We start from the raw sequence: 44,259 nt of genomic DNA on the forward strand, positions 1-44,259 counted from the left end.
ATTTAAAAGCTCAAAAGTTTAGACGGGAGTTACTTGAGTGAATTTGATTTTTTCAGATGATGCTTGGGATGATTATTTGTATTGGCCGGAAACAGATCGAAAAACTCTTAAGAAAATTAATGCACTGATTAAAGAAATTAAACGTACTCCTTTTGAAGGTACAGGAAAGCCAGAAGCTCTTAGATATGAATTTTCAGAGTTTTGGTCAAGGCGTATTAATGATGAACATAGAATTGTGTATAAAGTCGAGGAAAATGCAATTTTTTTGATACAAATGAGATACCACTATCTGAAATAACTTATAAACTTGTCATGTATTACATAGATGATAACTGATAATTAATCATTAAATTTTCCGAACAAGTGATATAAATAGTTACAGTTATTGCTCAATCAAAAAATTATGCACTCTTAATGAAAATCACTCTCAAACTAAGAGTTAAAGGAGAATGTCACTCTTTTACGCGACAATGGTTTAAGGGATTAGTCGGATAGATGTAATTATGAGTGTAGAACTAATTTGTGTGGGAACGGAATTACTGTTAGGAGATATTTTAAATAGTAATGCTCAGTATTTAGCTCAAGAATTTGCAAGACTCGGCATCTCGCACTACTATCAAAGTGTAGTCGGTGATAATATTGGTCGCATTCATCAAGTGATTGATTTAGCGTGTCAAAGATCTTCTATTTTAATTTTTACAGGGGGTTTAGGCCCGACTCCCGATGATTTAACGACAGAAGCGATCGCATCTTATTTTAATACACCCCTGATTGAAGATACCGAGGTTCTTCAAGATATTCAACATAAATTTAACTCGATTGGGCGAGTCATGACCCCCAGTAATTGCAAACAAGCTCTCATTCCTCAAGGTGCAAGTGTACTATCTAATCCCTCTGGAACGGCACCAGGGATGATTTGGCAACCGCGACCGAATTTAATTATTTTGACTTTTCCTGGTGTTCCTTCAGAAATGAAACGGATGTGGCAAGAAACAGCCGTCCCTTACTTAAAAAAACAAGGATGGGGAAAGGAAATTATCTATAGTCGTTTGATGAAATTTCGCGGTATTGGAGAATCGGCACTCGCTGAAAAAGTGGGGGATTTACTCAATTTATCTAATCCTACTGTCGCTCCTTACGCTTCGATGGGAGAAGTTAAACTAAGAGTATCCGCAAAAGCAAAATCTGAAACGGAAGCTATTACCTTAATTGAACCTGTTGCCCAAAAAATTCGAGAAGTTGCAGGATTAGATTATTTTGGTTCAGATACAGATACACTCGCTTCGGTGGTTGGACAACTTTTGCGAGAAATGAAACAGACTCTTAGTGTCGCTGAATCTTGTACAGGTGGCGGTTTAGGAGCAATGCTGACTACGATTGCTGGTAGTTCAGATTACTTTTATGGTGGTGTGATTTCCTATGATAATCGGATTAAAATCGCACTTTTGGACGTAAATAAAGATGATTTAGCAGAATATGGTGCCGTGAGTGAGATTGTTGCCCAACAAATGGCTAAAGGAGTCAAAAATAAGCTAGGAACTGATTGGGGAATCAGTCTTACAGGAATTGCGGGGCCAGGTGGAGGAAGTGATGTAAAACCCGTCGGACTGGTTTACATTGGTTTTGCGACTCCAGATGGTGGAGTAGAAGCGCACGAATATCGTTTAGGACAACAAAGAGAACGGGAAACCATTCGTTATCTGAGTTCTTGCATTGCTCTTGATGGTTTACGTCGTCTACTGATAAAAAAATTAGAAAAAAATTGTAATTAATCCTACCCTTCGCTAAGAAACATATGTTAATCTTTATGTAGAAGACACTTACTATTACCCAGCTTGTCCCCTTGAGAGTTGTAACACTGATTATCAAACTATTTTTGATAAAACGTATTCACTTTAAACAAGCTAATCAAGATCACTCTTTCTACAGTAGAGGAGCAGTCTGACCGATGGACTACATAGACCAATTGTTGGAAAAGATTAGAGAATGGGCGCGCAGAATCGTTGAAACCCTTTTCGGCCCTGAAGCAGAACCCGAACCCGAATTAATTCCAATTCCTGTGAGAGAACCTCGACAACGCTAACCCCGATCACATAAGATAATAAAGATAAAATATTTTGGAAAAGTATAGTATTTTGGTCTTGCACGGGCCTAACCTTAATTTGTTAGGAAAGCGAGAACCGAATTTATACGGGAGTCTTACGCTGGATGAAATTAACCTTCTCTTAACTGAGGAGGCTAGTTCTTTAGGAGTGACCCTAGCAACGCTACAATCAAATCATGAAGGGGTGTTAGTCGATGCCATTCATGAAGCTTGGGGAATTCATCAAGGAATTGTGATTAATGCAGGTGCGTATACTCATACGAGTGTAGCAATTCGAGATGCTTTATTAGGAGTAAAAATCCCTGCTGTAGAAGTTCATTTAAGTAATATTTATCAACGCGAAAGTTTTCGCCATCATTCATATATTGCACCTGTAGTGATAGGTCAAATTAGTGGTTTTGGTGCAGATAGTTATAAATTGGGTTTAAAAGCGATCATCAATTATTTACATTCTGTAACTTAGAGTGGGTTTGTCGTGATGATGTTTTAGGTGTTAAGTGAAGTTGAACCTACATTAATTAACCGCAGAAAGCGTAGACCTATATGTATGATTAAATTTAGTTGTTTACCTAACCCAAAAAATTGTGAATATTTTGAGGCAAAATGTCGCCCTACTCAGCCTAGGGATTCAATTTTTATGGCTTTTTGTTATTTTTTATACAGACAAAACTATAGCTCAGAATGTATTAAAAAGTGAGCAAATTTCTCAAATTCCTCCGAGGGTGATTCCCCCAAGACCGACAGCGCCACCGTTACCTATACCGCAACCCTTACCCGAAGTACCTTTAGAAACACCTTCCCCCAGTCCTCCCATCACTCCCGAACTGCCTCAAATACCAGGTAATATTACGGTTAGTCAGTTTATTTTTGAGGGAAATACGGCTTTTAGTAACGAAGAACTGACCGCAGTCACTGCACCTTTTATAAATCGTCCGATTACTTTCGCAGAACTCCTACAAGCTGAAGCGGCTATAACAAAATCTTATACGAATGCAGGGTATATTAATTCTGGTGCCATTATTCCAGCTAACCAAACTTTAAATCAAAATGCTGCGATCGTCAAAATTCAAATTATTGAAGGTGGTCTAGAAGATATACAAGTAACTGTCGATGGACGACTCAAAAGCGAATATATTAGGAGTCGTTTAGCATTAGCCACAACAAAACCACTTAATCAAAATCGTTTATTAGAAGCTTTACAATTATTACAACTTAATCCTCTTGTTGAAAATATCTCAGCCGAGTTGTCTACAGGTTCGCGTCCAGAACTGAGTTTATTAACCGTTCGCGTTAAAGAAGCAGATACTTTTAATATGGAATTAGTAGCAGATAATGGCAGAAATCCTAGTGTAGGAAGTTTTCAAAGAGGACTGCGTATTATAGAAGATAATGTACTCGGTTATGGTGATGGTTTTTTCTTAGAGTACATCAATACTAACGGCAGCAATAACCTTGATCTACGTTATAGCATCCCGATTAACCCACGCAACGGTACAGTGATTTTAGCAGGTGGCATTAATTATTCAAGAGTCATTGAAGATCCCTTTGATGAACTTGATATTACGGGGAATTCCGCTTATTTTGAGCTAACAATACGACAACCTGTAATTCAAACGCCTAAACATGAATTTGCTTTAGGGGTAACTGCTTCACATCAAGAAAGTAACAACGAAATTTTAGGGATTAATTATCCGCTTTCACCAGGTGCCGACGAAAACGGACAAACTCGTATTTCTGCCCTACGTTTTTTTCAAGAATGGTTACAACGCAGCCCTCAAGATGTATTAGCGGTTCGTTCTCAATTTAATGTCGGTCTTGGTATCGGTTCTACTGTTAATGCACATTCTCCCGATAGTCTGTTTTTTAATTGGCGCGGACAAGGACAATATGTAAGGCTTTTAGCACCAGATACATTATTTGTAATACGTTCTGATCTACAATTGGCGGATCGAGCCTTAGTACCTTTAGAACAATTTGCTGTAGGTGGTTTGTATAGTGTGCGCGGCTATCGTCAGGACTTGCTATTAACTGATAATGGCTTTTTTACAACTGCGGAGGTACGTCTCCCGATTTTACGGGTTGCAAGTATTAAAGGAGTATTACAGGTTGTGCCATTTGTCGATTTTGGCGTTGGTTGGAATAATGGAAATAACCCAATTCCTACTCCAAGTCCAAATACTTTAATCGGTGTTGGTTTAGGTTTACAATGGCAAATGAGCGATCGCCTAACAGCCCGTTTTGATTGGGGAATACCTTTAACGAAGGTAAATCAAAGTAATGATTCTTTGCAAGAACAAGGGTTATATTTTTCGTTGAATCTCAGTTTGTTTTAGGATTAATATTATCGTTCAAGAGTAGAGACGCGATATATCACGTCTCTACAAGATCTAATTTTAGCCTGCTACAGCTTCTTGAGCAACGGGATAGACGCTAACTTTATACCGTTTTCTGTCTTTGTGTTCAAAGGTTACTACACCATCAGTTAAAGCATATAAAGTGTAATCTTTGCCACAACCGACATTAATACCAGGATGAACGCTACTACCACGTTGACGGATAATAATATTACCAGCTTTAACAACTTGTCCACCATAACGCTTGACACCTAAACGTTTGGCTGTAGAGTCACGTCCGTTACGTGTACTACCTGTACCTTTCTTATGAGCCATTTTTTTCTCCTTTGATTATTTTAAATTGATGTTTGTTATTCTTCTTCTGTAGACGCATCAGTTAAGACAACACGTCTTAGATCTGTTTCTACCATAGCTAAAACTTCACCATTAACGCTAATCGAGTTAATCATAAAACGGGTTAACTCCTGACGATGACCCCGTTTTTTGCGGGTTTTCTTTTTGGGTTTCATTTTGTAGATGAGGATTTTTTTGCCTCTGCGGTGGTCTAAAACCGTTCCTTCAACCACTGCACCTTCTACAAAAGGTTGTCCTACCGTTATTTCATCATCATGACTGATTAAAAGAACTTTATCAATCGCTAAAGTTTCGCTTGCTTCAACGTGTAAACGTTCTATATCGTAAAAGCGTCCTGGTTCTACTTTTAGCTGTTTGCCACCAGTTTCAATAATTGCGTAACTCATAAAAACACTTCTCTTTCTGATTTGCCGTACAGGTATCTAAATCAAGTTTGATCTAGAATTTGCCCATGCCTGAACCTGATCCGAGCAGGACTTAGACACACAATCTACAATTATCTAACATTTGTAACAACTTTGTCAAGTTTTCTTCAACGGAGAGGGAGAGATTCGAACTCTCGGAAGGTTTCCCTTCACTCGATTTCAAGTCGAGCGCATTAGACCACTCTGCCACCTCTCCAAAGATCAGTATTATAACAAAAATTGAACTAAACTGCTTGAGGAATATTTTCTTGTGTCGAGTAAATTAATTTTTGATCATATATTTGATATTCTAAATTCACCCAAACTAGACTTACTTGTGTAACTTTTCCTTGTTCAAGGGTCACAATCGAGTAATTTCGCAGTTTTTGCCCATTTTTTTCTATGATACGCGGAACTCTAGCCGCATTCAAGTAAATTGTTTCTAAATCGCTCTGAATTTGTGTTCTGAGTTGAGTTTGGGTATGCCTCAGACGATGGTGCATATGTCCAAACGTAACGAGGGGAATGTTTTTACCCATTTGTCTAGTAAGTGCGATCGCTTCAGCAAAATCTGGATCACCGTGATCTCCCCCAATGGGTTGCCAGTCTTTCCCACAAATATCCTCTGCTTGTTCACCGAGTCCAGAAGGGCCATTATGCCCTAAAAATATCAGTGTATCAAATGCTGTTTGTTCTACCTGTTCTATAATCTTAGCGGTAGACTCAGTAAAATTCTTGATACCGTAACGAGTCTGGAGAAACGTTTTATTTTTCCAGTCAGAACCACCCCAACTAAAAGGACGACTTCCGACAATGGATAAACCAAACTCAGGAAAATCTAGTTTTCCATATCCCACATGAGCCTCTGCTAATAAATTTAATTGTTCTTGTACCCAGTCTTCCTTATCATGATCGTAGGGCGATTGTTTGCGTCCCCATGATGAAGCGGTATACCAAGCGTCATGATTCCCCATGATAGCCGCTTTAGGCAGGTCTAAAGACGCGATTTTACGCACAATATTAACAGATTCGTTACCAAAATCACCCACAAATAAAACTAAATCGACTTCTAAGTGTTTGAGGGTGAGATTATCTTGTTCTTCCCATTGATCGTGGATGTCTCCAACAACTGCAATTTTAATCTGATTTTTTAACTGACTGGTCATTCCTTTGATGAGGTGCAATTTAATATTCTTTTGTATCCTATCATTCCTCAAAGGCTGTGTCAGGTTTAATGGCTACTTGACTTGACTAAAAAAAATAGCCGCTAAAATAATTAAACCCAATAAAGTTAAAGGTACCCAAAAGGCAGATAATTCAATCATTAAAGTATTCATTTAAAAATATGTCTTCTCATGATATTGTAACTTGGCTAAAAGAACGTACTCATCTAACTGTTTTGAGTGATGAGGTTTTAAATGCGATCGCAACTCAACTCGAACAACAAACAATACCTATTTATCAAGATTTAGCGGTAGAAGATACTATCCCTGATGGTATATATATTCTTCGTTCGGGATGTCTAGAAAGTAATAGTAAACAGTTTCGGTCTTTGGGTTTAATTCAAGGCTCTATCATCAATATTAAATCAGTCTTACTCAACCAACCTTCATTAGAAACTGTAACGACTTTAAGTGAATCTGATGTCTGGTTTCTTAGTTCACTAAAATTACAAGAATTAGTTAAACAATACTCAGAAATTTCTCAAGCTTTTTCACAGCAACTCGCTAAAGAACTCGAAGAAATCTCACAGAAATTAAATTTTGAACAAGAACGACAGAATTTATTAAGATCCTATGTTGTTCCTCGTGCCAAACGGGGGATTGTGGGCAAAAGTCGTTATGCTGAAAGATTAAGATCTGATATTAAACAAGCCTTTCAAAGTCATCAAAATGTTTTAATTTTTGGTGAACCAGGTCTAGAAAAAGACAACATAGCTGCTTTAATTCATTATGGTTCTGCGTGTCGTCATCAACCCATTATTAAAGTAAATTGTTCAACGCTTAAAGTCAATGGTGTAGAATTATTTGGTCAAGAGGAAGGAAAAATAGGATTATTAGAAGCATTAGAAGAGGGTACATTAATTTTAAATAATATCCAAGAACTTCCAAAAGAATTATTTCCCTTTCTTATTGAATTACTTAAAACCAATACATTTAAACCAGTTAGTCGCTTTAATCAATCAGCTTCAGACAAAATAAGTCAAGCTAGAATCATTATGATTTCTGAAAAAACTTTACCAGAAATAGATCCACTGGTTGGACATTTGATTAAAGTACCACCTTTACGAGTCAGGAAAGCCGATATAGAAGACCAAGTTAAATATTATATTAATATACTTTGTCAAAGAAAAGGAGTTAAACGCCCCATTGTTACACCAGAAGCAATCCGAAAATTACAAGCTTATGATTTTCCTAATAATTTAAGAGAATTAGAAAGTTTAGTCGAACGTTCACTGATTCAATTAGGCGGAAATAAGGTTATTACTGAAGAAATTATTTGGCCCTCACAAAATAAGAAAAAACAATTTCGTCTCAATTTATTAAATACTTATCCTAGATTACGTCAATTCTTGAGGAGTTCTTGGTGGACAGATTATATTAATTATCGCTTTACAACTTTTGCTTTTGCGATTGTTGTTATTCTTCTATTTATCGGGCCACAAACTAGAGATAAAAATTTTGCATTAAACTTATTTTGGGCTTGGTGGTGGCCATTAATTTTAATTGGTTTTCCTTTTGTCGGTCGTGTTTGGTGTTCGGTTTGTCCTTTTATGATTTATGGAGAAATAACACAAAAACTTTCTTTAAGGTTATTTCCTAGACAATTAAAAAAATGGCCTCGACAAAGTGCTGAAAAATGGGGCGGCTGGTTTTTATATGGTTTATTTGTTTTAATTTTACTTTGGGAGGAACTTTGGAATTTAGAAAATACAGCTTATTTATCTTCTTGCTTATTGTTATTGATTACTGCGGGTGCGGTGATTTTTTCCAGTATTTTTGAAAGACGATTTTGGTGTCGCTATTTATGTCCTATTGGTGGCATGAATGGGATGTTTGCTAAACTGTCAATGACCGAATTAAGGGCGCAACAGGGAACTTGTTCTGCTGAATGTACGACTTATCAATGTTATAAAGGTGGGCCCCAAAAAGGTGAAGGAATGGAAACAGATGGTTGTCCTTTGTATTCTCATCCTGCACAATTAGAAGATAACCGCGATTGTGTTTTATGTATGACTTGTTTGAAAGCGTGTCCTCATCGTTCAGTAGAATTTAATTTACGGTTTCCAGGGATTGAATTATGGACTACTCATGCCGCTAGAAATTATGAAGTAGCATTACTTTTTTTATTACTAGGGGCTGTATTTTTACATCATTTATCTGAAATTATCTTTCGACTAAAGATAAATTTGAATTTAGAGATATTTTGGATTCATGCAGTGATTTCAACGATTGTCTTATTATTTCCTGTAGTTCTCCCTTTTATGGCTCAAAAAGTCATTAGAATTTTTGCTCAAACCAAAAAAGCTTGTAAATCACTTTCATTTATTCAATTAGCTTACGGTTATTTGCCTTTAGTTTTAATGGGAAATCTTGCACATTATTTAAAATTATGGCTAGGTGAAGCAGGGAAAATTTTACCTGTTACTTTGGCAACTTTTGGTTTATCGGGTGAAGGTTTACCGATTTTTGTCGCTCATCCTGCTGTTATTTCTTTTTTACAAGGTTCAGTCCTCATCATAGGTGTAATTACGTCTATTATCTTGACGCAAAAGATAGCTAAACAATCTTTTAAATTACTAATTCCTCAGCATTTATCTGTTATTTTAATTACTTTGATGCTTTGGCAAGTTGTCGTCGGATTTTAAACGGTATTTATACCTTTGCGGTTAAAAATCATTGATAATTATTAATTAATTTAATATTAATTTAGGTTAAAGATAATCTTTTGCAATAAAATATTTTATATAGTGCTAAAGATAGATTGAAGTGACCTCATCTCAAGCCCCTCCATTAAAGAATTTCATGTTAATTCGCCATTTTAGTACAATATGACGAGTTTCATCTATCTAAAGGCTTATTTACTTAATCAAATTATTCTCAATAATTTTAAAAAAGAATAGTTAAAGCAAAACTGTTTAAACTTACTCATAAATTGATGGAGATTTTTATGACAATTTCAGATCAAGTACAACCCGAAAGTGTACGCTTAGATAACCTGCGCAATGACATCCTCTATTACCTGCTCAATAAAGTTAAACACAGTGAGCAAGGTCAAGATGTGAGTTTTTCTGCTGAAGATTTCGGAGAAAAAACAGTTAATAAAACTGAAGTACTCGAACATCTAGACCATTTGATCAAAGAAGAAGCAAATCAAGGTGAAATAGATAAAGAGGCAGGTAGCCAATCATCTGAGGAGATGTCTTTTTTAATAACCTGTAAAAACGCTCTTATTACTTCTAAAGGAGAAAATTTGGCAAAAGTTAAGTATTTTAAAGTGTAAATTATAATTAATATTTATGCTCTAAAATTTCAAATCTTCTATATCAAGTTGCCTTTAGTCATTATGTTTTAGGTGCAGCTTGATATAGATTAGTTTGAGACATGGCTAAACATTTAGGATGGATAGATTGCCAAAATTTAAGAATCTGAGATCCCACTTGTGGAGCTTGGAAAAAGTGAAAGAAATGTCGTCCTTCTCGACAGGTTAACAAACAATCACCCTCTTTTAACCACGTGTTCCAACTTTGTAAAGCGTCAACATCTACAATCGGATCATCATTACTACCATAAATCATTAAAGGAACTGGGATATTACCCGGTTGAATACTTATCTGTTTAAATAGAGAGTGGGGCGAGAGTGAACATTCTAAATCTTGTTCTAGAAGAGTAACTAAATCTTGAAGAGTTTGTTGATCCTGATAACCAAATAAATTATACACCATCGTTTTAAAAAGCTTTTCACGGTTCATGAAGAGACGATGTGTATAATAATGCGCTTGCCAATCTATCGCCGCATCACTCCCCACTGCTAACAGGGTTAAAGATTTGACAGTATTAGGATAGAGACGGGTGTAAAGAAAACCGAGTAATCCAGATGTACTATGCCCAATTAAGTGAACTGGCTGCTCTAGTAAATGGATATATTGATGAAGTTGAATAATCGCTTCATCAAAGGAACAAGCTTTATCCTGATTTTGTTGGTAGTTCCACTGAGTAACAGTAGCTTGACGCGATAGATAAGAAAGCAAGGGATGAGCAAAACACTGTAAACTCGGACTTGTATTTAACCAAACGCCATCAGGTGAAGTCATTATTTTTTGTTCCTTGAGAGGGATTAACATATTTAGCTTTCCATTTTCAACATAAAAAAGGCTGATCTTTTCAATTTTGTTACAATCTGATACAAAAAAAATTATTGAGAATATTTAAGAATTATTTTCAATTAGTATAATCGATACTGCTCCTGAGTTAAGTGATAACTTGATCAAGTTGTAAGTGTTTCAGACACTTATTTCAAATAATCTTAACTCATAATTGAGAATCTATCTTAAGAAGGTTAGCTGAAAAAGCTATAAATGCGATGCTGAAGTTGTTCTGAATTTTTTGAGGAAAATCAAGTATGGTTGTGACACTGGATAATACCAAGCGTCAAGCGATCGCTATGGAATTAGCGGATCTTAAAGCACTACAAGAGTTATTGATTGCTAATGAGCAAAAACTACTACCGATCGCGGGCAGTGACACAGAGATCCAAAATCGCTTGAATGATTTTTTAAGAGATGATCAAGAAAATTTAAACGTGATTAACGGCGTTTTAGGTAAATTAGACGGCGGTAGCGTACAACCTAGAGATACAATGGATCAATATATTGAGCAAGTGAAGCGATTGATGGATGGCGATGAGCTAACTCCCTATCAAAAATTCTCTGCTCATGAACGGATTAAGCATCAAACAGTTATGACGGGCTTAATTGTTCACAAAGCTTCACAAACAATTGAAGATAATGAGTTGAAAGATGCGATCGCTCCTTTAAATCAAGTTAACTTCAAAAATCGCGCTCATCAAGAACAACTCAAAGGCATTTTGGAAGTTTTAGGAACCCGCGAACTGACTGGAAAAGATCCAGATCAAAGCGTCTGGGCAAGAACACAAGATGCAGTAGCGGCATTACGAGGCGTTTTTGATGGATTAACCCAATAATTGATTCATTACCTGAAAAAACGGTATAGATTAATCGTCTTTACCGTTTTTGTTTTTTCTATCAAAAGAGATAACTAAAAAGCTGTCAAAAAATTTATATTGCTTAATGTATTAGAATATAAAACATATTTTTAATCTGCGTCACCATTTAGAGGGACTATGCAAGATCCCAAACTATCAAAGCCGTCTCAGTCGTGGGAATCATCTGAGCAAGCACCCTCATATCCAGCAGCCAATAAACGTCAGAAATGGCTACCGATAGCAGGCATTATCTTATTAACGATTGGCGGTGTTTGGGGATGGAATAGCTGGAAAACGATTCAAAATGCGGGTAATGATCAAACTTTAGCGGGGCAACCTCCTGCTATGCCCGTTAAACTGATGACCGTTCAAGCAGGAACCGTAGAAGACAAATCTGAAGTTCTTGGAACCCTAGAAGCGAATCGCGCTGTAACTATTAAATCAGAAGTAGCAGGACGCATTAGTAATATTTTAGTCAAAGAAGGCGATCGCGTACAAGCAGGTCAAGTTCTTTATCGACTCGATAGCGAAGATTTAGAGGCGCAACTTTTAGCAGACAGAGCCAAACTCGAAAATGCTAGAGCCAGACTCACACAACTCGAAGCAGGGAACCGAGTAGAAGATATTGCAGAAGCTCAAGCTCAACTTAGAGAAGCTCAAGCACGTCTGATTAATGCCAAGTCTGGCGCACCTTCTGAAGAAATTGCTCAAGCACAAGCACAATTAGCCTCAGCACAAGCGAGTGCCGATTTAGCTAATCAAAGAGTTAGGCGTTACTCTACTTTAAGGCAAGAAGGCGCAATCTCTGAGGATCAGTATCAAGAATACCTCACCACACAACGTAATGCTAACGCCGCAGTCCAACAAGCCCAACGCCGAATTACTGAACTACGTAAAGGTAGGCAGTCGGATATTAATGAATTAGCTGCTAGTGTGGAACGAGAAGCCCAAAACCTGAGACGAATTGAAAGCGGTTCTCGTGTTGAAGAAATTGCTCAAGGACGAGCCGATGTTGCTGAAGCCACCGCACAAGTTCGACTCGCACAAGTCAATGTTAATAAAACACGGGTTGTTGCGCCAATTTCTGGAAAAATCGGCGATATTCCGACAAAAATCGGCGATTATGTTGATGATACAACTGAACTAACCACGGTCACAGCTAATGATGATTTAGAACTCAATCTATCTATTCCTTTAGAACAAGCGCCTAGACTACGAGTTGGTTTACCTGTAGAAATTTTAGATGCTCAGGGTAAAGTTGCGGCTACAGGAAGGATTAATTTTATTTCACCAGATGTTAATTCCAGTTCGCAATTAATTTTAGCCAAAGCCGATATCTCAAATCTTAATGGCTCATTATTAAACCGTCAGTTTATTGAAGCTAACGTAATTTGGGATCGCAAAACAGGAATTTTAGTACCAACGGCAGCAATATCACGTTTAGGGGGACAAACCTTTGTTTATGTGGCTCAAAAAGTACCAGCAACCGAGGGAAAACCCGAACAAACGATCGCAAAACAACGCCCTGTCAAACTTGGTAGTTTACAAGGTAATAATTATCAAGTCTTAGAAGGCTTAAAAGCTGGAGAAACGATTATCACAGCAGGTTTACTTAATGTCGCTGATGGCGTACCCATTCAACCCATGCCACAATAGGGCCTAAATTATGTTTGTTGACTTTTTTATCAAACGCCCCGTTTTTTCCTCAGTCTGCGCCATCATCATTTTACTGGTGGGATCAATTAGTATTTTCTTGCTCCCGATTGAACGATTTCCCGATATTAGCCCCACACAAATTCAAGTCACGGCGAATTATGATGGTGCGAGTGCCGAAGTTGTGGAAAATGCCGTTACCAGTATTGTTGAACGACAAATCAACGGTGTAGAGGGTCTTAAGTATATTAGTTCTAGTAGCAGTAATAGTGGTACCAGTAGTATTACTGTTACCTTTGATTCCAGCCGTAATAAAGATTTAGCAGCAGTTGATGTTCAAAATCAAGTGGCAATTGTCGAACCCCAATTACCTGATACAGTACAGCGTAGTGGGGTACAAGTTAGTAAAGAATCGAATAACATTTTATTGGGGATTGGTTTATTCAGTAACAACAATGAATATGACAATATCTTTTTAAGTAATTACGCGGATCGGTATTTAGTAGACGCGCTAAAAAGGGTCGAAGGTGTCGGTAATGTCCGTATTTTTGGGGAGAGACGTTACGCGATGCGCTTGTGGTTAGATCCCAACCGTTTAGCCAGTCGTAATTTAACGACACAGGATGTTATTGACGCGCTTTCAGAACAGAATATACAGGTAGGGGCAGGAAAATTAGGAGCAGAACCCGCACCCGTTGGTCAAGAATATCAGTTTGACTTACGTGCAGTGAGCCAATTAACCGATCCTGGTGAATTTGAGAATTTATTGCTAAAAACCGATGAAAATGGGGCATTAGTTCGGTTTAGAGATGTAGGACGGGCGGAATTAGGAGCGCAGGATTACGGCTCATTCTTGCGATATCAGGCTAAAGATGCCGTGGGATTGGGAATTTATCAGCTTCCAGGATCAAATGCCTTAGATGTGGCTCATAAAGTCAAAGATGAGATGAAAAAGCTTAAAAATGGCTTTCCCCCTAATATTCGATATGAGGTGGCTTTTGATACGACGGAATTTGTCGAAGAATCAATGGCTGAAGTATTAAATACGCTTTTGATGGCGGTGGGTTTAGTCGTTTTAGTCATTTTAGTTTTTTTGCAGGACTGGCGTACTACTTTAATTCCTTCTTTAACCATACCTTTAGCCTTAATTGGTACCTTTGCTTTTGTTAAAGCCCTTAATTTTTCGATTAATAGCTTAACCTTGTTTGGTTTAACCCTTGCTTCGGGGATGGTAGTCGATGATGCGATTATTGTTGTAGAGCAGATTAGCCGCTACATTCAAGAACAAGGCATGAACCCGAAAGAAGCAGCAAGTCGGGCAATGAGTGAGTTGTCGAGTGCAGTTATTGCAACTTCTTTAGTATTGATGGCGGTGTTTGTACCTGTCGCTTTTTTCCCAGGCACAACAGGGGCGTTATATCGACAGTTTGCCTTAACTATTGCTTTTTCGATTCTGATTTCTACATTTCTCGCCTTAACTCTCACTCCCTCTCTGTGTGGCTTGCTCTTACGCCAAGGGCAACAACTACCCCGATGGATGGCAGTCCCGTTAGGCAAGTTCAATGATGGGTTAGAATTTACGAGAAGGAAATATCAAGGATCGCTCTTTTCTTTATCTCGTTTTAAATCAATAATTATCGGCTTATTCATTCTCTTACTGGGTTTTACAGCTTGGTTATATCTAAAAGTACCTACCGCTTTTTTACCCGAAGAAGACCAAGGCTATTTTATCACCATCATTCAAGCCCCTGAAGGCGTTTCTCTGCAATATACAAGCCGAGTGATGGAAAAAGTTGAAAAAGAATTGCTGAGTGTCCCCGAAATTAAAGGGGTTTTCGCGGTGGGTGGTTTTGCCTTTGGTGGAAATACCCCAAACCAAGGCGTTATTTTTTCCACACTTCAACCTTTTAAAGAACGCCGACAACCGCAACAAACCGCACAAGCAATTATCGGACAACTGTTTGGGAAATTTATGGGTATTCCCGAAGCCCGAATTTTTCCCATTAACCCACCTGCAATACAAGGTTTAGGTAATTTTGGCGGATTTGTCTTTCAATTACAAGATCGTCGAGCCAATGGGGATCTGAATTCTTTGGTACAATCGATGGGGCAACTGTTGGGTAAAGCGAATCAAACCCCTGGTTTACAACAGGTTTTCAGTACATTTACGGCTAATAGTCCACAGTATCTAATTGATGTCAACCGCAATAAAGCTAAAGCATTACAAGTTTCTGTGGATGAGATTTTTAATACCCTACAAACGGCGTTAGGGGCATCTTATGTTAATGACTTTACCCTACAACAAAGAACTTATCGAGTGTATGTACAAGCGGATCAAAAATATCGTTCTAAACCCGAAGATATCACTAAATTGTATGTGCGATCGGCCACAGATCAGATGATTCCGTTATCCAATTTAGTAACCATTACTTCCACAACTGGCGCACAGAACATTACTCACTTTAACTTATTCCGTGCCATAGAAATCAATGGAAGTGCAGCCCAAGGTTCTAGTTCTGGGCAAGCGATTCAGTCAATGGAACAATTAGCACAGGAAGTGTTACCGCCTGGTTTTGGTTATGAATGGTCTGGAACGACGCGAGAAGAGTTAGAATCAGCAGGATTAGCCCCGATTATTTTCAGTTTAGGCTTAGTTTTCGTCTTTTTGGTTTTAGCGGCACAGTACGAAAACTATATCGATCCATTGATTATCATGCTGGCGGTTCCTCTAGCAATTATGGGAGCATTAATAGCCCAATCTTTAAGGGGATTTCCGAATGATGTCTATTGCCAAATTGGATTAGTTATGCTAATTGGGATGGCTAGTAAAAACTCGATTTTAATCGTAGAATTTGCTAATCAGTTACGAGACGAAGGATTACCCATTGCTAAAGCCGCATTAGAAGCTTCCCAAGAACGTTTACGACCGATTTTAATGACTGCTTTATCGACTTTAATCGGGATTTTTCCCTTAGTCATTGCTACTGGTGCTGGTGCGGGAAGCCGTCAAACTTTGGGAACTGCCGTTTTTGGAGGTATGCTCATTGCTACGTTTTTGAGTTTATTTATTGTCCCAATTTTGTATATTGTAGTGAAAACATTAACCGAACGAATTCTTAAAGGTAAATTAGGATGAAATTAATTATGCAAATAATGGAAGGTAGAGACGTGAGATCTCTCGTCTCTACTAAACATAACTTAATCGATTTGACTAATCTCAACTGATAGTAATATCAGTGTTAGAGCGTTTTAACTTTTCCTCATAGTACTTAGAAGCAACATTTCCCACCAATGCTAATAAAGTGGCATCACTTGCTACACCAACGAAAGTACCAACAATAGGAATAATTTCTAAAATACTAAAACCAGCTTTAACGAAACCAGAAGTATTTGTAGACAATAACCAAATTCCTAACACTTCACCGCGTCTAGTCGGTTCATGAAGATCTAAACCATAAATAGCCGCAATACGATAGATCATTTCTGCTTGTAAGACAGTCACCGCAGCAATATCTAAGGGTAATAAAGCCAACGCTAAAGGAGGAATAAAATTAGTCACTAGCCCAACTCCACCCGCTTTCCATGTTGTTGTTTGAATGACTCGTTGTGCTAATTGATATGGACTTTCAAAAGGATGTTCTTGTTTAAGTTTGTTGACATCTCGCTCAACTTCTTCAATATTAACTTGACCTAAAATCGCCATCAACCACCTAATAACAGGTACTTTAGTCGCATATTTAACCCAAGGATGTTCAACAACAGGGCTAACAATTTGGCCGACTTTTTCTGTTCCCTTTTCCACAAAATCGTGAACTTTGGGTACAAATGAATTACTCGTAGCTTGAAAATTTTGAGAAATCATCTCAACGGTTTTAATTATATCCTCGATCGTTTGTTGATTATTTGGGTTTTGCTCTGGCATAGTTAAGTCACTTTGTCAAATTGAATTCTTAATATTTCCTATTGTAATGAAAAATTAGATTATAGTCTTAAGTCTTAGGGTTGATAGACAAGTTTAAAAAGTAATGAGTAAACTTGCTGAAAATAAAAATATTTGTCATTCTGTTTAAAAGGCCCTAAGCTATCCAGCAGTTACAATGCAGAACATATATTTTTATGCCCCCAACGAAATAGATAGAAAAGTGATTCAAGAAGATCATACACAATGGACAGGTTATCACAGTAATTTTATGGCTTGGATTGCTCAAAGCTACTTTTATCTCAAACAAGCGGGTTTACCCTGCCAAATTACTGAGCAAATACCAGATGAAGGGATTTTAATTGCCGATCGTAATACTTTAGCAGAAGATTATCCCTTTTTGGATCGAGTCATGCTAATTTGTGCAAAAAGTGATCAAGAATATCATCCATCGGCACATATTCATATTGTTTATAACTTTTTCAATTGGTACAGAGATCGAAACACAATTAGAAATCCATATTTACTCAATCATTGGCCAATTCCAGGATTAATATCAAGAAATAAAGAGCGTTTAAGTACAGTAGAAAACATCGCTTATATTGGTACCAAAAGTCAGCTTGTTCCTGAATTAAATTCAAAAACTTGGACAGATGCTTTAACCTCATTGGGCTGTAATTGGTCACCTGTTTGGGATCGCACTCAATGGAATAATTACAGTCAACTTGATGTCATCGTCGCTATTCGACGTTTTGAACCCCAAGCTTATCTCAATAAAGGCCCTCTTAAATTAATTAATGCTTGGTTAGCTGGTGTGCCAATCATTGTTAATTCAGAATCAGGAATTCTAGCACATCAAAGAAACGATTTAGATTTTATTATAGTTAATTCTCTAGAAGAAGCAATTCAAGCTGTTGAGCAACTTAAAAATCATCCTGAGCTTTATCATGAAATGATTGCTAATGGATTTGAAAGAGTCAAAGAATATACTCTACAACCTACACTAAAACAATGGTTAGATTTTTTTAAAAACATTGTTTACCCAACTTATGAAGAATGGAAAAAATTAAGCAAAACTCAGAAAAGAATTCTTTTTATCAGACGTTATTTTGACTTTCGCTATCACAGGGCTAAAGCAAGATTAACAAAACAAGATTATGAAATAGGAACCTTAAAAGAATTTTTAGAGATTCAAAAACAGTATCAATTAGCTAAATCCTGATTAAAATGAACGATCGTACAACAACTCCCCACGCTGGCTATCATTGGAATTATAAAGATCCCCGTTTTTTTGAGGGATGGTATTTTCGCGTTACTTTACCTCAAGAAAAACAATCTTTTGCTTTTATTTACTCAATTGAAGATCCTCTGGGTGGACAAGCAATTAGTGGGGGTGTAGTTCAAATATTAGGCCCCGATGAACAGTATCTTTGTCGTACCTTTCCAGATGTTACACAATTTTGGGCTTCTCCATCTAGATTAGAGTTAGGTCACTGGCGCAAAACTACCTTAAAACTGCGACCACAACTCCTACAACCCCCCATCTTTGCCAGAGATATCCAAGAAGGCTATCAGGCGACTACAACGCTACATCAAGGCTATATACGAGATCCTGCGACGGGTCAAGATTGTCGCTGGTATTATGAAGTTAAACCAATTTATGGTTGGGGAAAGCCAAATGAGACGCAAAAAGCCACTGCGGGATGGTTATCTTATTTACCCATAGCCGATCCAGGATGGCAAGTTTTAACCGCATATGGTTTAGCTTCTGGTTGGATTGAATGGAATAATCAACGTTATGATTTTGTAGATGTTCCTTTTTATGCAGAAAAAAATTGGGGTCATTCCTTTCCTGAAAAATGGTTTTGGATCAACTGTAATAGTTTCCCCACTGAATCTGATTTAACTTTAACGGCGGTTGGTACTAAAAGAAAAGTATTATGGTGGTCTGAATTAGTGGGTTTAATTGGCATTCATCATCAAGGCCAATTTTATGCTTTTGGGTCTTTAGATTCTCAATTAACTTGGCGTATACAACCTTGGGGACAATGGGAAATACAAGCTCAAAATCAATATTATTCTGTTAAACTTTTAGGCACCACTCAAGACTCAGGAACTTGGTTAAGAGTCCCCACTGAGAAAGGTTTACAATTTGGTTGCAGAGATACACTTAAAGGTCATCTGATTTTAGAATTAAAGAATAATACAGGAAAAATAATTATTGATGAAAAAAGTGATTTATCGGGTTTAGAAATTGGTGGTCACCCTTGGGATGAAGTATGGAAGAAAGAGTTTATCTAATACAATTTTTAGTCTACACCAATCATTACATCGGGTGCTTTGACAATTTTGTATGCTACTTTTCTCTCTACTAAACCTAATTTTTCTACTGAAGAATTAATAATAATCTATATAATTTCTACTTCTTGAGAAATTTCTAAAATAATTTCAGCATTAACAGCGCCTAAAGCCATTTTTTTGATGGTTCCTTTAAACGAATTACGCGCACTTATTTGCATTTTTGATTTGAGCGTGATAAGTTAAAATATTATTCAATTATATCTCATTGCTGTCAAGCATTTTAAAACAATACATTTCTTAAAAACATGAATAGTTCAATGTTTAAAAATAGATTAATTCGTGTTCTGATTTTGTTTCTAATTCCTTTTTGTTTAATTATCAGCAGTTATCTTTTAAAACCTTTTATCATTTATAGTGCGCCAGATGAATTAATTGTTTCTGCGGCTGCTAGTCTAAAAGATTCACTTGAAGAAATCAAACCAATTTATATTAAAAAACAAGCTAATCTTAATTTAACTTATAACTTTGGCTCTTCGGGATCACTACAACAACAGATCGTACAAGGTGCGCCCGTTGATGTTTTTATGTCTGCTGCTAAAAAACAGATGGACGCATTACAAGACAAAAGATTATTATCAGATGGCACTCGAAAAAATTTACTTAAAAATCAAATGGTTTTAATTGTACCGAAAAATAATACAACCATTAAAAGTTTTCAAGATTTAGCGACTGATAAAAGTAAAAAGATAGCGATGGGTGAGCCTAAAAGTGTTCCTGCTGGACAATATGCCCAAGAAGTTCTTACCTCTTTAGGATTATTAAATAAAGTAACTGATAAAGTGGTTTATGCTAAAGATGTTCGTCAAGTGCTTAGCTATGTAGCAACAGGAAATGTAGACGCAGGATTTGTCTATTTAACTGATGCCAAAACTTCAAATAAGATCAAAATTGTAGCAACTGCTTTGCCAAATACCCACTCACCGATTATCTATCCTGTTGCAGTTATTAAAGATAGTAAAAATTTGAATGAAGCTAAAAACTATGTAGAATTTTTATCGAGTGAGCGAGCTAAAACTATTTTCAAAAAATACGGCTTTACTCCAATATGAATTTAGATTTAACGCCTGTTTGGATTTCTCTAAAAACTGCTTCTATTGCTACTCTAATTACGTTTTTTTTAGGAATAATTGCTGCTCGTTGGATGATGGGGTATCGGAGAATAGGTAAGGGGTTAATTGATGGTATTTTAACCTCACCTTTAGTTTTACCTCCCACAGTTGTCGGATTTTTGTTACTACTATTATTAGGAAAAAATGGGTTACTTGGAAAGATCTTAGACCAACTGAATATAGATATTATCTTTACTTGGTATGCTACAGTGATCGCGGCTACGGTTGTCGCTTTTCCTTTGATGTATAAAACAGCATTAGGAGCATTTAAACAAATTGATCCTAATTTAATATCTTGTGCTAGAACTTTAGGAGCGTCAGAATGGCGAGTATTCTGGCATATTACTTTACCTTTAGCTAAACCTGGACTGATTTCGGGTGTTTTACTTTCTTTTGCGCGGGCATTGGGTGAATTTGGGGCGACTTTAATGCTTGCGGGTAGTATTCCAGGCAAAACTCAAACTATTCCTATTGCGATTTTTTTTGCTGCTGAAGGTGGGGCAATGGATCAAGCTTTGGTGTTGGTGTTGCTGATTTTAGGAATATCTTTGAGTGTTATGATTGCGGTTGAGTATTATTCTGATGACAGATGGACAACAAAAAAACGTAAACGCCGTAGGGGTTTAGTTTCCAAACTCTCTAATTTATCCCCTAACTCTTCTTTTATTCCCATCTCTCAATCTAATATTGAACCAGAATTAATCGTAGAGCTACACAAACATTTATCAGATTTTGACCTTAATATTAGCTTTAATGCAAATAAACAGCCATTAGGTATCTTAGGTGCTTCTGGTTCGGGTAAAAGCATGACCTTACGTTGTATTGCAGGACTAGAAAAACCCGATCGCGGACGGATTATTCTCAATGGTAGAACCTTATTTGACTCGGAACGCAAAATCAATTTACCGAGTTCTAAACGTTGTATCGGTTTCGTGTTCCAAAATTACGCTCTTTTTCCTCATCTTACGGTGGCTCAAAATATCGCCTTTGGTTTACCGAGGGGACTGTCTAAGCTTAAAATTAAACAAGAAGTCGAATCATGTCTAGAAGCAATTCAGTTAGCAGGAATTTGCGATCGTTATCCTCACGAACTTTCTGGGGGACAACAGCAGCGAGTCGCCTTAGCCCGCGCTTTAGCCAGTCGTCCTGATATTCTACTCTTAGATGAACCTTTTTCCGCTTTAGATACCTATTTACGCGATCAACTTGAAAAACTTCTACGAGTTAGCCTCACTCACTATTCTGGCGTTACTCTTTTTGTCACCCACAATTTAGAGGAAGCTTACCGAGTTTGTTCGGATTTATTAGTCATCGATCAAGGGAAAATTATTTCTAAAGGCACAAAACAAGTAATTTTCGAGCATCCAGCAACAGCAAGGGCAGCACAAGTTACGGGGTGTAAAAACTTCTCACGTGCAGTTATTATATCTTCTCGACATCTTAAAGCGACTGACTGGGAATGCACATTAGAAACAATAGAACCCCTACCAAAATACTTAGGGTTCGTAGGAATTCGTGCCCATCAATTTATTTTTCCAGACATCGACGAAACTACAACATCGCACAATATTTTTCCGTGTTGGTTAGCTGCAACCAGTGAAACACAACACCGTGTTACACTCTATCTCAAGCTTCATTCTGCCCCAAATAGTGTGCAAGATTACCAGATCCAAGCCGAAGTTTTTAAAGAAAAATGGTATAAGTTAAAGGTTATTCCTTTTCCTTGGCAAGTTCAGTTACATCCCTTGCGTCTAATGTTGTTTCTAAATTCTGATGATCAGTTGCATTAATTAAGATAATACTGGGAAAAGCCATAAAAACTAACATGATCAAATTAGCAACCCAATAGAGAAAGATCAGCCAGAATAGTGTTAACCAAGGTTGAGGATAGATCAATAAGTGCATTCCTGCCCACACCTGCATGATCCGAAAAAGCGTGTAGACGGAGCCGATAAAAACCACAATACTCGGACATAACCAACGGCTAAAAGTGGCTTCAGTTATTAATTGGATGACAACAGCCAACAAGTAGAGGAGTAGGAATTGGCGAGACAGTGCATCGTTCCAGAAGACAAATAATAGAATAATCGGAAAAATGACACCAACTACAAGGGCGACTTGTACCCATACTTTAATAAACGTCAACTGCCAACGATTAAAAGCGATCGCCGTTCTAAAAGGTATTAATTGTTTTTGAATGAGCCAGCCTATCCCTACACAAACTACGGTAACAAAGATGATGAAAAAAAGAGTAAGAACTAGCTGAGTAAATATACTCATTATTTTTGAGATTCATTTTTAATCGGTTTGCCGCGACGTTCTGCCCATTCTTCGGCTTGTGCTGTAGCGATCGCAATAGAACGCCCCTCATCATAACCCTCATTTAGTAAAGCATTAGCAATATCGATCGCTTTAGAACGTACTTCGGGCGTTAGATTTTTTAGTGAGATAGGGTAATCAGTGTAAGACCAAGGCATAACAGTAATTCCTATTGCTTCATCTTTAGTCTAAAAGGAGAACCATTGAGATGATAACCATCCTAAGACAGAAAACAATTTTCAGTGAAGCTGTTATTTTGAACAAAAAATCGGGAACTTTATTAATAGAGTTTCTGCCTTAGAAGTCGGGCAAAGGGGGTTAATGATTTTGGATAATGCAAATACTCAAAAGATTCTCGGCTTTTTTATTGAAGAATCCAAAGAACATCTCGAAACCATTGAACAGGGTATATTGAATTTATCTGCAACAGCCAATGATGCAGAACAAGTTAACGAATTATTTCGGGCAGCACATTCGATAAAAGGGGGTGCAGCAATGCTCGGATATAGTTGCATTCAAAAAACCGCCCATCGTCTTGAAGATGCTTTTAAAGTCTTACGAGAACATCGTATTACAATCGACGAAAAGCTAGAATCGTTACTACTTAAGAGTTATGACGCACTACAAGAATTCATTGAGAAACTACAAGGGCCATTTGGATTACAAGACGATGATGCAGAAGCTATTATCAGTCAAGTAGAACCTACTTTTGGCGAGTTACAGAGTCATTTAGCCAGTCTTCTAACCCCAGGTAGCGTCATTGAAAATTCACCCAAAGAAAAAGCATCAATTGACTGGGGAACTAAAGTTAGAGATCTATTAAAACAAATGCTACAACTGTTTAAACAAGAAGCCAATACCGCTAGTCGTCAGCAACTACAAAGTCTCTGTTATCAACTTTCTCAGTTAGCCCCTCATGAGACGGGATGGCAAAAACTGATTAAAATGGCACAGACAGCGATCGCTAATCCTAAACATAACTATCATACCTTAGCTCCAGTCGTGATTAAAGAATTAAAGTTAGCCAGTGATTTAATCGAACTCGGACAAAATCAAAGAATAACCCCTAGTTCAGAACTACAATACCTCGCTGCGGCTAAATTACCACAAGTCTTAGTCACTCTAGAACCTAAATCAGTTGCTAACACACTCTTACAAATGTTTAATCAACAACAAGTATCTCAAGTCATACAAATTCTACAATCTGCTAAACAATCTTACCCTTAAAATTGATGTATAGATTGATTTAATTACCTTACCTCCAACCCCTTTCCACCGCCCCCTAGCCCCCTCCTGTGAGGAGGGGGAACGCTAGAGGAATTAGTTTGTTTATCGAGGGGGAACTAAAAGGAAACTTTTTATATTGGCGAGGGGTGTACAATGCTATAAACAAAAGGTTTTTGAGGCTAAACCCATGAACGGTTTATTTGTTGGTTTAACGACTCTAGACCTAATTTATCTTACGTCCGAACTTCCCAAAACTAATCAAAAAATTGTCGCTCTTGACCAAACCATAGCAGCAGGTGGGCCTGCAACCAACGCGGCTGTTACATTTAGTTATTTGAAAAACCAAGCCACTGTAGCTGGTATTCTGGGTAAACATCCTCTGAATCAGCTTATTTTGAGTGATTTAGATACTTATTCTGTAAATTTTGCTGATTTAGAACCCCATCGGATAGAAAGCCCTGCGGTGTCTTCTATCTTTGTTTTAGAGGAGACTGGGGAACGTAGCGTCATTTCGGTAAATGCGAGACAAACACAAGCGACACCCAAACAATTACCCCATGATATTTTACAGGGGATTGATTTAGTTTTAATCGATGGTCATCAGATGGCAGTGAGTTATGCGATCGCCTCTCAAGCTAAAATAGCGGGTATTCCTGTGGTGGTTGATGGTGGAAGTTGGAAAAATGGTTTTGAAACAATTTTACCTTTAGCAGATTATGTGATTTGTTCAGCTAATTTTTTTCCTCCTCAATGTCGAACTCAAACCGATGTCTTTCAGTATTTATCAAGTCTAAGTATTCCATTTATCGCCATTACTCAAGGAAATCAGCCCATTTTGTATCAAATCGAGGAAAAATTAGAACAAATTAATATTAATCCGATTCAAGCGGTTGATACACTGGGTGCAGGTGATATTTTTCATGGAGCATTTTGTTACTATATTCTTAAACAGAATTTTGTAGAAGCTTTACTTAGCGCATCAAAAATTGCTACCAAATCTTGTCTATCTTTTGGTACAAGACAATGGATGCAGCTTAAAGAAACAGAAGATTGAAAAAAAAGATATGATTTAATTTCAATATCTTAATCTAGCAATATTTAATTCAAAACAACAAAACACTTTATTATTCGAGTATCGCGCTCAATTACTCATTTGATTCGTCTTTGAATAAATCTCCTCTTAAATCTTCTGGGGCTGTTTCAAGCATTTCGGGAGTAACTGCTGGATTCTCAATTATTTCTCTAGGGTTTTGAGGGTAAGAGTAGGTTTGAGTGTTTGCATCATTGCTTTGCTCTGCTTCGCTTGAAAACTCGCGTGTCTCTTTTTCTTGCTCACTCATAGTATCAGCCACTATATTAAAAAACTCTATTTTGAGTTTAATTGAACTAATTAAATTCAATCTCTAACAAATGTATGAATGTTCTTAAGAAAGCTATCATTCTAAAGTTATGTTTATTCTCATTTTGCTTTCATTTGTGTATTAAATAAAAAATAGAGACGCTTTGTTCATCACGTCTCTACAAAAATAATGATCAACGTTTGTCAATAAATTTGTATTGATTCGCAAATCTAGGATCACAGGGTAGAGGTAACTACCCCGCTTTTTAGTTAGGCTACTCGGCGATTTTCATTGAAACCAAACTCGATATAATGCTTTGTAGCGGCTGTTAAATCACCACCGTAAGCATTATTAACATCAGGATTAGCATTTAGATAGGCTTCTGGACTAAAAGTAATTTGTCTGTTTTCAACACGTCCACTAAACAGATAATGATTAGATCCTGCTTCTAGATTGTAACGGAAAGTTTGGATTAAATCAGGATGTGAGGCGATATAGCGATCGCTTGGGAACAAATTAGGGTTACGTCCTTCAGGTGAAAAGCCACTAGTAATATAATGTTGAGTAGCGGCTGAAAGATTAGTCCCAAAAGCACCTAATAAATCATCGTAGGAATTTAAGTAACGAGCAGGATCAAAGGCTGTTTTGGAACGATTTTCATAATATCCATTTGTAATATAATGCTGTGTTGCTGCTGCACCATTTAAACCAAAAGCACCAATTAAATCAGGATTAGAAGCAATATAACGAAGTTCATCGAAGCTATCAGGACTACGACCCTCAAAGATACCAATATTATCATAGTGTTGTTTAAAAGCTTCTGGATTATAGCTATAAGCAGCAATTAAATCACCATTAGATGCTCCGTATTGAGGAGCTAATTCTATTGGAAGAAGTTGACGTTGTGCCAGATAAAGTTCGCCTTCTTGCCTCCATAATACATTACCATCAGTCATTTTTTCTAAGGCATAATCATTAATTTGATCATCTGTTAATCGAATTGTAGTAATGCCATTGTAAAGATAAAGTTCATCATCATTTCCGTCATAGCTTTTCCAAACGACATAATTTTTATCAATTCCTAAAAAAGTATCCCTATTATTATCATTTCTAGTTAGCTGAATTGTTTCTGCTCCATTGTAAAGATACAGTTCATTATCATTTCCATCATTGCTTTCCCAGACAACATAGTTATCTGAAATACCTTTAAAATCATCACTATAATCACCATTCGTAGTTAAGCGAATCACATTAGCACCATTATAAAAATAGAGTTCATAGTCGCGCCCTGGTGCTTCGTAATCGCTCCATACTAAGTAATTATTATAAACTTTTGTAAAATTATTATCGTTATAGTCATTATTGGTTAACTGAAGTGAGCTAGTTCCATTAAAAACAAATAACTCAAGATCATTACCATCATAACTTTTATAAGCAACATGACCGTTATCTAAAAGAGCGATAAATTCATCATCATTGCGATCATTGCTCGTGATTGGAAAAGTTGTAGTACCATTAAAAATATAAATTTCTTCATCGTTCCCATCTGAACCTTCCCAAACAATAATATTACTTAAAACTGCACGATAGATTTCATTATTATTGTTATTAGTTAGTGGAAAACTACCTAAACCATTATAAAGATAAAGTTCATGATCAGTGCCATCAAAACTAGAATATATCAAGTAGTTATTAGAAATGTCTAAAAACTCATCATTAGAACTATTGTTATTAGTTAATTGAATAGTTTGATTAATAGCACCATTATAGACAAAAAGTTCATTATCATTTTCATTATCATCAGGCGCATCACTTTGCCAAACTACATAGTTTTCATCAATTGTTTCAAAACTAAAAGAATAATCAGCATCATATGTTAATCGAAAAGCTCCACCACCACTCGAAAGATATAATTCATAGTCACTTCCATCATAATCACTATAAGCTACTGTGCCACCAAAAACGCCTAAAAAACGCTCATTGTTATCATCATCCGCAGTAATGGGAATAATGTTAGCACCATTAAAAAGGTAAAGATCATAATCAGTTCCATCGTAGGCACTGTATACAATGTTATTAAATGAACTTCCTTTAAATTCATCTGAGTAAGCTGTATTATTAGTTAACTGAATAGTAGCACCGTTAAAAACAAAAAGTTCATAATCAGTTCCATCATAATAACTCCAAGCTATCTGATTGCCATTTTCTAAAAAAGTATAAAAAGTATCATCCCGATTATTATCACTTATTTGAATCGTGCTATTGCCATTGTAAAAATATATTTCTTGATCGTTTCCATCAGAACGTCTAAAAAATACTGTAACTCCCAGCGTTGCTAGAACGGTGTCAGGCACGCTATTATCCGTTAATCTAACAATGTTATAGCCTAATACCATTTTTCAATCCTCTATTATTATTAACTAAATTTTATTATAGTATATCGATTTAAGACTGTATCGATAACATTTTATTTTTAATTATTTTATAATATTCTTTTAATAGCTAAAACTGTCTAAACTCAATTTGAAGTTTAATTGAGCCTTTTTTGCATTTTGTAAAATAATTTATTAAAAATAGCTTAAGAATTAAACCATTTTTATAAATTCAATATTTGTACCTTCTAAACAACAATCAGCAAAAATTGCCCCTGTCAGTACAGCTTCTTCAATTTGAACACATAATAAATTGGCTTGAGTGAAATTTGTTCCTCTTAATACAGCACCATTTAAAATCGCTTCTTCTAAATCAGCTTGTGATAAATCGGCACCTGAAAGATTAGAACTACTAAAATCAGTTCGGTTTAAAATACTGCCAACTAAATTAACACCTCGCAAGTCTGCACCCCGAAAATCAACTGCGGTTAAATCTAAATGACTTAAGATTGCTCCTGCTAAAAATGCCCCTGCAAAACTCGCATTCAAAGCACTAACCTCTAATAAAATTGCTCCTCTTAAATCAGCATTTCTTAAATCAGCCTCGACTAAATTCGTACCTGTTAAATCAGCCCCTTTTAGATTAGCTCTTAAAATAGTATTCTGTAAGTTTGCACCTGAAAGATTAGCCCCCATTAAGTTGGCTTGCGATAGATCTAATCCTGCTAAATTTGCACCCGATAGGTTTTTAATTTCTCCTTGGATGATGGCAGTTAAATCAATTTGGGTAATGGTTTTCATGTTCATTGTTTGTTGAGAAAAATAATAAGTTGTTAAATAAAGGTTGATGTATGGGCTTGGTTGCCAAGCCCAATGAATTAAAATTTAGCATTTTATGTCTTATTTGTAATCGCTTCTTCTAGCCAAACAGTAGGTAATTGACTAGGACGATCGGGTAATTTCATTAACCCTAATTCAGTTAGACGAATCACAGTACTTAATGATTCTACCAAAGCGGGATCAAAGCGAATACCACTGTATTCTTGACATTTTTCTAATGCTTCTGTCAGACTCATGGCAGCACGATCGCCTCTGGGTTGTGTTTGTTCTTGAAAATAAGCGACTAAACCTAAAATACGGGCTTCTAGGCTAATTTCCTCGCCTTTTAAACCGTTGGGTTTTCCGCTACCATCCCAGTATTCTAGGTGTTGTAAAACAATCTTTTGGATGGGTTCTAATTCAGGCATTGTAGCTAGAAGTTGTGAGCCAAAAATTGAGCGATCGCGCCAAAATGCGGCACTTGCTTCGTCTAGTTGACTTGCCCGATGGGTAAAGACTTCGATGGGGGCTTCGGCTAAACCAATACGGTACAATAAGCCTGCTAAACGGAGACGTCTAAGTTTGAGCGTGGGTAAGTCGAGAATTTGCCCTAAAACTTCAGCTAATGCGGAAACCTGTAGGGATGCGATGGGGTTATCATGATCTCGTTCATCGATTTTTTGTGCCATCCTTAAAAAAGCCTGTAATTTATTTGCGGCTAAATTACGATTTAGTTTTAAAGCTTGCCCTTCTAACTCTACTAATTCTCTTTTTTGACGGTTTACGGTGATTAGCTGCTGTTGACTGGTTTGAAGATAAGTCACAATACGGGAAACTACCCCAGTTAGATCGATGGGTGTTGTATTGATGTTTTCGCTGATCTGTTTTTGCTTTTCTAAAAGACGATCAGCCAAACTAGGGTTATAAGGGCGCATCCGTTCGGTTAAAATATGAGCGGCGGTTTGAACTAAAGTCCGATCAAATGTCCAAAGTCCGTAAAATTTTCGTTCTGTATCGACTTGGGGATAGCCATCAGCGCGGTATTCATCGGGGGATAGTTCATGACACAATACCATTGCTGCATAATTCGGCGCGAAAATAATTAAATTCCATTCCTCAACTAAGCTATCATTTAAGTCAAGATGAACGAGGGAGACATTATCGAGTTGCCCTGTTTTATGGGTAGCAAAACCGCTATCGGCTACAGCAGCGATCGCCACTTCTGAAGCACACTGAGCAATGTCATAATAGCGATCAGCTTCTTGTAGATACCATTTTCCTTGTTGAAAAGTAACGAGTAGTAATGGTTTTTCTTCGCTGATCACGGAACAAGTTTGTAATACATGATCCTCTAACGCATGACACAGAGCAACTAGGGTATTTTTAAAATATACTCCGTAACTTGGGGGCAGTTGACCATTATCGAGAACGTTTTTGAGTTGGTTGAGAGTAGCTTCGGGTTGCATTCTGGCTATACAAATGTGCAGTACTCTCTATTTTGATGGTTTTTCTGAGATTAATCAAACTTATCTTATTGTCTCAGCTTGATTGTTTTATCTTCAAATTCGCTTAATAATACGGGTATTATATGAAAAATGACGATTATTATTTGTCCTGGAATACATGATCCCGCATTGACTCAAGAGTTGATCGCCAGCTTACAAAGACATTCCATTGAGCTAGAAAATTATCTCATTTTTCCGACAGAACGTTATCCTGCGTTTTCAGGGTTTCATCTGTGGCAGTTTCTCCAAGAACAAAATTTTCTACTAAAAAACTTGACATTTTTAGCTTTTAGTGCAGGCGTAGTAGCCGCGATCGCAGCAGCACAATTTCATCAACTTGGAGGGGGCAAGGTAGAAAAAATAATTGCTCTTGATGGTTGGGGTGTACCGTTATTCGGCAATTTCTCGATCTATCGTGGTAGCCATGACTATTTTACTCATTGGAGTTCTGCTTTAATGGGAGATGGGGAAATTAGTTTTTATGCTGATCCACCTGTAGAACATTTGACCCTATGGTGTCGTCCCCATCAAGTTCACGGGTGGATGATCAATAAGAATAGTTACTCATCTACAACATTGACTACCTTTCTCGCTACTCTATTATCCTGATTGCAACTTGACAAATTTAATTTATATATATTGATGTTTATCTATAATAAAAATATGTCTACTACAATGACTGTCTTAAATCCTTGTATTTTTTTCGTACAAACGGAAGAAGGATTTGCACAAAAGGCTAGTTTAGATCTGACTGAAGCGGGCTATCATCCGATGATTATTCCCGACTTTTCTCAAGCTTTAGCCGAGGTTGAAAAATTTCAACCATCGATGCTGGTAATTGATCGTACTTTAGCAGGTGACGCAGGTTTAACTCTGTGTCAGCAACTACGAAAAGCAGAAACGCAGATTTTTATTATTATGCTGATTTCAAAAGAGACAGTAGAGGAACGAGTAGCCTGTTTAGAGTCTGGTGCTGATGATTATTTAGTTAAACCATATCATCAAGAAGCCTTTTTACGGTTAGTTCGTTTCTATTTACAGCCAACGATGACAGTAAAAGAACAATTACGCTTTAGAGAGTTAGTATTAGATTTAACCACACGTCGTCTGTTTCTCAATGATAAAGCAATTGATTTAACGATGAAGGAATTTGAACTTTTGAAATACTTGATGTCACACCCTAGGGAAGTTTTAACCAGAGAACAGATTTTAGAAAATGTATGGGGATATGATTTTCAAGGCGAGTCTAATGTGATCGAAGTCTATATTCGTTATTTACGTCTAAAAATGGAATCAGAAGGGCATAAACGCTTGATTCATACAGTACGCGGTGTTGGCTATGTTTTAAGAGAAAGTTAACATGATGAATTTACCTAACCTAATTACTTTTTCGCGTCTTTTAGGAATTCCTTTTATTTTATATTTACTGCAAGATCTTACCCCCCAAAAACGTTGGGTCTGCGTTACTATTTTTATCATTGCAGCTAGTACAGATTGGTTAGATGGTTATTTAGCCCGTAAACTAAACCAAATTACCGATTTAGGCAAGTTTCTTGATCCATTAGTCGATAAATTACTCGTTTTGGCCCCATTACTCGCATTAATCGACTTACAACAAGTTCCCGCATGGGGAGTCTTTTTAATTTTAACTAGAGAATTAGCGATCGCAGGTTGGCGCGTTAACCCAAACCAAAAAACCATACAAGGGGCTAATCTTTGGGGAAAACTAAAAACGATTAGTCAAATCATTGCGATTTCCTTACTTATTGCCCCTATTGGTCAATCTTGGAACACTATAGCTCTCATTGCTTTTTGGTTCTCTGTAATTCTAACAATTGTTTCAGGATTGATTTATGTTTGGCCAGAAGCGGATAAAATTTCCTCATCTACAGAAAAATCGACCTCTGTATCCTGACGACCCGATGGGAGATAATCATTATTGAAAGAATCTTTTAAACCCGAAATCAGATCATATTCAGGTTTCCAGTTGAGTTCATCCACTGCTTTATGTACATCTGCAAAGAAATGTTGCGCCCGTAATGGAAACGCTTTCTTTTTGCCAAAATCAAAATCTTTCGGGTTGTAATGGACGATTTTTAGATCATCAGGTGATTTCCCTGCGGCAACGGCACAAGCTTTCGCTAAACCATCGAAGGTAACATAACGAGTATCGGAAATATTATAAATCTGTCCAACAGCCTTAGAATTTCCTAAAATAGCAGCCATTGCTCTAGCTAAATCTTGTACATGACCGAATTGGGTAAAATGTTGACCATGACTTGGAATAGGGATCGGACGATCTTTAACTAAACGGTCAAAAAACCATGCTTCTAAATCATTATAATTCTGTGGGCCATAAATATAAGTCGGACGCACCGAAGTCCAAGGAATACCCGATGCTTCTAAATAGCTTTCGGTTTCAAACTTTCCTTTATGACGACTTTTAGGATCAACAGGATCACCTTCAATATGCGGCATCTGATCCGATTTTAGATAAACCCCTGCTGAACTAACATAAATAAAATGTTGGACTTTATCTTTAAAGATTTCGACTAATGGCTGTGTGTCGCTGAGTTCTCGTCCATTGTTATCGTTACTGCATCAAAAGACTCATTTGTCAACTTTTCTTTTAATTGAGTTGGATCGCTGCGATCGCCATGTATTTGTTGTATCTCTTCTATAGGTGATGGTTTCTTTCCTCGGTTGAATAATACGACATCATGACCCTGTTCAACTAAAATTTTAGTGAGATAAACGCCGATAAAGCGAGTTCCCCCCATGATTAAAATACGCATAGCTTTTCCTTAAGATCTAATAATCTTCAGTAAACAGGTTTTTGGTTAAAGCCGTCAATCGAATAAATCGCTCTTACTGTTCGCGGTATCGTTGTATAAAGAGGCCCTCATCTTAGGCATTGAACCGATAACATTGATCTTGTTAACACACCAAACCTTATGACTACAGCACCCTTAAGCTGGACAGAATTACAAGCTCTGACAGACTTTCAAATCGATACCATCAACGGCAATACGAACGCTCAAGCTCAACTGCGCCTTTTCAATCGCCCAGAATCTGAAGTGCGGGTGACACTGTACCGTGATAACCATGCTTGGTGTCCCTACTGCCAGAAAGTCTGGCTCTGGCTAGAAGAAAAACAGATACCCTACCGTATCGAAAAAGTCACCATGTTTTGCTATGGGGAGAAAGAAAGCTGGTACAAGCGCAAAGTGCCATCGGGGATGTTGCCAGCACTGGAGTTAAATGGACGCATCATTACAGAGAGCGATGACATTTTAATCGCCTTAGAACGGGTCTTTAAACCCTTGAGTAGGTCGATGGAAGACCCTAATGTGATTCCTTTGCGGCGACTGGAACGGTTGTTATTTCGAGCTTGGTGTTCTTGGCTCTGTTACCCTCCGCGTTCAAACCGAGAAGAACAGTATAACCGAGAACAATTCACAGCAGTTGTCGCCAAGGTTGAAGAGGCTTTAGCTAGTACCTCTGGGCCATACTTTCTTTCGGAGTTTGGAATCGTCGATGTGATCTTTACACCTTATGTTGAGCGCATGAATGCCAGCCTTTTCTACTATAAAGGATACTCATTACGAGAAGAAAATCCTTACTTATCGGCATGGTTTGACGCGATGGAAAGCCGACTTACCTATCGAGGCACTCAAAGCGACTTCCACACCCATGCTCATGATTTGCCGCCTCAGATGGGAGGCTGTTGGGAAAACGGCGAACCCCAGATGCTTCTCAACAAGGCACGGGTAGATAATGGCTCTTGGTTTGGATTGCCCGATGTGACTTATCCAGAACCCGAAACCTCAAGATCTGAAGCACTTTCTCGCGTGATCAAGCACCGCGCTAACATAATTAAAGTTAATCCTGCTGATGATCGCTTGTTTGATGAAGCCTTGCGCTGTTCTTTAACTCATTTGATGACAGGAGCCGTCTGTATCCCTCCGTTGGGATCTGATTCTGCCTTACGCTATTTGCGCGATCGCATTAATGTGCCACGAGATATGTCCATTTATGCGGCTAAACGACTTAGAGAATCTTTGGAATTTACGGCTGCTTTGGTTGGCGATCGCCAAGGAATACCTATACCTGTACCGCATCGGCGAGATCAAGATCCTGCTAACTTTGCCGTCAATAAACTTTAAAAAAATGCTCGTGATCAAGATGTAGTAGGAATTTTTAAGTTAGATAAGGCTTTTTGGTCGGAGTACAACTGTTATTGATTTGAAAACTACTTTAGATTAGGACAAATTTCTGGAGATTGAGTTGGTTTATCTGACCAAATTGACCATTGTTTCGGATTTATGACTAAATGTTTTGAGTCTTTCCTTAAGCTTTTCATTCATTAATATTATTTTACTCACCACACACTTGTTGTAACGTACTGACGAAAGTTGGATAAGAAATCCCTGCGGCTTCGGCACGATGGATAATAGTAGAGTGCTTGGCGTTTAAAGCAGCGATCGCTAAACTCATAGCTATACGATGATCTGTAAAACTATCCACTTCTGTACCCGTTAAACCTGTTCCCCCTGTAATCTCTAACCCATCGGATAATTCTGTGATATTTGCACCCATTTTATTTAACGCGGATGCCATTACTGCAAGTCGATCACTTTCTTTGACTCTTAACTCTGCTGCATCTTTTATAATAGTCGTTCCTTGTGCAAAAGTCGCCGCTACTGCAATAATCGGAATCTCATCGATTAAACGCGGAATAATATCCCCTTCAATGGTACAAGCTTTAAGATGACTATGTTTCACCCGTAAATCTGTGACAGGTTCCCCAGTAACAATACGTTCATTTTCTAGGGTAATATCTGCGCCCATTGCTTGCATCACTTCTAATATTCCAGTACGAGTCGGGTTAATGCCAACATTTTCGATGAGTAAATTAGAGTCAGGTACAATAGCCGCAGCCACCATCCAAAACGTAGCAGAACTAATATCCCCAGGAACGATTACAGTTTGCCCTTTTAGGGTAGGATGTCCCATAATTGAAACACTATTCGTATCTGGATCGACATCAATTTTAGCCCCAAATGCCTGTAACATTCGCTCACTATGATCTCTCGACAATGCAGGTTCTGTAACTTTTGTCAAGCCTTCTGTCATTAATCCTGCTAAGAGAATACAAGATTTAACCTGTGCTGAAGCAATAGGAGAATAGTAATGTATCGGTTTTAAAGCTTGTCCCTGTATAGCTAGTGGTGCAAGTGTATTATTTTTTCTGCCCCAAATTTGCGCTCCCATTTCCTGTAAAGGTTTGACAACGCGAGACATGGGACGCGAACATAAAGAATGATCCCCTGTGACAGTGAAAAAACGATCCCGATGAGAAGCGAGTAACCCTAACATTAATCTGAGGGTTGTACCTGAATTGCCTGCATTTAATACTTCAGTTGGTTCCGTGAGGTTTCCTAAACCATTACCTTTTACTGTAACGCGATCGCTATTGAGTTCCGATATTTCCACACCCATCGCTTGAAAACAACTTGCAGTGCTACGAGGATCTTCACCGAGTAATAACCCGTGAATAATTGTTTCACCCTCAGAAATTGCCCCTAACATCAAAGAACGATGAGAAATAGATTTATCTCCTGGGATAGTAATTTTTCCCTGTAGCGATAAACCTGACGCAGGGGGTGTAATGACTAAATCTTGATGTTGTTCGAGGGTTTGCAGGTTAATGATGGGAGAAGACATAGAGCGTTATAGGTATTCAAACATTCGTCATTATCCCATTTTCGCGTTGTTCTAGAAATGACCATTATTTTGAAATCTGATAAAAAGCTGAAATAAAAATGAATAGCAATTCATCAAACCATTATCTAACCTTTAGGAACCACTCAGTGGCTTTTCAGGCGTGTCAGTCATCTTAGTAAGTATAGAAAATTACATCAGAAGAGGATAAGATTATGCAACGTCTAATACTTACTAGCTTATCTGTTTTATTAATTTCTACCTTACAAACACCTTCTGTTAAAGCCGAAATGACAGCATACAAACAGAAAATGAGTACTACGATTACAGAAGTATTACCGTTTAATTTGGTTTATTTGGGTTATCAGGGTTATTTTACCAATCAAGGTATACCGAGTAATGGTGCTTTTGTTGCGGGTATTCACTCAGGGCGAGTTGATGCAATGAAGTTAGTACAAGTTGCAATTGAACGGGGTAGACTGTCACCTGAAACCATTAATGATCAAGGTTATCTTAATGCGGTCGAAACTCAATTGCAGAATTTCAATGAGAATTAAAAGAAATTTTGATCAATTAGTAGGGGCTTGGAAACCAAGTCCCTAAACCATAAAATTAATAGGATTTGGATACCCACCCCTACAATTTATTTACCCATGCCTAACTGTTGGGCTTTTTGATAGACTTTGCCTTCAGTTAATAAAGATGGTGCAATGACTACCTCTATTTGCTGCATTTCCTTAATATTTTTTGCGCCCAAAGTTCCCATACTGGTTTTGAGTGCGCCGAGTAGGTTATGAGTCCCATCATCTAATTTAGCAGGCCCTGTGAGGATTTCTTTAATGGTTCCCGTTGTACCGACACTAATGCGGGTTCCTCTGGGTAAAACAGGACTAGGGGTAGCCATTCCCCAATGATAACCTCTTCCAGGAGCTTCGGATGCACGAGCGATCGGAGATCCAATCATTACCGCATCGGCACCACAGGCGATACATTTACAGATATCTCCTCCTGTAATAATGCCACCATCGGCAATGACAGGAACATATTTACCCGTTTCTCGATAATAATCTTCTCTAGCGGCGGTACAGTCAGCTACGGCAGTCGCTTGAGGTACACCAACCCCTAGCACACCACGAGATGTACAAGCGGCACCAGGGCCAATTCCGACTAAAACTGCTGCAGCACCCGCTTTCATCAGGTTTAAAGCCACTTCATAGGTAACACAATTTCCCAAAACAACGGGAATCGGCATTTCTTGGCACAATTGTACTAAATCTAGTGGGGTGATCGACTCAGGAGATAAATGCGCGGTAGAAACCACTGTTCCTTGTACAAATAAAATATCTGCTCCTGCTTCGGCGACTATCTTGCCAAATTTAGCCGCACCGACTGGAGTTAAACTAACCGCAGCAATACCACCTTTTTCTTTAACTTCTTGAATACGTTTTTGAATGAGTTCGGGTTTGATGGGTACGGCGTAAAGTTCTTGCATTAACCCAACAAATTCAGTTTTACTGACCCCTGCAATGCGATCAAGAATCGGATTAGGATCATCATAACGGGTCTGAATGCCTTCTAGGTTAATGACTCCCATTGCTCCTAATTCTGACAGAAGTACCGCCATTTTCGTATCGACAACACCATCCATCGCACTCGCAATAATGGGTATTTCTCTGTCAATACCACCAATTGTCCAACGAGTATCGGCTAAACTCGGATCAAGAGTCCGCGCTCCTGGGACTAATGCAATTTCATCTATTCCATATGCTCGACGAGCCGTTTTATTACGCCCTATTGTTATATCCACAGTTACCCGTTCCCAAAAAAAACTGTTTGTCTAGCCTATCAAATTAGGATTGCTTATTTAAAATAGTCTAGCCCATTTTTTGCCCTCGTAGAGACGTGACATATCGCGTCTGTACAAAACATATCGCATCAAAATCTAAGATAAGATAGGATTTGGTAAAAAATGTAAAGATTGGCGATCGCATGGGAATTTGGACAACTAGCCATTGGGTGATGCTAGGGCTGTTATTTTTATTTGCTTTAGTACATAGTGGTTTGGCTGCTTTGCGAATGTGGGCAGAAACGAAAATCGGGGTGAGATTGTATCGAGTTTTTTTTGCTTTATGTAGTCTTTCTCTAGCAGTTGTTTTAATTGTTTATTTTTTCAATCACCGCTATGATGGTTTAATCTTATGGAATGCACAAAACGTTTATGGTGTCAAGTCTTTTGTATGGATTCTTTCAGCCATTTCTTTTTTGTTCCTCTATCCCGCTACTTTTAATTTACTAGAAGTAGCCGCAGTCGCTAAACCTCAAGTCCATTTGTATGAAAGTGGGATCATTCGTATTACTCGTCATCCACAAATGGTCGGTCAAGTGATCTGGTGTATCGCTCATACCCTTTGGCTTGGAACAAGTTTTACTTTACTCACTTCTATTGGACTGATTGCTCATCATCTGTTTGCGGTGTGGCATGGCGATCATCGTTTAGAAAAACGTTATGGTGATGCTTTTCTCAAGGTCAAAGAACGCACTTCAGTTATACCTTTTTTGGCTATTCTCGATGGTCGCCAAAAACTTAAGCTAGAAGAATTTTTACGCCCTGCTTATCTAGGAGTTGCAGGCTTTGTTTTATTATTCTGGTGGGGTCATCCTTGGTTAATGCAGGTCACCTCTAGAGTCCCTTGGTAAAGAAATAAAAGTATGATGCCTTAGCGAAGTTTCTAGCTCGTTTTTATTTATTCTAACTTTTGTTTAATTAAAATTTCAACATCCTGAATCTCAGTATTTGAGTTTGGAATATCAAAAGTTTCTGGAGATGCTTCAGCGCTAAAACGGTCAACAAAAGCATGAAAGGCAGTCTTATCGTCAGGATGCGCTATGACATAAGCTCTTAACTCACCTTTTGTCATTGGACTAAAGTCAGGCTTCATTATAAGAACCTCCAAAGACCATGGCGATAAATTTCTATCTCTATGTTATCTCCAGCAATAAGAAATAAGTTGCCTGTACGTTCATCAAGACGGACAACAAAAATAGGGGTAAAGGTATTGATCAGAGATTGACACAGTATTACGCATCTGATACTTTGTTCGGCAGTTGGCAAGATTTTTAGACCTCACGACCCTTTAATATTGCATTAGGTTATCAGATAATATGAAGCTTTATCTTTCTCCCTCTATTTAATCCAAATGGTTTTGATATTGACAAATTCGTGAATTCCTTGTATTGCTAATTCACGTCCGTAACCCGATCGCTTGATCCCTCCAAATGGTAAACGTGGATCAGACTTGACTAAACCATTAATAAATACTGAACCTGCTTCAATTTCATTGATCAGTCTTTCTTGTTCTTTAGAATTATTTGTCCAAACACTCGAACCCAAGCCAAAAGGACTATCATTCGCTAGGGTGATCGCTTCATCAATATTTTTCACGCGAAATAGTAGCGCGACTGGCCCGAAAAATTCATCTTTTTCCCCTGGTGAACCTTTTGGAATATCCGTCAAAATAGTTGGTAAATAAAAATTACCCTGACTCTCTAATTTTTTACCACCGACTAATACTTTACCGCCCATTGCTACGGTTTTTTGAACTTGTTCGTCGATATCACTTAAAATAGAGGATGTCGCTAGTGGCCCAACATCAATAGTTTCATCCATTGGATGACCTACTTTTAAATATTGGAACTTTTGTACTAATAATTTTTCAAACTGATCAGCAATAGCATCAACTACAATAAACCGTTTTGCTGCAATACAAGATTGTCCATTATTAAGCATTCTAGAAGTAACTGCGGTGGTTGCTGCGGTTTCGACATCGGCACTTTCTAGAACAATAAACGGATCACTTCCCCCTAATTCCAAGACGACTTTTTTGATTTGTTTTCCAGCATTAGAAGCTAGACTTATTCCTGCAGGTTCACTCCCTGTTAGTGTAGCTGCTTTAACGCGATCATCATTAATAATATTTTCGACTTGAGACGCACCAATAAGCAAGGTTTGGAAGACTCCATCGGGAAAACCTGCCTCAGTTAAAATGGCTTCTATGGCTAAAGCGCATTGTGGTACATTAGAAGCGTGTTTGAGTAGTCCGACATTTCCTGCGGTGAGAGTAGGTGCAACAAAACGAAAAACTTGCCATAAAGGAAAATTCCAAGGCATGACCGCTAGAATAATTCCAAGGGGTTCATAACGAACAAAACTCAAACTCGCGTCGGTGGTAACTAGAACATCTTTAAGGAAGTCTGCACCATTTTCGGCATAATAACGACAAACGAGGGCGCATTTTTGGACTTCTGCGATCGCGCTTTTAATCGTTTTCCCCATTTCTAGGGTCATGGTTTCCCCTAGTTTAACCTGATCTCGTTCTAGAATATCGGCGGCAGTATTAAGCCATTCACTGCGTTGACTAAAAGAGGTTTGACGATAACTTAAAAAAGCCGTCTGAGCAATAGTTAATTTAGCTTCAATTTCTTCTGTACTTAAAGGTTCAAACGTTTTAACCGTTTCTCCAGTTGCGGGGTTAATTGTGGCGATACCCATAATCTATATTTACTCCCATGATGATTCTAGTCTAATGCGGTTCCCTAACCCGATTACTATGGTTGATACAATGCTTAATGTTTCTTCAAATATCTAGACGGGAATTTTTTCTAAAGCTTGAATAATAACCTTGACTCCCGCGTCTTCAAGGTAAGCATTTTCGCTAATATGACGTTTCCAAGCTTTTGTTCCATTTTGTCTGACAAATACTTGTAATAAATGCCGACTTATGCTATTTAGTTTTAATCCTTTACCCAACCAAAACTCCAGATAAGGCAACATATTTTCGATCACTTCATGTCGGGTGGGAGGTTGCGTATTTTCCCCATAGATATCTTGATCGACAGTAGCAAACAGATAAGGATTATCATATGCTTCCCGTCCAATCATCACTGCATCGACTTTTTGTAAGTGTTGTTGAACTTGTTCTAGGGTAGTAATACCGCCATTAATTTCGATAAGTAAATCAGGAAATTCTGTTTTTAAACGATAGACATCATCGTAACGCAATGGGGGAATTGTTCGATTTTCTTTAGGACTTAAACCTTTTAACCAAGCTTTCCGCGCATGAACCGTGAACCGACAACAACCTGCATCTGAGACAATCTTAACAAAATTTAACATATCCTCATAGCGATCGCGTTCATCAATTCCGATGCGATGTTTAACGGTTACAGGAATCATTACTGCTTTTTGCATTGCTTCAATACATCTAGCAACGGTTTCGGGTTGTGCCATCAAACACGCACCAAAATGTCCATCTTGTACTCGTGAACTCGGACAACCGACATTTAGATTAATTTCATCATAGCCTAAACCCTCAGCAATTCTGGCACATTCGCCAAGTTCTAAGGGATTATCGCCACCGAGTTGTAGAGATAAGGGTTTTTCTTCGGGGGAAAAACCGAGTAATTTTGTGCGATCGCCGTGAATAATCGCCGCCGTTGTAATCATTTCGGTGTAGAGTAAAGTTCGACGGGTGATCTGACGCATCAAATAACGAAAATGACGATCAGTGCGTTCCATCATTGGCGCAACGCTTAAAGGATTCATCGGTGGATTATCATAGTTCATACACGTTGTAGAAAATGATTATGCTGACTGGGCCTGAATTTTTAACCACTTTTTTGTACTATTTTGTCTGTACTGCACTGATTGTACTTTTAGTCATTTCTCAGGGTATGGGAATGAGTTTAGATCGCTCTTCCTATGTTATCGGAATGATCGCGGGTTTAGTGGCGGGTTTGTTGGGTGCCTACTTTAATCGTAGTGTGACGTTTTCGACCTCTTTTAAAGGCAACGCAAAAACCTTTCAAAGAAAATTCCAGAAAACTCTTTCAGAATTAGGGTTTGAGCAAAACGGACAAATGGAAGACTTTACGATCTATCGTAAATCTCTTTTTGCGGGTCGTGTTTTCGTCAAGACAGAAAAAGATACGGTGACAATTATGAGTCGTTCGAGTATTGTTAAACGCTTACAGCAAGAGTTAAATCTAAAATCTAACAATTTTTAAAGCCGTTTTAAATCGATGGTCAATAATTGGGAACTCTATCTATAAAAGAAGTTTTGGACGTTAAAGTTACTCAATATGCTTACACTCGAACAATTAGAAGCAGCGAATAAATCTGAAGTGCTTGTCTATATGCCTTACTATCCCAAAGACAAACATGGTCTTCTCCCTTATGCAATTACATTATATAATCAAGGATTTTTAGAAGGGGCGCGTCACATCGAAGGAAGTGAACTGATCCCGTTTGCTGCTTCTTGGTATGTGTCTAAGCTTCCTGCTGAGTTAACACGATGTCGTATTCAATTTGATGGACAAGCGGATCTAAGCTATGAGATGACAATACTTAATGCTGAATTCATTGACTATCTAATTGATGTGATCAAAACTTCTAAACAATTTGGGGTCGCCGATTTTCCGCAAGGTTTTTACCGAAAATTGTTACGCTTTGATGATTAATAGAGTCAAAATTGTAAAAATAAGTTTACCAATGACAGATGTAAAAGGTCGGCTTTTTATATAATTCTTGTAAGCTAGAGGAGAAAGTAACAAAAGGAGTTAGATGTGGCAAAATCTACTAAGTCTTTGCTGATTGGGTCGGTTGCACCCTATAGTGGTAAGTCTGGAACGATAGTAGGTCTTGCCCACCAGCTAAAGCAACAAGGTTTGAGTGTTTCCTATGGCAAACCTGTAGGGACAAGTTTTGAATCGACGCTTGCCGAAGATGATGTACAATTTATGCAGCAACTACTCGGTTTATCTGATAGTCAGGTGCGATCGCCTTTAATCTATCTCGACCCTGAAACGGTGCAAAAAAGTCTTTATGAAAACGTTAACCGAGACTACACCCAAGAGTTAAAAGATTATCTAAGTTCACTAGAAGGTGATATTTGTATCCTTGAAGGTGCGGGTAGTTTATCAGAAGGCAGCTTATTTAATTTATCACTTCCCGAAATTGCTCAAATTTTAGATATTCCAGTTCTTTTAGTCACTCGTTATACTTCTCTTTTAATGGTTGACGGACTTCTCAAAGCAAAAAAAGAACTTGGCGATCGTTTGTTGGGCACTATTATTAATGATGTGCCTTCAGATGCGCTAGAAGATTGTCAAACTTTAATCAAACCATTTTTAGAAAAGCATCAGATTTCTGTTTTAGGACTTTTACCGAAAAGCAGTCTACTCCGTAGTGTTAGTGTTCGAGAACTTGCAAAACAACTCAAGGCTGAAATTTTATGTCGTCCCGATCGATTAGATTTAATGGTAGAATCCTTGACAATTGGCGCAATGAATGTTAATGCAGCGATTGAGTATTTTTGTAAAGGTCAGAATATGGCAGTGATTACGGGAGGGGATCGAACTGATGTTCAGCTTGCCGCACTAGAAACCTCTACCAGTTGTTTAATTTTAACAGGTCATCTTACCCCTAATCCTCTTATCCTGAGTCGGGCTGATTATTTAGAAGTTCCCATCTTATCAGTAGATTTAGATACCTTAACCACAGTCGAGATCGTGGATCAAGCTTTTGGGAAAACCCGTATTCAAGAACCGATTAAGGTTCAATGTATCCAACAACTGATGAATACTTATTTCGATGTAAGCCGTTTGTTGAGTTTACTTTAAATAATGTTACGAAAGTTGTTAAACTATCATTCTTAAATAGGTGTCTAGGCAGGGGAGAGCTTAGAAGATTAATTCTTTAAAATCAGTTTTCTCCCCTGAAGAGCCTTAATTTTTCAGATGAATGACAATTTTGATTAGATGTTCTTAAGCATTTTCGCCCGATGCAATGGCGAAAAATCCAGGAACATTACCCCGCGCCGAGGCACCCGTTTTTTCGGAGACAATCACAGCACTAATTTGATCACTAAACAGGGCAACTTTTTTATCAGGCTGTTTGTCACAAGTCAACTCTAAAAGCTGTGGTGATGGCGATCGCATGGCGGACAGAATCGATTGAAACAGAGCTTCTGCGCTATCTGCGTCTTTGCGCTGTACTGAAATGGGAATAGGTGAGTATTTGAGGGTTACGTCGATAGTATACATATAATGATTTTGCTCGTTAGCTTCGCTTCATCTATTATGTCGCAAATGCCTTAGAGATTTTTTGTCTTTTTTAAGAAACAGACTGGAAATCTGAGAGAGTTTATCTTAAGATAGTAGAAGTTAAGAAAAGTAAAGATTTCTCACAAATCGTCTAGACCTCTCAGCTTAAACGTGAAAAGATTTAGACGATGCGAGTCATACATCCTATTCCCTTTAATGACACGGAGATTTGTTTTTGTTTGTTTGCAACAACCGTTAACGCATCAAAGGCAACAGGAAGTTCAATAAACTTAACGCCAGCAGCAGCACACTTTTGACGTTCAGAATCTTTAATCGGACGAGATGCGTTAGAAATATCGGTTTCACCTGC

The 44,259-nt window shown here is 37.9% G+C and carries 43 protein-coding genes, 1 tRNA gene and 2 pseudogenes; 25 read left to right on the forward strand and 21 right to left on the reverse strand.

The window, feature by feature from the left end; all coding sequences use genetic code 11:
- The first annotated feature begins 37 nt into the window (after positions 1-37).
- From CFPU101_RS20665 to CFPU101_RS20680, 5 genes are all read left to right on the forward strand, one after another.
- Positions 38-298 carry a Txe/YoeB family addiction module toxin gene (locus CFPU101_RS20665; RefSeq protein WP_206817213.1) on the forward strand — a complete coding sequence of 87 codons (261 nt, stop codon included), beginning with the start codon at positions 38-40 and terminating at the stop codon, positions 296-298.
- A 205-nt stretch (positions 299-503) separates the two neighbouring features.
- On the forward strand, positions 504-1,772 hold the full coding sequence (locus CFPU101_RS20670; protein WP_206817214.1) for a competence/damage-inducible protein A: 1,269 nt from the start codon (positions 504-506) through the stop codon (positions 1,770-1,772).
- A gap of 176 nt (positions 1,773-1,948) precedes the next feature.
- Positions 1,949-2,083, forward strand: coding sequence for a hypothetical protein (locus CFPU101_RS26050; protein WP_277988785.1), 135 nt, complete (start codon positions 1,949-1,951; stop codon positions 2,081-2,083).
- 34 nt (positions 2,084-2,117) lie between these two features.
- Positions 2,118-2,567, forward strand: coding sequence for a type II 3-dehydroquinate dehydratase (aroQ, locus tag CFPU101_RS20675; protein WP_206817215.1), 450 nt, complete (start codon positions 2,118-2,120; stop codon positions 2,565-2,567).
- A gap of 121 nt (positions 2,568-2,688) precedes the next feature.
- A complete protein-coding gene (locus CFPU101_RS20680) occupies positions 2,689-4,437 on the forward strand; it encodes a ShlB/FhaC/HecB family hemolysin secretion/activation protein (RefSeq protein WP_242578139.1) in 1,749 nt (582 codons plus the stop codon).
- A gap of 60 nt (positions 4,438-4,497) precedes the next feature.
- On the opposite strand, the gene rpmA is transcribed toward CFPU101_RS20680, so the two are convergent.
- From rpmA to CFPU101_RS20700, 4 genes are all read right to left on the reverse strand, one after another.
- Positions 4,498-4,773 (reverse strand): 50S ribosomal protein L27, encoded by a 276-nt coding sequence (gene rpmA, locus CFPU101_RS20685; RefSeq protein WP_206817217.1) that lies wholly within the window; start codon positions 4,771-4,773, stop codon positions 4,498-4,500.
- 35 nt (positions 4,774-4,808) lie between these two features.
- Positions 4,809-5,198: a 50S ribosomal protein L21 gene (gene rplU, locus CFPU101_RS20690; protein ID WP_206817218.1), complete on the reverse strand. Its 390-nt coding sequence runs from the start codon at positions 5,196-5,198 to the stop codon at positions 4,809-4,811.
- A gap of 150 nt (positions 5,199-5,348) precedes the next feature.
- Positions 5,349-5,433 (reverse strand) — tRNA-Ser (locus CFPU101_RS20695).
- A 28-nt stretch (positions 5,434-5,461) separates the two neighbouring features.
- Positions 5,462-6,382: a TIGR04168 family protein gene (locus CFPU101_RS20700; RefSeq protein WP_206817219.1), complete on the reverse strand. Its 921-nt coding sequence runs from the start codon at positions 6,380-6,382 to the stop codon at positions 5,462-5,464.
- Between the two features lie 179 nt (positions 6,383-6,561).
- Between CFPU101_RS20700 and CFPU101_RS20705 the strand changes: the two genes are divergently transcribed.
- Both CFPU101_RS20705 and CFPU101_RS20710 read left to right on the forward strand, forming a co-directional pair.
- The gene (locus tag CFPU101_RS20705; RefSeq protein WP_206817220.1) at positions 6,562-9,084 is read left to right on the forward strand and encodes a sigma 54-interacting transcriptional regulator; all 2,523 of its coding nucleotides are present in this window, start codon (positions 6,562-6,564) and stop codon (positions 9,082-9,084) included.
- Between the two features lie 302 nt (positions 9,085-9,386).
- Positions 9,387-9,719 carry a hypothetical protein gene (locus CFPU101_RS20710; protein ID WP_206817221.1) on the forward strand — a complete coding sequence of 111 codons (333 nt, stop codon included), beginning with the start codon at positions 9,387-9,389 and terminating at the stop codon, positions 9,717-9,719.
- 61 nt (positions 9,720-9,780) lie between these two features.
- Here CFPU101_RS20710 and CFPU101_RS20715 read toward each other — a convergent pair whose 3' ends face one another.
- Positions 9,781-10,530 carry an alpha/beta fold hydrolase gene (locus CFPU101_RS20715; protein ID WP_242578140.1) on the reverse strand — a complete coding sequence of 250 codons (750 nt, stop codon included), beginning with the start codon at positions 10,528-10,530 and terminating at the stop codon, positions 9,781-9,783.
- A 308-nt stretch (positions 10,531-10,838) separates the two neighbouring features.
- On the opposite strand from CFPU101_RS20715, the gene CFPU101_RS20720 reads away from it, so the two are divergent.
- The 3 genes from CFPU101_RS20720 to CFPU101_RS20730 all read left to right on the forward strand — a co-directional run bounded on the left by CFPU101_RS20720 (position 10,839) and on the right by CFPU101_RS20730 (position 16,230).
- Positions 10,839-11,420, forward strand: coding sequence for a hemerythrin HHE cation-binding protein (locus tag CFPU101_RS20720; protein WP_206817222.1), 582 nt, complete (start codon positions 10,839-10,841; stop codon positions 11,418-11,420).
- A gap of 159 nt (positions 11,421-11,579) precedes the next feature.
- Entirely contained in the window at positions 11,580-13,097 is a 1,518-nt protein-coding gene (locus tag CFPU101_RS20725; RefSeq protein ID WP_206817223.1) for an efflux RND transporter periplasmic adaptor subunit, read from the forward strand.
- Positions 13,098-13,107: 10 nt separating this feature from the next.
- Positions 13,108-16,230, forward strand: coding sequence for an efflux RND transporter permease subunit (locus tag CFPU101_RS20730; protein ID WP_206817224.1), 3,123 nt, complete (start codon positions 13,108-13,110; stop codon positions 16,228-16,230).
- Between the two features lie 81 nt (positions 16,231-16,311).
- Here the strand turns inward: CFPU101_RS20730 and CFPU101_RS20735 are convergent, their stop codons facing one another.
- Positions 16,312-17,016, reverse strand: a complete 705-nt coding sequence (locus CFPU101_RS20735; RefSeq protein WP_206817225.1) for an EcsC family protein — start codon at positions 17,014-17,016, stop codon at positions 16,312-16,314.
- Positions 17,017-17,191: 175 nt separating this feature from the next.
- Between CFPU101_RS20735 and CFPU101_RS20740 the strand changes: the two genes are divergently transcribed.
- From CFPU101_RS20740 to modB, 4 genes are all read left to right on the forward strand, one after another.
- Positions 17,192-18,235, forward strand: a complete 1,044-nt coding sequence (locus CFPU101_RS20740; protein ID WP_206817226.1) for a glycosyltransferase — start codon at positions 17,192-17,194, stop codon at positions 18,233-18,235.
- Positions 18,236-18,240: 5 nt separating this feature from the next.
- Complete coding sequence (locus tag CFPU101_RS20745; RefSeq protein ID WP_206817227.1) at positions 18,241-19,314, forward strand: tocopherol cyclase family protein; 1,074 nt, start codon at positions 18,241-18,243, stop codon at positions 19,312-19,314.
- Between the two features lie 305 nt (positions 19,315-19,619).
- Positions 19,620-20,423, forward strand: coding sequence for a molybdate ABC transporter substrate-binding protein (gene modA / locus CFPU101_RS20755; RefSeq protein ID WP_242578141.1), 804 nt, complete (start codon positions 19,620-19,622; stop codon positions 20,421-20,423).
- Positions 20,420-22,273, forward strand: a complete 1,854-nt coding sequence (modB, locus tag CFPU101_RS20760; protein ID WP_206817229.1) for a molybdate ABC transporter permease subunit — start codon at positions 20,420-20,422, stop codon at positions 22,271-22,273. Before modA ends, modB begins: the two co-directional genes overlap by 4 nt.
- Here modB and CFPU101_RS20765 read toward each other — a convergent pair.
- Together CFPU101_RS20765 and CFPU101_RS20770 are read right to left on the reverse strand one after the other, a co-directional pair.
- Positions 22,194-22,763: a hypothetical protein gene (locus CFPU101_RS20765; RefSeq protein WP_206817231.1), complete on the reverse strand. Its 570-nt coding sequence runs from the start codon at positions 22,761-22,763 to the stop codon at positions 22,194-22,196. The genes modB and CFPU101_RS20765 overlap by 80 nt on opposite strands.
- Positions 22,763-22,960, reverse strand: coding sequence for a DUF2188 domain-containing protein (locus CFPU101_RS20770; protein WP_206817233.1), 198 nt, complete (start codon positions 22,958-22,960; stop codon positions 22,763-22,765). Before CFPU101_RS20770 ends, CFPU101_RS20765 begins: the two co-directional genes overlap by 1 nt.
- Positions 22,961-23,129: 169 nt before the next feature.
- On the opposite strand from CFPU101_RS20770, the gene CFPU101_RS20775 reads away from it, so the two are divergent.
- Positions 23,130-24,029: an Hpt domain-containing protein gene (locus tag CFPU101_RS20775; protein WP_206817234.1), complete on the forward strand. Its 900-nt coding sequence runs from the start codon at positions 23,130-23,132 to the stop codon at positions 24,027-24,029.
- 187 nt (positions 24,030-24,216) lie between these two features.
- The gene (locus tag CFPU101_RS20780; RefSeq protein WP_206817235.1) at positions 24,217-25,083 is read left to right on the forward strand and encodes a sugar kinase; all 867 of its coding nucleotides are present in this window, start codon (positions 24,217-24,219) and stop codon (positions 25,081-25,083) included.
- Positions 25,084-25,174: 91 nt separating this feature from the next.
- Here the strand turns inward: CFPU101_RS20780 and CFPU101_RS20785 are convergent, their stop codons facing one another.
- The 4 genes from CFPU101_RS20785 to CFPU101_RS20800 form a co-directional block, all read right to left on the reverse strand.
- Entirely contained in the window at positions 25,175-25,369 is a 195-nt protein-coding gene (locus CFPU101_RS20785; protein WP_206817236.1) for a hypothetical protein, read from the reverse strand.
- A gap of 269 nt (positions 25,370-25,638) precedes the next feature.
- Entirely contained in the window at positions 25,639-27,765 is a 2,127-nt protein-coding gene (locus tag CFPU101_RS20790) for a hypothetical protein (RefSeq protein WP_206817237.1), read from the reverse strand.
- A 189-nt stretch (positions 27,766-27,954) separates the two neighbouring features.
- The gene (locus CFPU101_RS20795) at positions 27,955-28,542 is read right to left on the reverse strand and encodes a pentapeptide repeat-containing protein (protein ID WP_206817238.1); all 588 of its coding nucleotides are present in this window, start codon (positions 28,540-28,542) and stop codon (positions 27,955-27,957) included.
- Positions 28,543-28,634: 92 nt separating this feature from the next.
- Positions 28,635-30,026: an HD domain-containing phosphohydrolase gene (locus tag CFPU101_RS20800; RefSeq protein WP_206817239.1), complete on the reverse strand. Its 1,392-nt coding sequence runs from the start codon at positions 30,024-30,026 to the stop codon at positions 28,635-28,637.
- Positions 30,027-30,155: 129 nt separating this feature from the next.
- On the opposite strand from CFPU101_RS20800, the gene CFPU101_RS20805 reads away from it, so the two are divergent.
- Genes CFPU101_RS20805 through pgsA form a run of 3 tightly spaced genes read left to right on the forward strand, consistent with a single transcriptional unit; the run spans position 30,156 to position 31,980 of the window.
- The gene (locus CFPU101_RS20805; protein WP_206817240.1) at positions 30,156-30,674 is read left to right on the forward strand and encodes a hypothetical protein; all 519 of its coding nucleotides are present in this window, start codon (positions 30,156-30,158) and stop codon (positions 30,672-30,674) included.
- 54 nt (positions 30,675-30,728) lie between these two features.
- Positions 30,729-31,424, forward strand: coding sequence for a response regulator transcription factor NblR (gene nblR, locus CFPU101_RS20810; protein WP_206817241.1), 696 nt, complete (start codon positions 30,729-30,731; stop codon positions 31,422-31,424).
- Positions 31,425-31,428: 4 nt separating this feature from the next.
- Positions 31,429-31,980 (forward strand): CDP-diacylglycerol--glycerol-3-phosphate 3-phosphatidyltransferase, encoded by a 552-nt coding sequence (gene pgsA / locus CFPU101_RS20815; RefSeq protein ID WP_206817259.1) that lies wholly within the window; start codon positions 31,429-31,431, stop codon positions 31,978-31,980.
- Here pgsA and CFPU101_RS20820 read toward each other — a convergent pair.
- Positions 31,917-32,860 (reverse strand): annotated as a pseudogene (locus CFPU101_RS20820) (NAD-dependent epimerase/dehydratase family protein). The gene pgsA and the pseudogene CFPU101_RS20820 overlap by 64 nt on opposite strands.
- 159 nt (positions 32,861-33,019) lie before the next feature.
- Here CFPU101_RS20820 and CFPU101_RS20825 point away from each other — a divergent pair.
- A complete protein-coding gene (locus CFPU101_RS20825; protein WP_206817243.1) occupies positions 33,020-34,231 on the forward strand; it encodes a glutathione S-transferase family protein in 1,212 nt (403 codons plus the stop codon).
- Positions 34,232-34,442: 211 nt separating this feature from the next.
- On the opposite strand, the gene aroA is transcribed toward CFPU101_RS20825, so the two are convergent.
- Positions 34,443-35,792, reverse strand: a complete 1,350-nt coding sequence (gene aroA / locus CFPU101_RS20830) for a 3-phosphoshikimate 1-carboxyvinyltransferase (protein ID WP_206817245.1) — start codon at positions 35,790-35,792, stop codon at positions 34,443-34,445.
- A 212-nt stretch (positions 35,793-36,004) separates the two neighbouring features.
- On the opposite strand from aroA, the gene CFPU101_RS20835 reads away from it, so the two are divergent.
- Positions 36,005-36,346 (forward strand): hypothetical protein, encoded by a 342-nt coding sequence (locus CFPU101_RS20835; protein WP_206817246.1) that lies wholly within the window; start codon positions 36,005-36,007, stop codon positions 36,344-36,346.
- An 86-nt stretch (positions 36,347-36,432) separates the two neighbouring features.
- On the opposite strand, the gene CFPU101_RS20840 is transcribed toward CFPU101_RS20835, so the two are convergent.
- Positions 36,433-37,596, reverse strand: coding sequence for a GuaB3 family IMP dehydrogenase-related protein (locus CFPU101_RS20840; RefSeq protein ID WP_206817247.1), 1,164 nt, complete (start codon positions 37,594-37,596; stop codon positions 36,433-36,435).
- Between the two features lie 182 nt (positions 37,597-37,778).
- Here CFPU101_RS20840 and CFPU101_RS20845 point away from each other — a divergent pair, with 182 nt between their 5' ends.
- Complete coding sequence (locus CFPU101_RS20845; protein WP_374191982.1) at positions 37,779-38,486, forward strand: NnrU family protein; 708 nt, start codon at positions 37,779-37,781, stop codon at positions 38,484-38,486.
- A gap of 47 nt (positions 38,487-38,533) precedes the next feature.
- Here CFPU101_RS20845 and CFPU101_RS20850 read toward each other — a convergent pair whose 3' ends face one another.
- From CFPU101_RS20850 to dusA, 4 genes are all read right to left on the reverse strand, one after another.
- Positions 38,534-38,728 (reverse strand): hypothetical protein, encoded by a 195-nt coding sequence (locus CFPU101_RS20850; protein WP_242578142.1) that lies wholly within the window; start codon positions 38,726-38,728, stop codon positions 38,534-38,536.
- The gene (locus CFPU101_RS26365) at positions 38,728-38,901 is read right to left on the reverse strand and encodes a hypothetical protein (RefSeq protein ID WP_374191981.1); all 174 of its coding nucleotides are present in this window, start codon (positions 38,899-38,901) and stop codon (positions 38,728-38,730) included. Before CFPU101_RS26365 ends, CFPU101_RS20850 begins: the two co-directional genes overlap by 1 nt.
- 72 nt (positions 38,902-38,973) lie before the next feature.
- Positions 38,974-40,338, reverse strand: a complete 1,365-nt coding sequence (locus tag CFPU101_RS20855) for an NAD-dependent succinate-semialdehyde dehydrogenase (RefSeq protein ID WP_206817248.1) — start codon at positions 40,336-40,338, stop codon at positions 38,974-38,976.
- A gap of 93 nt (positions 40,339-40,431) precedes the next feature.
- Positions 40,432-41,412 carry a tRNA dihydrouridine(20/20a) synthase DusA gene (dusA, locus tag CFPU101_RS20860; RefSeq protein WP_206817249.1) on the reverse strand — a complete coding sequence of 327 codons (981 nt, stop codon included), beginning with the start codon at positions 41,410-41,412 and terminating at the stop codon, positions 40,432-40,434.
- 20 nt (positions 41,413-41,432) lie between these two features.
- Here dusA and CFPU101_RS20865 point away from each other — a divergent pair, with 20 nt between their 5' ends.
- From CFPU101_RS20865 to CFPU101_RS20875, 3 genes are all read left to right on the forward strand, one after another.
- Positions 41,433-41,852: a hypothetical protein gene (locus CFPU101_RS20865; protein WP_206817250.1), complete on the forward strand. Its 420-nt coding sequence runs from the start codon at positions 41,433-41,435 to the stop codon at positions 41,850-41,852.
- Positions 41,853-41,927: 75 nt separating this feature from the next.
- The gene (gene ebsA, locus CFPU101_RS20870) at positions 41,928-42,305 is read left to right on the forward strand and encodes a type IV pilus biogenesis protein EbsA (protein WP_206817251.1); all 378 of its coding nucleotides are present in this window, start codon (positions 41,928-41,930) and stop codon (positions 42,303-42,305) included.
- Positions 42,306-42,410: 105 nt separating this feature from the next.
- A complete protein-coding gene (locus tag CFPU101_RS20875) occupies positions 42,411-43,466 on the forward strand; it encodes a phosphotransacetylase family protein (protein WP_206817252.1) in 1,056 nt (351 codons plus the stop codon).
- 144 nt (positions 43,467-43,610) lie between these two features.
- Here CFPU101_RS20875 and CFPU101_RS20880 read toward each other — a convergent pair whose 3' ends face one another.
- Positions 43,611-43,889 (reverse strand): hypothetical protein, encoded by a 279-nt coding sequence (locus tag CFPU101_RS20880; RefSeq protein ID WP_206817253.1) that lies wholly within the window; start codon positions 43,887-43,889, stop codon positions 43,611-43,613.
- Between the two features lie 223 nt (positions 43,890-44,112).
- A pseudogene (locus tag CFPU101_RS20885) lies at positions 44,113-44,259 on the reverse strand (substrate-binding domain-containing protein); the annotation flags it as partial.

The organism is Chroococcus sp. FPU101 (assembly GCF_017312365.1).
Classification (GTDB): domain Bacteria; phylum Cyanobacteriota; class Cyanobacteriia; order Cyanobacteriales; family Microcystaceae; genus Chroococcus.

What these genes read in the sequence shown, in the direction of transcription:
- CFPU101_RS20880 (WP_206817253.1), bottom strand. Translation starts at nt 43,889, where the DNA reads ATGTATACTATCGACGTAACCCTCAAATACTCACCTATTCCCATTTCA.
- dusA (WP_206817249.1), bottom strand. Translation starts at nt 41,412, where the DNA reads ATGAACTATGATAATCCACCGATGAATCCTTTAAGCGTTGCGCCAATG.
- CFPU101_RS20835 (WP_206817246.1), top strand. Translation starts at nt 36,005, where the DNA reads ATGCAACGTCTAATACTTACTAGCTTATCTGTTTTATTAATTTCTACC.
- CFPU101_RS20855 (WP_206817248.1), bottom strand. Translation starts at nt 40,338, where the DNA reads ATGGGTATCGCCACAATTAACCCCGCAACTGGAGAAACGGTTAAAACG.
- CFPU101_RS20700 (WP_206817219.1), bottom strand. Translation starts at nt 6,382, where the DNA reads ATGACCAGTCAGTTAAAAAATCAGATTAAAATTGCAGTTGTTGGAGAC.
- CFPU101_RS20805 (WP_206817240.1), top strand. Translation starts at nt 30,156, where the DNA reads ATGACGATTATTATTTGTCCTGGAATACATGATCCCGCATTGACTCAA.
- pgsA (WP_206817259.1), top strand. Translation starts at nt 31,429, where the DNA reads ATGAATTTACCTAACCTAATTACTTTTTCGCGTCTTTTAGGAATTCCT.
- modB (WP_206817229.1), top strand. Translation starts at nt 20,420, where the DNA reads ATGAATTTAGATTTAACGCCTGTTTGGATTTCTCTAAAAACTGCTTCT.
- CFPU101_RS20865 (WP_206817250.1), top strand. Translation starts at nt 41,433, where the DNA reads ATGCTGACTGGGCCTGAATTTTTAACCACTTTTTTGTACTATTTTGTC.
- ebsA (WP_206817251.1), top strand. Translation starts at nt 41,928, where the DNA reads ATGCTTACACTCGAACAATTAGAAGCAGCGAATAAATCTGAAGTGCTT.
- CFPU101_RS20730 (WP_206817224.1), top strand. Translation starts at nt 13,108, where the DNA reads ATGTTTGTTGACTTTTTTATCAAACGCCCCGTTTTTTCCTCAGTCTGC.
- CFPU101_RS20850 (WP_242578142.1), bottom strand. Translation starts at nt 38,728, where the DNA reads ATGAAGCCTGACTTTAGTCCAATGACAAAAGGTGAGTTAAGAGCTTAT.
- CFPU101_RS20770 (WP_206817233.1), bottom strand. Translation starts at nt 22,960, where the DNA reads ATGCCTTGGTCTTACACTGATTACCCTATCTCACTAAAAAATCTAACG.
- CFPU101_RS20720 (WP_206817222.1), top strand. Translation starts at nt 10,839, where the DNA reads ATGGTTGTGACACTGGATAATACCAAGCGTCAAGCGATCGCTATGGAA.
- CFPU101_RS20740 (WP_206817226.1), top strand. Translation starts at nt 17,192, where the DNA reads ATGCAGAACATATATTTTTATGCCCCCAACGAAATAGATAGAAAAGTG.
- rpmA (WP_206817217.1), bottom strand. Translation starts at nt 4,773, where the DNA reads ATGGCTCATAAGAAAGGTACAGGTAGTACACGTAACGGACGTGACTCT.
- rplU (WP_206817218.1), bottom strand. Translation starts at nt 5,198, where the DNA reads ATGAGTTACGCAATTATTGAAACTGGTGGCAAACAGCTAAAAGTAGAA.
- nblR (WP_206817241.1), top strand. Translation starts at nt 30,729, where the DNA reads ATGTCTACTACAATGACTGTCTTAAATCCTTGTATTTTTTTCGTACAA.
- CFPU101_RS20765 (WP_206817231.1), bottom strand. Translation starts at nt 22,763, where the DNA reads ATGAGTATATTTACTCAGCTAGTTCTTACTCTTTTTTTCATCATCTTT.
- CFPU101_RS20710 (WP_206817221.1), top strand. Translation starts at nt 9,387, where the DNA reads ATGACAATTTCAGATCAAGTACAACCCGAAAGTGTACGCTTAGATAAC.
- aroA (WP_206817245.1), bottom strand. Translation starts at nt 35,792, where the DNA reads ATGTCTTCTCCCATCATTAACCTGCAAACCCTCGAACAACATCAAGAT.
- CFPU101_RS20825 (WP_206817243.1), top strand. Translation starts at nt 33,020, where the DNA reads ATGACTACAGCACCCTTAAGCTGGACAGAATTACAAGCTCTGACAGAC.
- CFPU101_RS26050 (WP_277988785.1), top strand. Translation starts at nt 1,949, where the DNA reads ATGGACTACATAGACCAATTGTTGGAAAAGATTAGAGAATGGGCGCGC.
- CFPU101_RS20790 (WP_206817237.1), bottom strand. Translation starts at nt 27,765, where the DNA reads ATGGTATTAGGCTATAACATTGTTAGATTAACGGATAATAGCGTGCCT.
- CFPU101_RS20670 (WP_206817214.1), top strand. Translation starts at nt 504, where the DNA reads ATGAGTGTAGAACTAATTTGTGTGGGAACGGAATTACTGTTAGGAGAT.
- modA (WP_242578141.1), top strand. Translation starts at nt 19,620, where the DNA reads ATGAATAGTTCAATGTTTAAAAATAGATTAATTCGTGTTCTGATTTTG.
- CFPU101_RS20780 (WP_206817235.1), top strand. Translation starts at nt 24,217, where the DNA reads ATGAACGGTTTATTTGTTGGTTTAACGACTCTAGACCTAATTTATCTT.
- CFPU101_RS20785 (WP_206817236.1), bottom strand. Translation starts at nt 25,369, where the DNA reads ATGAGTGAGCAAGAAAAAGAGACACGCGAGTTTTCAAGCGAAGCAGAG.
- CFPU101_RS20715 (WP_242578140.1), bottom strand. Translation starts at nt 10,530, where the DNA reads ATGACTTCACCTGATGGCGTTTGGTTAAATACAAGTCCGAGTTTACAG.
- CFPU101_RS20745 (WP_206817227.1), top strand. Translation starts at nt 18,241, where the DNA reads ATGAACGATCGTACAACAACTCCCCACGCTGGCTATCATTGGAATTAT.
- CFPU101_RS20800 (WP_206817239.1), bottom strand. Translation starts at nt 30,026, where the DNA reads ATGCAACCCGAAGCTACTCTCAACCAACTCAAAAACGTTCTCGATAAT.
- CFPU101_RS20735 (WP_206817225.1), bottom strand. Translation starts at nt 17,016, where the DNA reads ATGCCAGAGCAAAACCCAAATAATCAACAAACGATCGAGGATATAATT.
- CFPU101_RS20725 (WP_206817223.1), top strand. Translation starts at nt 11,580, where the DNA reads ATGCAAGATCCCAAACTATCAAAGCCGTCTCAGTCGTGGGAATCATCT.
- CFPU101_RS20705 (WP_206817220.1), top strand. Translation starts at nt 6,562, where the DNA reads ATGTCTTCTCATGATATTGTAACTTGGCTAAAAGAACGTACTCATCTA.
- CFPU101_RS20845 (WP_374191982.1), top strand. Translation starts at nt 37,779, where the DNA reads ATGGGAATTTGGACAACTAGCCATTGGGTGATGCTAGGGCTGTTATTT.
- CFPU101_RS20795 (WP_206817238.1), bottom strand. Translation starts at nt 28,542, where the DNA reads ATGAAAACCATTACCCAAATTGATTTAACTGCCATCATCCAAGGAGAA.